The 57,671-nt window shown below is 42.0% G+C and carries 51 protein-coding genes, 1 rRNA gene and 2 pseudogenes (1 of these 54 cut by a window edge); 35 read left to right on the forward strand and 19 right to left on the reverse strand.

Going from position 1 to position 57,671, the window contains the following annotated elements; genetic code table 11:
* A protein-coding gene (gene prlC / locus O7C57_RS19585) for an oligopeptidase A (RefSeq protein WP_154624688.1) crosses the window boundary here: on the forward strand, positions 1-874 show its end. Its footprint begins 1,169 nt before the window's first position; the window shows 874 of its 2,043 coding nt (coding positions 1,170-2,043); its start codon lies off the left edge, out of view; it ends in the stop codon at positions 872-874.
* Positions 867-1,631: a 16S rRNA (guanine(1516)-N(2))-methyltransferase RsmJ gene (gene rsmJ, locus O7C57_RS19590; protein ID WP_196713933.1), complete on the forward strand. Its 765-nt coding sequence runs from the start codon at positions 867-869 to the stop codon at positions 1,629-1,631. Before prlC ends, rsmJ begins: the two co-directional genes overlap by 8 nt.
* Before the next feature lie 59 nt (positions 1,632-1,690).
* Here the strand turns inward: rsmJ and O7C57_RS19595 are convergent.
* Positions 1,691-2,044, reverse strand: a pseudogene (locus O7C57_RS19595) (NADP-specific glutamate dehydrogenase); the annotation flags it as partial.
* A gap of 344 nt (positions 2,045-2,388) precedes the next feature.
* Between O7C57_RS19595 and O7C57_RS19600 the strand changes: the two are divergent.
* The 10 genes and pseudogenes from O7C57_RS19600 to O7C57_RS19645 all read left to right on the forward strand — a co-directional run.
* Positions 2,389-3,183 carry a class I fructose-bisphosphate aldolase gene (locus O7C57_RS19600; RefSeq protein ID WP_154624591.1) on the forward strand — a complete coding sequence of 265 codons (795 nt, stop codon included), beginning with the start codon at positions 2,389-2,391 and terminating at the stop codon, positions 3,181-3,183.
* Positions 3,184-3,194: 11 nt separating this feature from the next.
* A complete protein-coding gene (locus O7C57_RS19605; RefSeq protein ID WP_004916012.1) occupies positions 3,195-3,752 on the forward strand; it encodes a glycerol-3-phosphate responsive antiterminator in 558 nt (185 codons plus the stop codon).
* 275 nt (positions 3,753-4,027) lie between these two features.
* Positions 4,028-5,569: an FGGY-family carbohydrate kinase gene (locus O7C57_RS19610; protein ID WP_269723469.1), complete on the forward strand. Its 1,542-nt coding sequence runs from the start codon at positions 4,028-4,030 to the stop codon at positions 5,567-5,569.
* Positions 5,570-5,587: 18 nt separating this feature from the next.
* Positions 5,588-6,349, forward strand: coding sequence for an SDR family NAD(P)-dependent oxidoreductase (locus tag O7C57_RS19615; RefSeq protein WP_163860480.1), 762 nt, complete (start codon positions 5,588-5,590; stop codon positions 6,347-6,349).
* Between the two features lie 34 nt (positions 6,350-6,383).
* Positions 6,384-7,379: a 2-hydroxyacid dehydrogenase gene (locus O7C57_RS19620; RefSeq protein ID WP_196713934.1), complete on the forward strand. Its 996-nt coding sequence runs from the start codon at positions 6,384-6,386 to the stop codon at positions 7,377-7,379.
* A gap of 435 nt (positions 7,380-7,814) precedes the next feature.
* Positions 7,815-9,071: a PTS galactitol transporter subunit IIC gene (locus O7C57_RS19625; RefSeq protein ID WP_269723470.1), complete on the forward strand. Its 1,257-nt coding sequence runs from the start codon at positions 7,815-7,817 to the stop codon at positions 9,069-9,071.
* A gap of 405 nt (positions 9,072-9,476) precedes the next feature.
* The gene (locus O7C57_RS19630) at positions 9,477-9,698 is read left to right on the forward strand and encodes a hypothetical protein (RefSeq protein ID WP_196713935.1); all 222 of its coding nucleotides are present in this window, start codon (positions 9,477-9,479) and stop codon (positions 9,696-9,698) included.
* 5 nt (positions 9,699-9,703) lie between these two features.
* Positions 9,704-10,357: an AAA domain-containing protein gene (locus O7C57_RS19635; RefSeq protein ID WP_269723471.1), complete on the forward strand. Its 654-nt coding sequence runs from the start codon at positions 9,704-9,706 to the stop codon at positions 10,355-10,357.
* Positions 10,358-10,680: 323 nt separating this feature from the next.
* On the forward strand, positions 10,681-11,211 hold the full coding sequence (locus O7C57_RS19640) for a serine hydrolase (RefSeq protein WP_269723472.1): 531 nt from the start codon (positions 10,681-10,683) through the stop codon (positions 11,209-11,211).
* Positions 11,212-11,235: 24 nt separating this feature from the next.
* Positions 11,236-11,379: pseudogene (locus tag O7C57_RS19645) on the forward strand (class I SAM-dependent methyltransferase); the annotation flags it as partial.
* 59 nt (positions 11,380-11,438) lie between these two features.
* Here the strand turns inward: O7C57_RS19645 and gdhA are convergent.
* Both gdhA and uspA read right to left on the reverse strand, forming a co-directional pair.
* Complete coding sequence (gene gdhA / locus O7C57_RS19650) at positions 11,439-12,770, reverse strand: NADP-specific glutamate dehydrogenase (RefSeq protein WP_154624239.1); 1,332 nt, start codon at positions 12,768-12,770, stop codon at positions 11,439-11,441.
* A gap of 264 nt (positions 12,771-13,034) precedes the next feature.
* A complete protein-coding gene (gene uspA, locus O7C57_RS19655) occupies positions 13,035-13,469 on the reverse strand; it encodes a universal stress protein UspA (protein ID WP_047756456.1) in 435 nt (144 codons plus the stop codon).
* 473 nt (positions 13,470-13,942) lie between these two features.
* Between uspA and uspB the strand changes: the two genes are divergently transcribed.
* Positions 13,943-14,281, forward strand: coding sequence for a universal stress protein UspB (gene uspB / locus O7C57_RS19660; protein ID WP_154623236.1), 339 nt, complete (start codon positions 13,943-13,945; stop codon positions 14,279-14,281).
* A gap of 127 nt (positions 14,282-14,408) precedes the next feature.
* On the opposite strand, the gene pitA is transcribed toward uspB, so the two are convergent.
* Positions 14,409-15,896, reverse strand: a complete 1,488-nt coding sequence (pitA, locus tag O7C57_RS19665) for an inorganic phosphate transporter PitA (RefSeq protein WP_154623235.1) — start codon at positions 15,894-15,896, stop codon at positions 14,409-14,411.
* Between the two features lie 474 nt (positions 15,897-16,370).
* Here pitA and O7C57_RS19670 point away from each other — a divergent pair, with 474 nt between their 5' ends.
* The gene (locus O7C57_RS19670) at positions 16,371-17,570 is read left to right on the forward strand and encodes an NAD(P)/FAD-dependent oxidoreductase (RefSeq protein WP_196713936.1); all 1,200 of its coding nucleotides are present in this window, start codon (positions 16,371-16,373) and stop codon (positions 17,568-17,570) included.
* Positions 17,571-18,081: 511 nt separating this feature from the next.
* Positions 18,082-18,780 (forward strand): pirin family protein, encoded by a 699-nt coding sequence (locus O7C57_RS19675; RefSeq protein ID WP_154622044.1) that lies wholly within the window; start codon positions 18,082-18,084, stop codon positions 18,778-18,780.
* A 60-nt stretch (positions 18,781-18,840) separates the two neighbouring features.
* Here O7C57_RS19675 and pckA read toward each other — a convergent pair whose 3' ends face one another.
* The 4 genes from pckA to O7C57_RS19695 form a co-directional block, all read right to left on the reverse strand.
* Positions 18,841-20,460, reverse strand: coding sequence for a phosphoenolpyruvate carboxykinase (ATP) (gene pckA, locus O7C57_RS19680; RefSeq protein ID WP_154622045.1), 1,620 nt, complete (start codon positions 20,458-20,460; stop codon positions 18,841-18,843).
* Positions 20,461-20,664: 204 nt separating this feature from the next.
* A complete protein-coding gene (hslO, locus tag O7C57_RS19685; protein WP_163860476.1) occupies positions 20,665-21,537 on the reverse strand; it encodes an Hsp33 family molecular chaperone HslO in 873 nt (290 codons plus the stop codon).
* Positions 21,538-21,649: 112 nt separating this feature from the next.
* The gene (gene hslR, locus O7C57_RS19690; RefSeq protein ID WP_163860475.1) at positions 21,650-22,060 is read right to left on the reverse strand and encodes a ribosome-associated heat shock protein Hsp15; all 411 of its coding nucleotides are present in this window, start codon (positions 22,058-22,060) and stop codon (positions 21,650-21,652) included.
* Between the two features lie 51 nt (positions 22,061-22,111).
* Positions 22,112-24,205: an IgaA/UmoB family intracellular growth attenuator gene (locus tag O7C57_RS19695; protein ID WP_269723473.1), complete on the reverse strand. Its 2,094-nt coding sequence runs from the start codon at positions 24,203-24,205 to the stop codon at positions 22,112-22,114.
* A 430-nt stretch (positions 24,206-24,635) separates the two neighbouring features.
* Here O7C57_RS19695 and nudE point away from each other — a divergent pair, with 430 nt between their 5' ends.
* The gene (nudE, locus tag O7C57_RS19700) at positions 24,636-25,187 is read left to right on the forward strand and encodes an ADP compounds hydrolase NudE (protein ID WP_154621841.1); all 552 of its coding nucleotides are present in this window, start codon (positions 24,636-24,638) and stop codon (positions 25,185-25,187) included.
* A 119-nt stretch (positions 25,188-25,306) separates the two neighbouring features.
* Here the strand turns inward: nudE and mrcA are convergent, their stop codons facing one another.
* Complete coding sequence (gene mrcA, locus O7C57_RS19705) at positions 25,307-27,838, reverse strand: peptidoglycan glycosyltransferase/peptidoglycan DD-transpeptidase MrcA (protein ID WP_163860473.1); 2,532 nt, start codon at positions 27,836-27,838, stop codon at positions 25,307-25,309.
* A 116-nt stretch (positions 27,839-27,954) separates the two neighbouring features.
* On the opposite strand from mrcA, the gene pilM reads away from it, so the two are divergent.
* The 12 genes from pilM (at position 27,955) to O7C57_RS19765 (ending at position 38,617) form a co-directional block, all read left to right on the forward strand.
* Entirely contained in the window at positions 27,955-28,797 is an 843-nt protein-coding gene (gene pilM / locus O7C57_RS19710) for a pilus assembly protein PilM (RefSeq protein ID WP_269723474.1), read from the forward strand.
* On the forward strand, positions 28,784-29,323 hold the full coding sequence (locus O7C57_RS19715; RefSeq protein WP_154621844.1) for a PilN domain-containing protein: 540 nt from the start codon (positions 28,784-28,786) through the stop codon (positions 29,321-29,323). The genes pilM and O7C57_RS19715 overlap by 14 nt, the downstream gene beginning before the upstream one ends.
* Positions 29,316-29,864, forward strand: a complete 549-nt coding sequence (locus tag O7C57_RS19720) for a hypothetical protein (RefSeq protein WP_154621845.1) — start codon at positions 29,316-29,318, stop codon at positions 29,862-29,864. Before O7C57_RS19715 ends, O7C57_RS19720 begins: the two co-directional genes overlap by 8 nt.
* Positions 29,857-30,897 (forward strand): secretin N-terminal domain-containing protein, encoded by a 1,041-nt coding sequence (locus O7C57_RS19725; RefSeq protein ID WP_269723475.1) that lies wholly within the window; start codon positions 29,857-29,859, stop codon positions 30,895-30,897. The genes O7C57_RS19720 and O7C57_RS19725 overlap by 8 nt, the downstream gene beginning before the upstream one ends.
* 503 nt (positions 30,898-31,400) lie before the next feature.
* Complete coding sequence (gene aroK, locus O7C57_RS19730; RefSeq protein WP_154621847.1) at positions 31,401-31,922, forward strand: shikimate kinase AroK; 522 nt, start codon at positions 31,401-31,403, stop codon at positions 31,920-31,922.
* Positions 31,923-31,956: 34 nt separating this feature from the next.
* Entirely contained in the window at positions 31,957-33,045 is a 1,089-nt protein-coding gene (gene aroB, locus O7C57_RS19735) for a 3-dehydroquinate synthase (RefSeq protein ID WP_154621848.1), read from the forward strand.
* A 327-nt stretch (positions 33,046-33,372) separates the two neighbouring features.
* Positions 33,373-34,281, forward strand: coding sequence for an SPOR domain-containing protein (locus tag O7C57_RS19740; RefSeq protein ID WP_196713941.1), 909 nt, complete (start codon positions 33,373-33,375; stop codon positions 34,279-34,281).
* A gap of 80 nt (positions 34,282-34,361) precedes the next feature.
* Positions 34,362-35,246, forward strand: coding sequence for an adenine-specific DNA-methyltransferase (gene dam / locus O7C57_RS19745; protein ID WP_269723476.1), 885 nt, complete (start codon positions 34,362-34,364; stop codon positions 35,244-35,246).
* A 34-nt stretch (positions 35,247-35,280) separates the two neighbouring features.
* Positions 35,281-35,955: a ribulose-phosphate 3-epimerase gene (gene rpe / locus O7C57_RS19750; protein WP_154621851.1), complete on the forward strand. Its 675-nt coding sequence runs from the start codon at positions 35,281-35,283 to the stop codon at positions 35,953-35,955.
* On the forward strand, positions 35,952-36,644 hold the full coding sequence (locus tag O7C57_RS19755; protein WP_154621852.1) for a phosphoglycolate phosphatase: 693 nt from the start codon (positions 35,952-35,954) through the stop codon (positions 36,642-36,644). The genes rpe and O7C57_RS19755 overlap by 4 nt, the downstream gene beginning before the upstream one ends.
* A gap of 19 nt (positions 36,645-36,663) precedes the next feature.
* A complete protein-coding gene (trpS, locus tag O7C57_RS19760; RefSeq protein ID WP_196713943.1) occupies positions 36,664-37,707 on the forward strand; it encodes a tryptophan--tRNA ligase in 1,044 nt (347 codons plus the stop codon).
* A gap of 172 nt (positions 37,708-37,879) precedes the next feature.
* Entirely contained in the window at positions 37,880-38,617 is a 738-nt protein-coding gene (locus O7C57_RS19765; protein WP_163860467.1) for a 3-oxoacyl-ACP reductase family protein, read from the forward strand.
* A gap of 57 nt (positions 38,618-38,674) precedes the next feature.
* Here O7C57_RS19765 and O7C57_RS19770 read toward each other — a convergent pair whose 3' ends face one another.
* The 3 genes from O7C57_RS19770 to O7C57_RS19780 form a co-directional block, all read right to left on the reverse strand.
* Positions 38,675-39,856 carry a lactate oxidase gene (locus O7C57_RS19770; RefSeq protein ID WP_425476437.1) on the reverse strand — a complete coding sequence of 394 codons (1,182 nt, stop codon included), beginning with the start codon at positions 39,854-39,856 and terminating at the stop codon, positions 38,675-38,677.
* A gap of 48 nt (positions 39,857-39,904) precedes the next feature.
* On the reverse strand, positions 39,905-40,471 hold the full coding sequence (locus tag O7C57_RS19775; protein ID WP_154621856.1) for a YceI family protein: 567 nt from the start codon (positions 40,469-40,471) through the stop codon (positions 39,905-39,907).
* A gap of 96 nt (positions 40,472-40,567) precedes the next feature.
* Complete coding sequence (locus tag O7C57_RS19780; RefSeq protein WP_004916074.1) at positions 40,568-41,245, reverse strand: hydrolase; 678 nt, start codon at positions 41,243-41,245, stop codon at positions 40,568-40,570.
* A gap of 266 nt (positions 41,246-41,511) precedes the next feature.
* On the opposite strand from O7C57_RS19780, the gene O7C57_RS19785 reads away from it, so the two are divergent.
* Positions 41,512-42,381 (forward strand): pirin family protein, encoded by an 870-nt coding sequence (locus O7C57_RS19785; protein WP_269723478.1) that lies wholly within the window; start codon positions 41,512-41,514, stop codon positions 42,379-42,381.
* 56 nt (positions 42,382-42,437) lie between these two features.
* On the opposite strand, the gene O7C57_RS19790 is transcribed toward O7C57_RS19785, so the two are convergent.
* Positions 42,438-43,349 carry a LysR substrate-binding domain-containing protein gene (locus tag O7C57_RS19790; RefSeq protein ID WP_154621858.1) on the reverse strand — a complete coding sequence of 304 codons (912 nt, stop codon included), beginning with the start codon at positions 43,347-43,349 and terminating at the stop codon, positions 42,438-42,440.
* Between the two features lie 186 nt (positions 43,350-43,535).
* Between O7C57_RS19790 and O7C57_RS19795 the strand changes: the two genes are divergently transcribed.
* Positions 43,536-45,218, forward strand: a complete 1,683-nt coding sequence (locus tag O7C57_RS19795; RefSeq protein ID WP_269723479.1) for an ABC transporter ATP-binding protein — start codon at positions 43,536-43,538, stop codon at positions 45,216-45,218.
* Positions 45,215-46,846: an ATP-binding cassette domain-containing protein gene (locus tag O7C57_RS19800; protein WP_251464828.1), complete on the forward strand. Its 1,632-nt coding sequence runs from the start codon at positions 45,215-45,217 to the stop codon at positions 46,844-46,846. Before O7C57_RS19795 ends, O7C57_RS19800 begins: the two co-directional genes overlap by 4 nt.
* Before the next feature lie 5 nt (positions 46,847-46,851).
* Here the strand turns inward: O7C57_RS19800 and yiiM are convergent, their stop codons facing one another.
* The 4 genes from yiiM to sodA form a co-directional block, all read right to left on the reverse strand.
* On the reverse strand, positions 46,852-47,532 hold the full coding sequence (gene yiiM, locus O7C57_RS19805) for a 6-hydroxyaminopurine reductase (RefSeq protein WP_269723480.1): 681 nt from the start codon (positions 47,530-47,532) through the stop codon (positions 46,852-46,854).
* A gap of 67 nt (positions 47,533-47,599) precedes the next feature.
* Entirely contained in the window at positions 47,600-49,069 is a 1,470-nt protein-coding gene (locus O7C57_RS19810; protein WP_251464827.1) for a DnaJ domain-containing protein, read from the reverse strand.
* On the reverse strand, positions 49,069-50,766 hold the full coding sequence (locus O7C57_RS19815; protein ID WP_154621867.1) for an Hsp70 family protein: 1,698 nt from the start codon (positions 50,764-50,766) through the stop codon (positions 49,069-49,071). The genes O7C57_RS19810 and O7C57_RS19815 overlap by 1 nt, the downstream gene beginning before the upstream one ends.
* A 235-nt stretch (positions 50,767-51,001) precedes the next feature.
* Complete coding sequence (gene sodA / locus O7C57_RS19820; RefSeq protein WP_154621863.1) at positions 51,002-51,628, reverse strand: superoxide dismutase [Mn]; 627 nt, start codon at positions 51,626-51,628, stop codon at positions 51,002-51,004.
* 423 nt (positions 51,629-52,051) lie between these two features.
* Between sodA and acs the strand changes: the two genes are divergently transcribed.
* The 3 genes from acs (at position 52,052) to actP (ending at position 56,032) form a co-directional block, all read left to right on the forward strand.
* Positions 52,052-54,007 (forward strand): acetate--CoA ligase, encoded by a 1,956-nt coding sequence (acs, locus tag O7C57_RS19825; RefSeq protein ID WP_154621864.1) that lies wholly within the window; start codon positions 52,052-52,054, stop codon positions 54,005-54,007.
* A gap of 67 nt (positions 54,008-54,074) precedes the next feature.
* Positions 54,075-54,386: a DUF485 domain-containing protein gene (locus O7C57_RS19830; protein WP_154621865.1), complete on the forward strand. Its 312-nt coding sequence runs from the start codon at positions 54,075-54,077 to the stop codon at positions 54,384-54,386.
* On the forward strand, positions 54,383-56,032 hold the full coding sequence (gene actP, locus O7C57_RS19835) for a cation/acetate symporter ActP (protein WP_154621866.1): 1,650 nt from the start codon (positions 54,383-54,385) through the stop codon (positions 56,030-56,032). Before O7C57_RS19830 ends, actP begins: the two co-directional genes overlap by 4 nt.
* Positions 56,033-56,152: 120 nt before the next feature.
* Here actP and O7C57_RS19840 read toward each other — a convergent pair whose 3' ends face one another.
* On the reverse strand, positions 56,153-56,581 hold the full coding sequence (locus O7C57_RS19840) for a hypothetical protein (protein ID WP_154635690.1): 429 nt from the start codon (positions 56,579-56,581) through the stop codon (positions 56,153-56,155).
* 646 nt (positions 56,582-57,227) lie between these two features.
* On the opposite strand from O7C57_RS19840, the gene O7C57_RS19845 reads away from it, so the two are divergent.
* On the forward strand, positions 57,228-57,371 hold the full coding sequence (locus O7C57_RS19845; protein WP_163860460.1) for a hypothetical protein: 144 nt from the start codon (positions 57,228-57,230) through the stop codon (positions 57,369-57,371).
* Between the two features lie 67 nt (positions 57,372-57,438).
* Here O7C57_RS19845 and rrf read toward each other — a convergent pair.
* Positions 57,439-57,554 (reverse strand): 5S ribosomal RNA (rrf, locus tag O7C57_RS19850).
* Positions 57,555-57,671 lie beyond the last annotated feature (117 nt).

Here is a 57,671-nt window from a genome sequence, read left to right on the forward strand (position 1 = left end):
TGTGCGTTTCTTCGAACTGTATGATGATACCCATACCCTGCGCGGTAGCTTCTACCTAGACCTCTATGCACGTGAACACAAACGTGGCGGGGCATGGATGGATGATTGTGCAGGAAGAATGGTTCACAAAGATGGCTCATTGCAAAATCCTGTTGCTTATTTAACTTGTAACTTTAATAAACCACTTGGCGATAAACCTGCTCTGTTTACCCATGATGAAGTGATCACCCTATTCCATGAATTTGGTCATGGTTTGCATCATATGATGACAAAAATCGATGTGGCTGACGTTGCGGGTATTAACGGTGTGCCATGGGATGCAGTGGAACTGCCTAGTCAGTTTATGGAAAACTGGTGCTGGGAACCTGAAGCGCTAGAGTTTATTTCTGGGCATTATGAAACAGGTGAACCATTACCACGTGAAATGCTCGACAGCATGTTAGCTGCCAAAAACTATCAATCGGCAATGTTTGTACTACGCCAGTTAGAATTTGGCTTGTTTGATTTCCGTTTACACGCTGAATATGACCCTGCGAAAGGCGCGCAAGTCATGCCAACCCTTTACGCGGTCAAAGAAAAAGTTGCGGTTGTACCATCACCTGAGTGGAGCCGTTTCCCACATGCCTTTAGCCATATTTTTGCTGGAGGTTATGCGGCGGGTTATTACAGCTACCTATGGGCCGATGTATTAGCAGCCGATGCTTATTCACGCTTCGCAGAAGAAGGCATTTTTAACCGAGAAACAGGGCAATCATTCCTCGATAATATTCTGAGCCGTGGTGGCTCAGAGGAGCCAATGGTACTGTTTGAGCGTTTCCGCGGTCGTAAACCTGAATTAGATGCGATGTTGAAGAGCTATGGTATCGATGGCTGATCACATCAAGATCCAGTTGATCTGTGAAGAGGGTGCCGACCAAGGCACCCTTTCTCAACTTGCGGATAAATGGCAACTTGCTCATTGCGCTGATGCCGTTATGGCGCTCGTTCTCACGCCTGAAAACTTGCAACTACGCAAATTAGATGAACCCAAACTGGGTGGAATTTTTGTCGATTTTGTTTCTGGTGCCATGGCCCATCGACGTAAGTTTGGTGGAGGGCGTGGTGAAGCGGTAGCAAAAGCGGTTGGCATCAAAAAAGACTATTTGCCCAATGTCATTGATGCAACGGCTGGGCTTGGCCGAGATGCTTTTGTGCTCGCTGCACTAGGCTGCCATGTAAAAATGTTTGAGCGCCATCCTGTGGTTGCTGCACTTTTGGACGATGGACTGCAACGTGGCTACCAAGACAGTGAGATTGGAGAATGGCTACAACAACGCATGTCACTGATCCATGCCTCGAGTATTACTGCATTAGCAGATATCACAACATCCCCCGATGTGGTTTATCTCGATCCGATGTACCCTCATCGGCAAAAGAGTGCATTAGTCAAAAAGGAAATGCGGGTTTTTCAATCATTAGTCGGTGCTGATGAGGATGCTGACGCTTTACTTGCTCCCGCTTTAGCCTTAGCTAAACGTCGTGTCGTGGTGAAGCGACCTGATTATGCTGAGCCCCTTGCTGGTCAAAAAGCCCCTTCCGCGGTCATAACCAAAAATCATCGATTCGATATTTATCCCTGTATTAAAACATAACGACGAAGGGCGTATATTACTGTTATCTCCGCCCTTTCGCGTATGTTTAAACTAAATAATTACAAAATACCCTGTGCAAGCATTGCATCTGCGACTTTAACAAAGCCCGCAATGTTTGCGCCTTGCACTTGCGCCTTGCATATAATTAGTTTGTTTGGCTTCACCACCGAACTCGACGCAGTGGTTATGGATATCTAACATAATATGATGCAAACGCGCATCAACCTTCTCAGCTTTCCAACCCATACAAGCCGCATTTTGCGCATTTCTAAACCTGACGTTACAACACCACCGGTGTTCGCCGCTTTACCTAGCGCAAACAATACGCCAGCTTCAAGGAAAAGCTCTGTAGCTGGGATGGTTGTTGGCATATTTGCCCCTTTAGCAACGGCTTTCACACCATTTTTGATGATATGTCAAAAAGTTTAACGCGACACTTATCACAATTTTGCAACATCCATTAGACAACGCAAACTTGGGTATGGTAGAGATAATAACCATACCCAGTTTATTAAACTTAGTTAATTTACACCCAGCTAACTTTAATAAACTGACTGACAGATTAATTTTCCGATTAAAATCATCTAATAAGAAAATTACCTATCAGTATGAAAAAGAAGTCATCAAATACCGATTAGGTTTTCTATTTTTCTAAGCCGAAAAGAAAAACAGAAAACCACAGGGTCAGTGAACTGAAAGCCCTCAGAGATCAAAACGGTCTCTGAGGGCTTTTTTTATTTTTTATAAAGGAAATATTATGTCTAAACAACGCCGTTTATCCAAAATTTTTGCAAAAGATGGTAAGTCCGTCACACTGGCACTCGACGGTTATTTTTTCTCCACCAAAACTGCTGGCATCGATAACACCATCAAGAAAATGCCTGAACTGGCTGCTAACGGTTTAGATTGCGCCTTAATCACTTATGGTATGGCAAGAAACTATGCAGATGCCTTTAATGATGTTTCAATCGTGCTACGTGTTGATTCTACGGTAAATGTGTATGACAACAGCGTGCCTGATACCCAACAAGTTTTTGGTGCCGAAGAAGCACTGAAAATAGGTGCTGATGGCATGGTATGCATGACCTTCCCGGGCGCATTTAATGAAGAGAAAACTCACGCTATGACGGCAAGATTGGTCAAACAAGCTGAGCAATGGAATATGCCATTTATCGTTGAATCACTGCCATACGGCTATGCAGTCACGAGCCCTGAATCCAATGAAGCCAAAGTGATTGCTGACTCTGCGCGTATTGCGGTTGAGTTAGGGGCAGATATCATCAAAACACGTTTTTCTGGCACACCAGACGACTATTTGATTGTCGAAGCATCAATGGTACCGGTTTTAGCACTCGGTGGACCAAAAACCGATACACTGAGTTATTTCAAATTTGTTGAACACTGTATGAAGATGGGAGCCAAAGGCGTTGCTGTCGGCCGTAACATCACTCAAGACCCTAACCCTGTCGCGATGGTGGCTGGCCTTAACGCTATCATCCATCTCGGTGCATCACCTGAAGAGGCATTTGCGCTCTATCAAAATAAAAATTAGGAATTATTAGCATGAATTTAAATAACACCATCATCCCATCGGTTCGCAACTATAAATATTTCGAGCGCGCACTTGCTAGCCACTCTGAATATATCTTATTGCCGGACGCCGATATCGGCAATTTACAGTCGATGATTGGGAAATGCCATAAAGCGGGAAAAAAGGTGTTAGTCCATTTGGAGTTATTAGGTGGATTTAAACCTGACCAAGCTGGCGTCACCGTATTAAAGAATTTTTATAAGGTGGATGGTGTTATTTCATCAAATTTTACCGCCCTACGTTACGCAAAAAAAGAAGGGTTAGACACCATCTTTCGCGTATTACTCGTTGATTCACGCTCACTAGAACAGGCCAGTAATATGGTCAAAAACTATTCCGTGGATGTCGATGCGATCGAGTTATTACCTGCTGAATATGCTTGTACCTGTTTTGATTTATTAAAACGCAGTTTTAACCAAGCCAATACGCAATTTATTGCAGGTGGCTTTGTTAAACGAAAATACTTAGTTGAAAAGATTTTTTATACCGGTTTTAACGGCATTACCACCAGTGAACATACATTGTGGTAATTAAAGTTTGAGTTGTAAACCCTACGCCAACACCATTACAACTCAAATAATTAAAATAATGATAAACCCAAAATATACGCTCTACAGCGATTCAACATAAAACAATAGAGCTGTTGTATGAAATATCTGTGGTGTAACAGCCACCCAAAATAGTTCGTGCTACAGCTAGGCGGTAAATGAGGATATCCCAGGGAGCATACATAAGTATGTGACTCGGGTAGCCAAATACAGCCAACGACGCTGTGGTGCGAAATATGAAGGGTTAGAGGAGTTCCATGAAAAAATATATCTTAGGAATTGATAATGGCGGCACTGTGACCAAGGCTGCTATCTATAACCTCGAAGGCCAAGTACTGGCTATTGCGTCCAATACCACTCGGATGATCACCCCAAAACCCTTTTTTACTGAAAGGGATATTGAGGAGTTATGGCAATCTAATTTACTCGTTATCAAAGAGGTACTTAAAAAATCAGTTATTGATGCTGCCGATATTATTGGCATCTCAGTAACCGGTCATGGCAATGGTCTCTATTTAGTTGATGAGCAGGGAAAACCCACTCGTAATGGCATTATTTCAACAGATAATCGTGCCAAAAAATATGTTGAACAATGGTATCAATCACCTAAATTCGAAAGTGAAATTCTACCTAAAACCATGCAATCGATTTGGGCAGGCCAACCTGTCGCCCTACTCGCTTGGCTGCAAGATAATGAACCTGAAACACTAGAAAAGGCGCGTTACATCTTTATGGTGAAAGATCTGATCCGCTTTTATTTGACGGGTGAAGCCACACAAGAGCTGACCGACATCTCAGGTACTAACTTGATTAACGTACGCGATCGTTGCTACGACAATGAACTACTCGCTTTCTGGGGTGGGCTATCGTGGAAAGATAAACTACCGCCAATCAAGCTATCAACTGATTGTTGTGGCCGTATCACAGAAGAAATCGCTGCACTGACTGGCCTTAAAGCAGGCACGCCAGTTTCAGGTGGCATCTTTGATATTTCCGCTTCGTCATTGGCTTCAGGTATCAACCAAATCAACAAATTGGCGATTGTTGCAGGAACCTGGAGCATCAACGAATACGTCACCGACAAACCGGTGGTTGATAAAGATTTGTTTATGACGTCGATTTACCCGATGGAAAATCGTTGGCAAATTACTGAAGCCAGCCCGACATCTGCCAGTAATTTAGAGTGGTTTATCACCCAATTTATGGCGGCAGATAAGCAGCTTGAAGAAGCCAAAGGCAGTTCAGTGTGTGAACTGTGTAACCAATTAGTGGCTTCCACCACGCCAGATGAAAGCCAATTGATGTTCTTCCCGTTTGTTTTTGGTTCCAACACCATTCCAGATGCCACTGCCGGTTTTGTTGGTGTCACCAGTTTCCATCAACGCGCTCACTTCCTCCGTGCTATCTATGAAGGAGTTGCATTCAGTCACCTTTATCATGTCGAGCGGCTGCGCCGTATTAATCCACAGTTGAGCAATGTGATCCGCATCGCGGGCGGTATTACTCACTCACCCGTTTGGCTACAAATTTTTGCCGATATCTTCCAGAGCCAATTAGAAATCGTCGATGTGAAAGAGCACGGTACCCTTGGTGCCGCCATGACCGCAGCGGTGATGGAAGGCTATTTCCCCGATGTTTTTGCGGCTTGTGATGCGATGGTAAAAGTGTCTGAAGTGATCCATCCACAAACGGATAAACAAGCGGTTTATGCCAAAAAATACGCCATGTACAAACGCATGTTAGATGATATGCAACCGACATGGAAATCACATAACCCCCAGCAAACCATTGATGCTTAAATAAGGAGTTAGTTGATCATGGAACTCAATTTACACGGTAAAAATGCGCTGGTCACTGGTGGGGCGACTGGACTAGGACGTGAGCTGGTGCAATCGCTGGTAAAAGAAGGCGTTAACGTCTGCTTTACTTATCGTAGCCACCCAGAAGCCGCATTAGCGCTAGTTGAGGCGCTAAATGGTTTAGATGGGACTGAGGTAGTTGCTATCCGAACCAACTTAGGCGACAGCCAAGAGATTGATGCATTATTTGAGCAGGGGCTCACCCATTTCAAACAATTCGATATCCTGATTAATAATGCAGGTATTTGGCCGACAGGGATGGTCGCAGATATTACACTGGAAGAGTGGGATAACGTGATGAACATCAACCTAAAATCCGTTTTCCATTTAAGCCAATTATTTATCAATCAATGTTCAAATAAGCAAATCACTGGCTCAGTGCTCAACATTACCTCGCAAGCAGCGTTTCATGGTTCAACGACTGGTCACTCACACTACGCCGCCAGTAAAGCGGGCTTAGTCGCCTTTTCAATATCACTGGCGCGTGAGGTTGCCAAACAAGGCATTAATGTTAACAACATTGCAGTTGGCATTATGGATACTGAAATGATCCGCGGCAACCTAGAGAAAGACCCACAATATTATCTGAATCGAATTCCTGTTGGGCGTGTCGCCTCCCCTGCTGAAATCGCGGATATTGGGGTGTTCTTGGTTTCAGAAAAAGCCAGTTATATGACGGGAGCAACCATTGATGTGACTGGTGGGATGTTAATGCGCTAAGCCCATAGGGCAACAAAAAATTTTGGAGAACAACATGAAATGTCTGGCAATTGCAGATCTATTTATTGATAAACCAACCATGGAGGCTGGGCTAGAAAAGCTACGCCAACAAGGTTATGAGGTTATCATTCGTCAGTGGGCACACCCTTCTATTGAAAAACTGCAAGAAGATAACTTGCAAGTTGAGCAACACGGTGCGGAAGCGGTGATTTTACCAGCGGATTTATATGCGGATTTACAAGATGTTGAGTTAGTGATCACCCAGTTCGCCCCTGTGAATAAAGCAGTAATCGATAAACTACCAAAACTGAAATATATCGGTGTATTGCGTGGTGGCATTGAAAATATCAATAAAGAATATGCCGAGAACAAAGGCATTAAGGTAATGAATACACCAGGGCGTAATGCACGCAGTGTGGCTGAATTTACGGTTGGCATGATGTTGGCTGAAACACGTAATATTGCACGTGCACATGATGCATTGAAGGATAAATATTGGCGTAAAGATTTCGTCAACGCGGATGTGATCCCAGAAATTGGTGGAAAAACCATTGGGTTAGTTGGCTTTGGCCATATTGCTCAACTGGTGGCTAAATTCCTTAAAGGCTTTGATACCAACGTCATATTTTACGATAAATACGTTGACGCTGTTGACGGTTACACCAAAGTTGATTCACTTGAAGATTTGGTTAAAGTTGCCGACATTATTTCGCTACACGCACGTTTATCCCCAGAAACACAAAACTTGATCAACGAAAAACACTTTAAATTAATGAAACCCACCGCCGTAATAGTGAATACCGCGCGTTCAGGTTTAATTAATGAGCGTGATTTGCTGCAAGCACTCAAAGAAAAACGCATTATGGGTGCCGCTATCGATACCTTTGATGATGAGCCATTAAAAGAGGAGAGCGAATTTTATTTATTAGACAATGTGACCATCACACCGCATATGGCAGGTAGTACTTTAGATGCATTCAGCAATACGCCAAAACTATTTGCTGAGATATTTTTAAAACAACAAAAATAATTAATTTAACGAAAAGAACATCGGCAAAAAATATAAAAAATAAACGATAGGGTGAAACCTGTCAGGGGCACCCTATACCCTACAAAAACAACCTTATGTATTTTGAGTAATTATAAACCACAACTTATTTCACTATCAGGTTTATTTTTTTATTCAATACGCAGTAGGTAAATACTCTAAATAGTTCGCGTTGTGGCTAGGCGACAAGCAAACGAGTCGCTAGGGCATACATAAGTATGTAACTAGGGTTCGTAAATGAAGATAGTAACGCCACCGCGCGAAATATGACGAGCATATAAATACTCTAAATAGTTCGCGTTGTGGCTAGGCGACAAGCAAACGAGTCGCTAGGGCATACAAAAGTATGTGACTAGGGTTCGTGAATGAAGCCAACAACGCCACAGCGCGAAATATGACGAGTATTGGGAGAAAGACATGGATATAATCAACAACATCATCGGGCTGGGCGCATCGGTTATGATGCCAATAATATTTTTCATTATTGCATTATGTTTTGGCGTTCGCGTAGGCACCGCTTTTAAAGCGGGTATGTTAGTCGGCATCGGTTTTGTTGGTGTTGGCTTAGTCATCAACTTATTACTATCGAATTTAGGACCCGCCTCGCAATCGATGGTTGAAAAGATGGGTTTAAACCTTACCGTGGTTGATACGGGTTGGCCTACTGCCTCCACCATTGGCTGGGGCTCACCGATTATGGTGCCAGTTGTACTAGGCTTTATTGCGATCAACTTAGTGATGGTTTTATTTAAGCTCACAAAAACCATTAATATTGATATCTTTAACTATTGGATATTTTTATTAGTCGGTTCTGTAGTGTATGCGGGTACTGAAAGCTACTGGCTATCAATTGGTATCACTTATGTGATCTTTATTGCCACTTTGGTTGCGGCAGATATTACTGCACCTTATCTACAACGTAATTATAATTTACAAGGCATTTCCTTCCCTCATCTGACTTGTATTATGTATGTACCGTTTGGCATCGTGACAAACTATATTATCGAGAAAATTCCAGGGTTAAATAAAATTAACCTCGAACCCGAAACGATTAATAAAAAATTCGGTGTATTCGGTGAACCATTAACATTAGGCTTTATTTTAGGTTTGGTATTAGCATTGATGGCAGGCTATCCTATCAGTGAATCTGTTGCACTCGCCGTGACCGTGTCTGCGGCAATGTTACTCCTGCCTAAAATGATCGAAATTTTAGTCCAAGGTCTGTTAGTTGTTCGCGATGCCGTTGAAGCAAAATTGAAAAAGAAATTCCCTAACCGTGATTTCTATATTGGCATGGATACTGCGCTGTTAATTGGTGAACCTTCCGTGTTGGCAACTGGGCTATTACTGATCCCAATGGCGATTGTGTTAGCTTTCGTACTACCGGGCAACAAAGTATTACCTTTCGTTGACCTTGCTTCATTGATGTTTTTATTAGCTATGGTGACACCATTCTGTAAGCGTAATATGTTTAGAATGTTTATCTGTGGCACATTAGTCCTAACATCCATTTACTATGTGGGAACCGATATTTCCACGGAATATACGCAAGCTGCGGTGAATTCGAATATCCCAGTACCAGAAGGGATTTCAGAAATGACCAATATCGTGGGTGGAGCAACCACACCTGCGGGCTGGGCAGCAGTAAAAATTGGCGAATTAATCGCTAAGTAATCCTCAATTAACAGCTAACTATAACTTCTCTTAGTTAGCTGTTTTATTTCAAATACTCACCAGCGCTACGGGTAACCAATTTCCCTTCTCTCTTCTTTATAAATACCCTCACTCACTACAGTTTTAGGCCGAGAGCATTCATAACGTGAAGTCTATAAAATTCATTTAATTTAAGTTAATCTTGGTAACTATTAAAATATTTTAAACAATGACAAATGGAAAAATAGGCATTCGAAACCTCTACCAATAGATATTTTAAGTGGTTGGCAACGTATAGCATTTTTTTACCCTTATTCGCCCGATATTAATCACAAGAAAAAATTATCTATATCCCGAAAAGTGCTTACAGAAAACAAGAACAACCAATTACCTTGGCTTTGTGATAAATACCGAGAGCAATATAAAATGCCTAAAACAACCGTATTTATTCTTTACCTTGGTGAGTTTGATAAAAATCTAAGTAATTCGCTCATTCAAGATATTGTCGGTTCAGAAACAGGGCAAGCTAAAGAAGAGTGCGAACAACGTTTCAGTAATGAAGAAGTAACCATCTTTGCCATTGGAACCCACAAACTTTCTCAATCCAACAAATTGCGGATCACATCAATTCATGGGGCTGTCAGTTAGAAGTCATGAATAACCCGATTTGGATTGGTATTCTTTTATGGGTACACCGCCATTGTATTGAACCTATGTTCAGCCTTGCCAATAATAGGACTGACAATGACCGTATGACCCATGCGGATTCAAAGGACGACATTCTCAGCCTCTCCATCAATGACAAGCTCAAAAACCATGAAGTTGTATCAAAGGGGAATACGGGTAATAAACAATACCGAGATAGCCATGGCAAAGGCCTATTCATGTTATTATCTCGCCTAATGCAGGAAAATATTACGCTACAATCTATTTATGTGATCACACCTTTTAATGCGGTTAAAACTGCATTAATTGAATTACTCAAGGAAACAGATCTACCAGCTATACAACAGCCAGTGATTAAAATCACACCAGAAAAGGTCAACCATTGGGCCAAACATAAGATTGGCGCCGTGCATACCTTACAAGGTAAAGAAAATGATACCGTTATTTTTGTACTCGGTTGCAGTATCGGTGAAGAGGGTGGCGCACAATGGGCAGCGAGTAAGCCCAACCTAGTTAATGTCACTCTAACACGCGCCAAGAAATATATTTTTGTAATTGGTGATCCTGATGTATGGGGCCATCTACCAAGCTTTTCAGATGTCGCCAATACATTGCCAAAAGAAATAGGCACTTTGGAATAACTCATTAAATAGGCTCTAGAAGCTCATCGTATTATGGTGAGCTTCTAACCAAGTCATCACGTTAAACGGCTAAATCAAATATAAAGTAATACTCATTGATATGCTTAATTAGCTAACACTACAGAAAATCACTCTCGATTTAAAAAGTACTGTTTAATAGTATGCCGCAGCCATTGATGTACCGAATCCCTGTCTAACCGTGGGTGCCATGCTTGAACAATAAACACCGATTCCAATTCAAGCGGCAAGTCGATCTCTACCAGCGGAAAGCTTAGCGGACTTCATTGCTTATCCCAACCCTCTTTTCCCTGTTGGGACACAATTTGATTATTGTAATACGGGCTATTTTCAAACCATTACAAATGGATAATACCTTTATAGTGGGATCGTACCCCGTCCACACCACAATTGCTCGTGGGTACCGTGAAAACAATGCATGTGGCTATCAATTAAGTGAAAGTCTTTGGACTCAAACCGGTGATGGTGCTGTTCATTCAAATGTTTTAGATTTAATGAAATGGGGTGAAAATGACACCAGTGGTAAAGTCGGAGGCAAAGCACTAGTCGAGAAAATGCTTCAGGCATTACCGGCTAGAAATAGGATAGGTAAAGCCATTGAACACCATCAGAAATATGCCTATAGCATTATTATTTCACAACACTTCGGCATCACACATTTCGAGCATTCAGGAGGCTGGGCTGGCTGGGTTACCTATTTTTTACGTTTACCTGATTTAGGCTTAACTGTTGCTGTTTTGGCAAATATTGAAGATTTCGACACGCAAAAGATGGCTTATGAGATTACCGATATCATTTTGACTCAATCTACGGAATTCCATGACGACCATGATTAATAATGAGTGCAGTGGTCAACAAAAATTGCTCCCGCTTTAGCCTTAGCTAAACGTCGTGTCGTGGTGAAGCGACCTGATTATGCTGAGCCCCTTGCTGGTCAAAAAGCCCCTTCCGCGGTCATAACCAAAAATCATCGATTCGATATTTATCCCTGTATTAAAACATAACAACGAAGGGCGTATATTACTGTTATCTCCGCCCTTTCGCGTATGTTTAAACGAAATAATTACAAAATACCCTGTGCGAGCATTGCATCTGCGACTTTAACAAAGCCCGCAATGTTTGCACCTTGTACATAGTTAGTTTGTTTTGCCTCACCACCAAACTCGACACAGTGATTGTGGATATCCAGCATAATATGGTGTAAACGCGCGTCCACTTTTTCGGCTTTCCAACCCATACGAGCCGCATTTTGCGCCATTTCTAAACCTGACGTTGCAACACCACCGGCATTCGCCGCTTTACCTGGCGCAAACAATACACCCGCTTCAAGGAAAAGCTCTGTAGCTGGGATGGTTGTTGGCATATTTGCCCCTTCAGCAACGGCTTTAACACCATTTTTGATTAGTAGCTCCGCCGCTTCAAGATCTAACTCATTTTGAGTCGCACACGGTAGAGCAATATCAACAGGTACACACCATGGTTGCTTACCAGCCAAATAAGTTAAACCAAACTCTTTTGCATAGGCCTCAACACGACCATAGCTATTTTTGATTTCTTCTAAACGAGCAAGCTTTTCTGGTGTAAAGCCAGCTTCATCGACCACCGTACCGTTTGAGTCAGAAGCAGTAACAACTTTTGCTCCCAGTTCCATGCACTTTTCAATGGTATATTGAGCGACGTTACCAGACCCCGATACCGCAACACGCATTCCTTCAAAACCTAACCCATGACGTTTTAGCATCGCATTTGTGAAATAGACAAGGCCGTAACCGGTTGCTTCTGGGCGAATTAAGCTTCCACCGAAAGAAAGTCCCTTGCCAGTAAAGACACATGAGGTGTCATTAGAAAGCTTTTTCATCATGCCTGCCATAAAGCCAACTTCACGGCCACCAACACCGATATCACCAGCAGGTACGTCAGTATCCGCCCCTAAATGGCGATATAATTCGGTCATTAATGATTGGCAGAAACGCATGACTTCACCATAACTTTTTCCTTTTGGATCAAAGTCAGAACCTCCCTTACCTCCCCCCATTGGCAATGTCGTCAATGCATTTTTCAATGTTTGTTCAAAGCCAAGAAATTTTAGAATGGAGAGGTTAACTGAAGGGTGAAAACGCATACCGCCTTTGAATGGGCCGATTGCAGAGCTATATTGCACACGCCAAGCTCTATTTACCTGTACTTTGCCTTGATCATCCACCCAACAGACACGGAATTGGATCACTCTTTCCGGTTCTACAAAACGTTCAAGTAGTGCTTGCTCACGATATTTAGGGTTATTTTCTAAGAATGGCCAAAGCGAGGTAAACACTTCACGGACAGCTTGTAGGAATTCAGGTTGCTGAGGATCTCTTTTTTGTACAGACTCCAGAAATGATGATAATGAACTCATCGGCGCCTTCCTTTTTAAATTTTTTGTTGTGATATTCCTCACTCTTTCTTGTGATAATTTTTTAGGAAATGTGAGGTTGATGTGCATTTGCCTATTGAATATATCATTAGTTTGTATTCAAGTTTCAAGCTTTTTTTTTACTCTAACGCAAAAAAATTTCTTGACCCTACAATAGTTAACTTAATTTAAATTTTTTTTAGCAAAAAAAACGCCTGCATAAGCAAGCGTTTTTAGCGAATAATTTTTCATTTTTAACTGAATCGATTATTCTTCATCGTCATTCAGTGGCACAATCAACATATCAACATGAACTGTATTGATCAACTGGCGAGCCGAAGACATCAACTTACTCCAGAAATCTTGGTGATGACCACACACGACTAAGTCCATATCGTATTTTTTGATTGCATCAACCAAAACTTGGCCTAAATCACCGCTACCGCTCAATGTTTCTTGGATCTCATAACCTGCACCAGCAGAAAGATCTTTTAAAGCGTTACGAGTCTCGTCCGTAATACGTTGCTGCATGTCGCCCAAATTCACATCGATTAAACCGGTGTAAAGATCTGAGTAATTCACATCAACATGGATCATGGATACTTTAGCCCCGTAAGGTTTTGCCATTGATACGGCTTTATCCAGTAATACTTTACTTTCAGGTGATAAATCTACCGCTACGAGAATATGTTTGTACGCCATAAAGTCAACTCCTTCCGAATGCTGATTTTGTGATAAGTTAAGAGCCTATGCGAGTTTAGCCTCTTAACTCACCAATCGCTTATAAATACTATACCCGCATACTATGGCACATGAGTGTCGTTTTGATCACATCTGTGCAGATTAGACGCGTTAATCTTTCATCACATAATATTTTAGAAAACAATAACATCATCTATCCAATATTAATATATAAACAAGAATGATGTGTGATATTTTTCAATATAAACAAGTAATAACTAAATTCTTAGCCATTCATCCTAACATTACGCTTTTCCACCCAATTTCACTTTCTTTTTCACTCAAATAGCAATAAAGATCGCTCAAAAATACTTCTATTTGTACTTTTTTTAGGCCGCGCATTATCCTACAATGGATAATAAATTGGTTTACACTGTGTTTGCTTTATTTCCTTTGTAACAACAGCGCAAGCTGATATACCTAAGGAGGTGAGTATGTTCAGTATGGTTGCCTTGTTTTGGGCCTTATGCATCTTATGTATCATCAATATGATACGCTATTTTTCTTCTATTCGCGTTTTGCTTTATATCCTACGCGATACTGATCCCTTACTTTATCAGTCCGTTGATGGTAATGGGTTTTTCACCACTCATGGTCAATTAAACAAGCAATTAAAGCTCGTTCGTTATATCAACAATAAACACTATCTCGACCATTTTGACCCTGAAGTTATATTGCGATGCGATAGGATTCGTAAGCAATTTTTACAGATCAGTCAACTTAGCATCTTAGTCGCTGTCAGTTTAATTTATCTGCTTTTCTTTGCCGCTTAACAGCCAAGCAAAACTCACTAATTACCCAACATTTTTTAAAGCAAAAAAATAGTGATGAACTTATTAGCTCATCACTATTATCGTTATTCATTTTGTCAGCTATACAGTAGAAAACGCTTACTCTGTACTAAATGATCATCAATGCAATCCAGTATAATCCACCGGACAAGCCGATAGAAACAGGTAGTGTCAATAACCATGCCAAAGCAATGCTCTTAATTGTTTTGCTCTGTACACCACCGCCATCAACGACCATGGTTCCAGCCACTGCCGAAGATAGAACTTGGGTGGTAGAAACAGGCATTCCCGTATAACTTGCAACACCGATTGAAACCGCGGCGGTAACCTGTGCGGACACACCTTGTGCATAGGTCATGCCTTTCTTACCGATTTTTTCACCAATCGTCACAGCAACACGTTTCCAGCCAAACATTGTTCCGATAGACAGCGCTAACGCAACGGAAATGATGATCCACAATGGTGCATATTCAACGGTATACAATAGGTCATTGCTTAGCTTTTTCAGTAAACTAGCATCTTGTGAGCTGGTTTCTGGCAACTTAGCAACGGCATTCGCTGTATCTGAGATACACATGAGTAAACGGCGCATATGGTTGCGCTGCTCTGGTGTTAACTCATCGTAGCTTTGAATACCATTCAGCAATTGTTGTGCTTGATTTAGAACGATAGGTGTACGTGAGCTATCGCAATGGAACTCTTCACCAATCTCATCAGTACCCGTAACCGTCGGCGTATTTTCAATCGCATGGTTTAAGGCTGGTTTATGTGTCTCATAGTATTGTTGTAAATGTACAACGGCATCATGAGTTCTTGCGATCTCATAACCACTTGAGTTCATATTGACGACAAAGCCCGCGGGTGCAACACCAATCAATACCAGCATGATAAGACCGATGCCTTTTTGCCCATCGTTTGCACCATGAGAGAAACTCACGCCAACTGCTGATAGGATCAATGCAGTACGCGTCCAAAATGGTGGCTTGCGCTTACCATCTTTTTTCTCACGTTCTGCTGGTGTTAAGTGAATACGGCGACGCTTTTTGGTTCCACTCCAATAACGGCGCAAAACAAAAATCATCAATCCAGCGATCACAAAACCAATAGCAGGAGAAAGGATAAGGGACATGAAAATACTGATCATTTTAGGTATATTCAACGCATCAACGATGGATGAATCAGTCACGATTGCGTTGGTTAAACCAACACCAATGATCGCCCCAATCAATGTATGAGAACTTGATGCGGGGATACCAAAATACCAGGTTCCAAGGTTCCAGATAATTGCAGCCAGTAGCAATGAAAAGACCATTGCGAGGCCGTGAGCTGAGCTCACATTAAGCAAAAGGTCTGTCGGCAGCAAGTGAACAATCGCATACGCAACGCTCAAACCTCCGAGCAGAACACCAAAAAAGTTAAACACACCCGCCATAACAACCGCAAATTGCGCTCGCATTGCACGGGTATAGATAACCGTTGCTACCGCATTCGCGGTATCATGGAAGCCATTTATTGCCTCATAGAACAGCACAAATAACAGTGCCAGTACTAACAATAGGCCTGTGTAAAATTCCAAACCTGTAAAAAGATGTAGCATAGACGTTAAGCCATTTTATGTTGGTCATGAACGCGGCGCATTATCAGTGACAAACGCTAGCGGTGGAAGCAAAATCTAACCTTTTTTTGATTTCGCTACTGTGAAAAAAAGTACAACATGGTCATTACCCTATATTTATCAGTATATTACACAATTTGTTTTTATTCTGATTTTTTTAAACTTTTTCGTTAGAATTTCACCCAAATTAGAGTGAATTCATCTTTTTTGGCGAATATCTAACAACCTACTGATTTTTTAGATGCGCCATAAATCGATTTTTAGCGCAAGCTAAAGGCTTAATCATAAGCAACAAAGTAAGCCCAAAAGTTCAGCAGAACCTAATTATAATATGTATTCAAGACTTTTCATTAGTTGTTGTATAACGAGCCACATGATAACCATTGAAATATAATTTGATACGATCACTTACTGCGTAAACATGTTTAATATCAACTAGATAGAGAATTTTGTATTGTGAAAAATTATGACGTCATTATCCTTGGTGCAGGTGCTGCGGGACTGTTTTGTGCATCATTAGCAGGAAAACGAGGGCTAAATACACTTGTATTGGATAACGGAAAGAAACTCGGTAGAAAAATTCTCATGTCAGGTGGCGGGCGTTGTAACTTTACCAATATTTATGCCGATCACAGCAATTACCTATCCGCAAATCCTCACTTTTGTAAGTCAGCACTTGCTCGCTATACACAGTGGGATTTTATTGCGTTAGTTAATAAATACAATATTCCCTATCACGAAAAAACACTCGGTCAGTTATTTTGTGACAATAGCGCACAAGATATTGTCGACATGTTAGAAGCTGAGTGCCGTTCACCCAATATCACCGTAAAATTACGCAGCGAAGTAACCCATGTTGAGAAAACCGATGATGGTTTTATTGTTACTGCAAACGGAAATGAAGTGAGTACACACTCACTTGTTGTGGCTACAGGGGGGCTGTCGATGCCAGGCCTTGGAGCAACACCATTTGGCTATCGACTCGCAGAGCAATTCGGTCACCCTATTTTACCAACTCGTGCTGCCCTCGTTCCTTTTACGCTACATAAGCCACTATTAGAAGCCTTACAAGTTCTCTCTGGGGTGTCAGTCGCCGCCACCGTGACCGCCGCTAACGGCACTCTGTTTAAAGAAAATATTCTATTCACCCATCGTGGACTATCTGGTCCTGCTATTTTGCAGATCTCAAGCTATTGGAACCCAGGTGAATATGTAAGTATTAACTTACTTCCTGAGCACGATCTCACCGACTATTTGAGTGAAGAGAAACAGAATCACCCAAACCAATCACTCAAAACAACGCTCAGTAAACTGTTACCTAAGCGATTAATTGAAGTCTTACAGGCTCAGGGGCAAATCCCTGATTGCGCACTGAAACAACTTAATCATCCACAAATCGAAGCATTGCATCATAATTTGCATCAATGGCAAGTCCAACCCAATGGTACCGAAGGTTATCGAACCGCAGAGGTGACTTTAGGTGGGGTGGATACACGGGAACTCTCATCGAAAACCATGGAATCCCTCAAAATAAAAGGGTTGTATTTTATTGGCGAAGTGGTCGATGTTACAGGTTGGCTCGGTGGCTACAATTTCCAATGGGCATGGAGTTCCGCTTCTGCTTGCGCTGAAAGCCTCCCCTTTAACGCAAAATAAACGAAATAGTAGACGCCCTACGATAAATTTAGGGCGTTTCCCCATAATTCGACAAAGGCGATTTACGCTTTGCAGACGCATAATACCCTTACTCTTAGTGTGTCTCGTTCAAAAATCTCGTTTTAACAAAAAAAATTTAATCCATTGAAAAATAATGGATATTTTTAATTTTTATAGAAATCATATAATTGCAGATTTTATTATAATTTATCTGATTTTGATTAAAAAAAACGCTTTACAAACGATAGTGATAACTATTATCATCAAATCACTTCCTCGACATAGCTTATACAGCAACTGTCTTGGCAGTACGACATTGCTCACATTGCTTCCAGTGTTTAGTTTAGCCAGCTTAGTGCTGGCTATTTTTTTATCTATTCATCTCATTCAAATTTTTTGGATCCTAAGGTCAAACCTGTCTACTTCTCTCTTTTGCCAAGTTAGCTAAACTGTCAGCAATACATTTAGCGCACCTCAGCACAAATAGGGGCGCTTTTAAGGAGATGACACAATGATCTATGTACGTAAAGCGAATGAACGCGGCCATGCTAATCATGGTTGGCTAGACAGTTGGCATACCTTTTCGTTTGCTAACTATTATGATGAACAGTTTATGGGTTTCTCCGCGCTCCGTGTCATCAACGAAGATTTTATCGATGCTGGTCAAGGTTTTGGCACTCATCCCCATAAAGACATGGAGATCTTAACTTATGTTCTTGAAGGTACGGTGGAACATAAAGACAGCATGGGTAACATGGAGCAGATCCCAGCGGGTGAATTTCAAATCATGAGCGCCGGTACAGGCATACGTCATTCAGAGTACAATCCAGATGATAAAAATCGTCTTCACTTGTACCAAATTTGGATTTTACCTGAAAAGGCGGGTATCGAGCCTCGTTATGAGCAAAAACGCTTTGATTCTGCGGATGGCAAGCAATTAGTCCTCTCGCCAGATGCAAGAGAAGGTTCGTTAAAAGTCTATCAAGACATGACATTATGGCGTTGGGCATTACCCCAAGACGAGACACACACCTATACGCTTGCAGATAAGCGAGTTGTTTGGATCCAAGTGGTCAAAGGCACTGTTGAGGTGAATGGCCAAACCGCAACAACCAGCGATGGTTTAGCCATTTGGCAAGAAAACCAACTGACGATTAAGGCAAGTGAAGATAGCGAAATCTTACTGTTCGATTTACCTGCCGCTGAATAATGTTTCAATGTCAAAAAGGCCCTCAATTGAGGGCCTTATCTTTTAAAACTTAACACGTTATTACAGTTTAGGGCCTGCTTTAACCAGAGCCTCACCCGCTGGGGTATCTGTATACTTATCGAAGTTTTTCACGAAACGGTCAGCTAAATCTTTCGCTTTCTCATCCCATTGTGCTTTGTCAGCGTAAGTATTACGTGGGTCAAGAATGTTGGTATCAACGCCCGGTAATGCTGTTGGCACTTCCAGATCAAAGATAGGCAGTTTAATGGTATCTGCTTTCTCGATATCACCGCTTAAGATAGCGTCAATGATGGCACGAGTATCTTTAATAGAGATACGCTTGCCCGTACCATTCCAGCCTGTATTCACTAAGTAGGCTTTCGCACCCGCAGCTTCCATACGTTTAACTAATACTTCTGCATATTGTGTTGGGTGCAAGGACAGGAATGCTGCACCAAAACAGGCAGAGAACGTTGGTGTAGGCTCTGTTACACCACGTTCAGTACCGGCTAATTTCGCAGTGAAGCCAGATAGGAAGTGGTACTGAGTTTGTTCTGGCGTCAAACGTGAAACAGGAGGTAATACCCCAAATGCATCCGCCGTTAAGAAGATAACTTTAGTGGCGTGACCCGCTTTAGAGATAGGTTTAACAATATTTTCGATGTGGTAAATAGGGTAAGAAACACGGGTGTTTTCTGTTTTTGAACCATCATCAAAGTCAACACTGCCATCGGCCAGCACTGTGACGTTTTCTAATAATGCATCACGCTTGATAGCACCGTAGATGTCCGGCTCAGCTTCTTTAGATAGGTGGATAGTTTTCGCATAGCAACCCCCTTCAAAGTTGAACACGCCATCATCATCCCAACCATGCTCATCATCACCAATCAACTTACGTTTTGGATCTGTAGACAGCGTCGTTTTACCTGTACCAGACAGACCGAAGAAGATCGCCACATCGCCCTCTTCACCAACGTTAGCAGAGCAGTGCATGGACGCAATGCCTTTCAGTGGAAGCAGGTAGTTCATCATTGAGAACATACCTTTCTTCATTTCACCGCCGTACCAAGAGCCACCAATTAGCTGCATACGTTCAGTTAAGTTGAAAGCAACAAAGTTTTCTGAATTCAGACCTTGTTCTTTCCAATTTGGGTTAGTGCATTTTGCACCATTCATCACAATAAAGTCTGGTTCAAAACCAACCAGTTCAGCGTCAGTTGGACGAATGAACATATTTTTTACGAAATGCGCTTGCCAAGCCACTTCCGTGATAAAACGTACTTTTAAGCGAGTGTCTGCGTTCGCACCACAGAATGCATCAACAACAAACAGGCGCTTACCTGACAGTTGTTCAGTGACCAAATGCTTTAAATGACTCCAAACTTCTTGGGTCATTGGTTTGTTATCGTTTTTACCTTTACCTTGGTCTGCCCACCAAACGGTATCACGGGTCACATCATCACGTACAATATACTTATCCTTTGGAGAACGACCTGTAAAAATACCGGTATCAACAGCGACAGCACCTAGTGTGGTCACCGTTCCACGCTCATAGCCTTCTAATCCAGGTTTAGTTTCTTCCTTGAACAACAGCTCATAACTCGGGTTGTAAACAACGTCAGCTACATCGTGAATGCCGTACTGTTCGAGTTCCTTAGGGGTAATACTTTTAGCGCTCATTATTATTGCTCCTGGTAATCATAACTAATCTACAGATGATCATAATTCTTTACGACTAATTAACAGCGATAGCTATCAAAGAATTGAAAATGTATAATTTTTTTTAATTCATTATGAGACTTAGAGCACGTAATAAGCCTTTAAAATTATAAAAAAAGGGTGCAAAATTGCACCCTCGTCACATAATTAGGTTGCTAAATCGTATCAGTGAAGTTGCTGATTTTGAACATTTTTTAACCCTTGAATATCGGATTCAATAAATACGTAGTGTGAGCCACAATATTCACACTCCATATCAATTTTTCCATCTTTTTGCAATATATCGATAACATCTTCTTCAGGTAACGTCATTAAGGTACTTTCACAACGCTCGCGTGAGCAAGTACAGCGAAACTCGACCGATTGCGGGTCATACAAAGTCACATCTTCTTCATGATAAAGGCGGTGTAGCACTTCTTTGACATCCAGTGCGCTCAGCTCTTCACCTTTAATCGTTGCCGTGAGTTGCACTAAGTGATCGAAAATATCATGGCTATCTTCATCGGCAGCCGGTAAAACTTGCAGTAACATACCACCAGCAATGGCCTTACCCTCTGACTCACCTACGCGGATAAATAAACGAGTAGGTAACTGCTCTGACTGCATGAAATAAGCATCAATACACTCTTCCAGCGTTTCACCTTCAATCGCAACAATCCCCTGATAACGTTCACCTTGATTTGGCGTGATCGTAATGACCATATAACCATTACCAATCATCTGCTTTAAGGTGCTTCCTGCCACAACAGGACCATTGATACGAGCAACGCCACGCATTTGTTGTAAGTTATTGCCATTAATCACCGCCAAGTTCACAGGGCCATCACCTTGAATTTGAACAGTAATATCACCATCAAACTTTAAGGTTGCAGTCAGCAGACTCGTTGCAACAAGCAATTCACCTAATAATCCTTTAACGGCATCAGGGTAATCATGATTATTCAGGATTTGCTGAAATGTCTCGTCAACATTGATCATTTCCCCACGTACAGCATGTTGTTCAAACAGGAAACGGTGGAGTAGGTCTTGTTTAGCCATAATTTCTCTCTATTACTGATAAGGGGTTTTTGCCTAGAGGACTAAGCGACAACCTCTCTTGATTAAAACACGTTTAAATCGAATAAAATTGACCCTTCCGCGTCAACCGCCCTTAGGATGAACCGTGGGAGTTCGATTGTTTAAATTTTAGTAAGGTACGACGTTCTTTTTTATCTGGGCGTCGTTCAGGATGAGGCATCGTTAACGCATTCATCTTTCGTGCTTGCTGGACTTTTTCGCGCTGTTCGAGACTTTCTTGCGTTTCACGATAAAGCAATTGCGCCTCCGGTGCTCCTCGGCGCTGGCTACTTATCTCTAAAACCTCAATCGTTCGTTCATCATTCCCTTGCCTTAGCCTGATCAAGGCGTTTAGTTCGACTATTTTGCCCGGCTTCGTTCTTTGCCCATTATAGTGAACTTTTCCACCATCAATCATATCGCGAGCGATAGAACGTGTTTTATAAAAACGCGCTGCCCATAACCATTTATCAAGGCGAACCTGTTCTGTTGGTGGTTGTTTCATGATGTTATCCTCAATGCCAATCTTTAAAATGAGGCCTCCATCATTTAGACGTTATCTTTGATGGGAGAGATTGTCTGCCTCAAAGCACTTATCATAATACTGTTGAATATTACGTAAGCGCTTTTTGTTATTCATGATACGGATTATCACTAAAGTGCCGTTTAGTATCACACAAGCAGCGAGAAAAAGTGCAAATAAGGAGCTACTGACATACCGAGACAATACTTGTTCATCAGGTTTACTATGAAGCGTGATATGCAATGTCCCATTCGCATCGGTCGATAAATTGGTGATGATACCTTCAATATCGAATGGCGTATTAATAAGCAAGCCTGGTATTCGTTTCAGTTCCATCCAACGTTGCAGAGGAGTCATATCATTAAACGTGCTTCCCACGATAAAATCGACTAATGCCTTATTTTCATCGCTAATTAACAGCACACCACCAGGTGGGGGGCTATTAAGTTTTGCGGCCTCTTTTTCCACTTCGCCTTTGATAAACTCATATGTGGTGACTTCAACAAGGTTTTCCAAGGCCTCGGCGCTTCCTGCGCGTAATAAAACATGCGCACCGCTTAATTTACCGGTGGACGCTTTGACCACTAACGTTCCCCAATCATCTGTGCTGCCTAGGTTTATGAGGGCGTTTTTCAGTTTGGAGCACGCATTCTCTTCGTAACATAATTCATTCGTTCTCAATATTATTTCAGAAAAATCAAAAATAATATTCATCCCTGATTTCATAATGTCACGTTGTAATCGGGGGTTAACGCCAACACTGTTTTTATCAGGATGCAATTGGCTTTGCACCGTATTTAACAATCGAATGGCTCGCTCTACAATTTCTGATTCTGGATCCGGCGCTAAATTCATATTGTTCCAATAAACACCTGAACAATCAAAAGGCGCAAACTGGGCATGATTCGAGTCAGATAAATTGGGGGGGCGATAGCACATTCCAACCCCTTTCGCGACAAGACTATCACCAATCTTCAACTTGCGGGTTTCCAATTCAGCCACATTGGTGACTTTCACTTTCTCCGAGCCTTCAAGCCATGCGACGCCAAGTTTTACGGGTAAGCACATGGATTGATAGGAAAACATCAAAATTAGAACCAATAGCCCCGTTGCGAGTACCAGTAGATTTTTTTTATATCGACGATAGGGGTAATAGCGTTCCTCTTCATGCAATGACAGGTATTGTCCATGCCGTAGAACTTGCCCTGAGGCATACATATCGATATTTGTCGCTTTATCCAATTCATGATGGATATACGGCTCCCAATGGGGTGGATAATAAAGATCTGTACCACCAATAGATACCGTTGATGATTGTCTTTTATCTAATTCACCATACAGTTCCCATCGCTTCGGTTGCCCAAAAACACATTGAACATCTTGAAATTTTTTAGGAAAAACACGAAACCGAAATAGCGCCAGCAACCCAATAACAAAGCAGAGAAAAGCGCCTACAAATCCCCACGACTGCACAACAGGAATTGCCACTAACGCTAAATACCCAAGTAAGAAACTGAGGCAGATCAAAATAGCGCCAAACCAACCTGAAGAATGATTTAGCTGATGTTCTTCTAGTGTCTCCTTGCGTACCCGCAATAGCTGGACATTAGGCTCCCCTCTTTCATGAATAGCCGCCTCTGGCGTCGTGACTTCAGTCGCTTCTTCTGAAGACCATTCATAATTAAAATCTTTTAGCGAAAAGCCATTTAGCGAAATAATTAATGGCAAATGGTTAGTTTCCACTAACTCCATGACATTTTTTTGCTGTAAATAAGGCTCAAGCTGCTCGGGAAGTTTAACCTCAATGGTATCAATAAAATAACGCCAGCCATTCGTCTGTTCTTGCCGTAAATTAAAGCGAGTCACCGAATTACAGACGGTGGCAATCACGGCATTTTTCTTCAATTGCCACGGATTTTGCTCAGAGCCTTGGGGAGAAAAAAGATTGGTGCGTAAGTACTGTGAGATAATCTGATAATCAGAGTCGATCATCTTGCGAAAAGAGGGTTCAGCCTGAGAAGGGATCTGATAGACGCCAGAATTCCGCCCCCGCCTGAAATACAGAAAGGAAGCCATTATAGTTAGGCTAATTATTACAATAGCCGTTATAATGACGTAATTAAGCATTTTTTCCCCAATGAAATAATATCAAGAAAAGCATAGCAATCACTACGCTGCCGCTATATAAGCCAATTCCTATTCTCTTTTTAATTTTTATGTTAATTTACAATATGTTGTGATTAAAAATTTTTATTTATTAATCTGTGCTATTTTTATACGCTGATATATACATAAAATAATTCAATCTGTATGTTGGCACACGCCCAACTCACACTATTTGATATAGGAACTTAGGTGACTTGAACCTTTGAGCACTGTACTCTATTTACCACACCAGTCCTATAACTTGAAGCGTGTTGGCTATACTAACAGCATTTTATCAACCCGATAATCTCTATTAATTTTTTTTGATATAAGCCATAGTTAATAACCGTGTAAAAGCGATGTTTCATCAATCGCCTATTTTTTTATTCATTCACCCTATTCGAGAACCATTATGACAGAGCTTAAAAAGCCAAAAATTTTGAATATTCAGGATGTTGCTCATTCCAAATTATTCAGCATCCAATCTGTTGACCTCGAGTTTAGCAACGGTGAAAAACGTATCTATGAAAGAATGCGCCCTGGAAAACGTGAAGCTGTTCTCATCGTTCCTCTCATAAATGACAGCTTAATCTTAATCCGAGAGTATGCCGTCGGTATTGAAGATTACGAGCTAGGGTTCCCTAAAGGCGCTATCGATCCGGGCGAAACACCAATTGAAGCTGCACAACGCGAGCTAAAAGAAGAAATTGGTTTCGGTGCAAACCAGATCACACAAGTTGCCAAGCTCACCATGTCGCCATCTTACTTTTCGAGTAAGATGAATATACTTATCGCGAGTGACCTGTATAACGAAAAGCTGGAAGGTGATGAACCAGAACCTTTACAACAAGTTAGATGGCCAATTGCCCGCATGATGGAGTTGCTTGAGCATCCGGACTTCAATGAAGCCCGTAATATCAGCGCACTATTTTACCTTGAACGCTTCTTAAAAAATCGTAGCTAGCGTCACATCGAACTTTAAATAATCGCTTAAAAATAAATAGGAAAATCAATATAACGATTTTCCTATTTAACGATCATTTTATAACCACCTCTTCACCGATTACAAGGTGAAGCAGCACATTAGAACAACTCTTGGCTTTCACCACTCTCTTCAATAATGGTGGTACCGACTTCCTGAATGGCATGCTCTTTCGGCTCAGTTCCCTCAATAAAGTACTCTTTACGTGAACTACCTAGCTTACCTGTGCGGCTATCGATAGACACCGCAATAATCCCTTTCGGTGGTTTCATCATCGTAACAGGAACGCCTTCTAAGATAGATTTCATGAAATCATCCCATATTGGCTGAGCGCTCTTCGCACCAGCCTCACCGCCACTGATAGCTGTACGGCCTAAAGTACGTTTGTTATCGTCAAAACCAATCCAAGCTGACGCAACAACATCGGGGCCATAACCAGAGAACCACGCATCTTTCGAGCTGTTTGTCGTTCCTGTTTTGCCACCAATATCACGACGCCCACCTAAATCTCTTGCTGCGCGCCAACCCGTACCTAACCAACCGGGTTCCCCGTAAATGTTGGTCATCATCGCATCCCTAATTAAGAAAGCTAACGGCGTACTAATCACATGAGGTGCATACTGATTTTCAGTCGTGGCCTCTTCAGGGCTCGCTGCTGGTACATCCATTGTTGGCTCTTGTGCCGCAAGTTTATCATCCGATTGAGTGACTTCTTCAGTAGACTCATCATCAATACCTTTAAGTGCTATCGTCCGCTCAGTATTGCCATACACAACTGGAATATCCGTACAATCAGGGCAGGCTATTCTTGGTTTCGCTTCAAAAAGTACCTCACCCTCTGCATTCTCAATTTTTTGAATATAGTAAGGATCAATCAGATAGCCACCATTCACCATCACCGCATAGCCTCGCACCATCTGCATTGGCGTAAATGAAGGTGCACCTAGCGCTAAGGCTTCAGTTCGATTGATATTCTCGGCAGGGAAGCCAAAGCGTGTCAGATAATCGGCCGCATAGTCAACGCCCATGGCTCTCATGGCGCGCACCATCACTACGTTCTTCGACTCACCTAACCCTTGTCTTAAGCGAATAGGGCCTGCATAACGCGGCGGTGAATTTTTAGGTCGCCAGTCTGACCCTGCCCCTGCATCCCAACGGCTGATAGGCACATCATTTAACAGTGAGGCCAGCGTTAAACCTTTATCCATTGCAGCTGTATATAAGAAAGGCTTTATATTTGAACCAACTTGGCGCAATGACTGAGTAACACGGTTAAATTCACTCATGTTAAAGTCAAAGCCTCCCACCAATGCAATGATGGCACCGTTATTTGGATTTAGCGCAACAAAAGCCCCATTTACCTCAGGAACTTGCCCCAACCACCAAATATCCTTCACCTTACGGATCCAAATTTGCTCACCCGCGTTGATCACAGAGTTAACTTTGCTGGGTGTTCCGCCTTGCTGAGTATCTGAAATAAACTTACGAGCCCAACGCACTCCTGCCAGCGTGATGGTTTCTGTTGACCCATCCGCCAATTGTACCGTGGCTTCACTGGCCGTAGAGGAAAGCACAACAGCCGGTAATAGTGGGCCATAAACAGGGGATTTTTTAAGTTTTTCGATGATTTGTTCTGTCGACCAAGCTGGCTCTCCTGCTGTCCACAACACTTCAGCGGGCCCGCGATAACCATGACGAACATCATAATCAATTAAATTATTTCGTACTGCATCAGTGGCTGCGAGTTGGTCTTTACGTATAACCGTTGTGTAGACCTTGTAACCGTCAGTATACGCATCTTCACCATGTTGCTCATACAATGTCTGACGCGCCATTTCAGCGAGGTAAGGCGCTGAGAAATCGATTTTGGGTGCGTGATAAGATGCCTCAATTGGCTCACTTTTTGCCTGTTCATATTCTGCTTGGGTGATGTATTTCTCTTCTAACATACGCCCCAGAACGACGTTACGACGGCTGATCGCTTTTTCATAAGAGAATAAAGGATTTGAAGTTGAAGGCGCCTTTGGTAAACCCGCAATCATCGCGATTTCACTCAGCGTCAACTCATTGACTGTTTTACCAAAATACACATAGGCTGCTGCGCCCACGCCATAAGCACGGTTACCAAGGTAAATTTTATTGAGATACAGCTCCATGATCTCATCCTTGGTAAATAACTGCTCGATTCTTACGGCCAGAAACGCTTCTTTTACCTTACGCATCAACGTTTTTTCTGGGCTTAAGTAAAAATTTCTAGCTAATTGCTGAGTGATGGTACTCGCCCCTTGAGAAGCATGACCCGATGATGCCATCACCGTAACCGCTCGGAAAATACCAACAGGGTCGATACCATGGTGTTCATAAAAACGGCTATCTTCCGTTGCAATAAAGGCATTGACCATGAGGGGAGGAATATCAGCTAATGGCAACGGAATACGGCGCTTCTCACCATATTGTGCAATTAATTCACCATCAGCACTGAAGACTTGCATCGGCGTTTGTAAGCGGATGTCTTTCATTGTTGCGACGTCAGGTAACTCATCTTCGACATATTTGTACATGCCAAAAATCGAAGCGGTTCCCAAAAAAATGCAACAAATAACAATAATAAAAAAATATTTTACGAACTTCACCGGATAATTCCCATACTCAACAGACAGGAGGGTTTAGATATAGCTGGCGCGTAGTATAAAGCTTATACAGCTCAATAGAAATCGTAATTTATTTGTTGATGATAAGGAAATTATCTATGTATTCACAAAAATGGAACATCGGCATCGACCTTTTTCAAACAACGATCCGGCTTGTTGCCGCAAAGCAAACCCGCAAACGCTGGTACTTATGTGAATGTTGGCAACAAAATATCCCGAACGAAATCAGCGGCCAATCTGAAAATGACAAACGTGATATCCTACAAGAAATTTTAATACAATGGCGTCGGAAATTACCTAAAAATTGTCATGCCTCAATCGCTTTTTCCTCCTTACGGACACTCAAACAGCAAGTTCCCCTACCTGAGCAAGTCACATTAAAGCAACCTGAGTTAGGTTGGTATCTACAAACCCGTGCTGAAAAACTTTTTCCGCTTAATTCAGAAGAGTTAGTTATCGACTATCGAGTGATTAACAACTGTGCTTATTTAAATGGTGTTCGTAAGTCTGAAATCATTTTTTGGCAAAACTTGTTGCATGAAAGTGGTTTCTTACTGGCCGCTATCGATGTTGCGCCTTGTGTTTTACGTTATATTGCGCGACATGCTGGGATACCGGATGAAAGCTGGCTATTACATTATCGGCAAGGGGAGTGGCTATGGTCAGGCCCTGTCAGTCAACCCGCGAGTTATAACCAAATTCAAGAGAATGAGCGTTCAACACTCTCACAAATGATTTCTCAACTCCAAGAAGAAAATACCGCGCTGAAGCTTCCTTTCTATTATATCGGTGATCACCACCAAGCTCAGACAATACAATCATGGAACTTATTACAGGCTTTCCATCATCATACCGCTAAAATCCCTCACCAGCTGGGGGAGTTTGTTATCGCAGCAGGGTTAGCACTACGCCATAAGGATAATGAACATGTATCAAGTTAATTTTTTACCTTGGCGACAACAAAAAATGGCAGCTAAAAAACGCTATTGTGTAGTGTTATGCCTCTTTCAAAGTTTTTTCGTCATCGTGTGCATGATTTATTTTTCAGCGCAACAGCAGTTGGAACTGCGACAACGACAAATCACTAAGACACAACTTACCCAGCAGGTCACACACAATCAGCACCATATTCAACTGGTTACAGAAAAACAAATACAGCTCACCAAGTGGCAACGCTATCAAGAGAGCTTAGCTCGACAAGCACAACGTAACTCATTAAGGCTAAGTATCTTGCATAAACTGCCAGAACTCACGCCACCCAAAAGCTGGTTAGCGCATTTTTCACTCACAGACAAACATTTCGAGATAGCGGCAAGGAGTTATGATCCTCATGATATTCACCAGTTAATCACGCGATTAGAAAACAGCCCATTACTACAAAAAATACAGCTCATAAAAATGGAGAGGTCAGAAAAAATTAATTACCTACATTTGAGCGCGAACTATTTGGAAGGTACAGATGAATGAGAGCACTTCAGCATTTTGGTATCGCCCGTTTTGGCAACAATCCATCCCTTTTTGGGCGGTAATGAGCCTAATCTTGCTGGCCTATTTTCAGTTTTATTGGCAAGAAATCGAATATCAACTGACCGAACTGAAAAATGAAACTCAGCACCTTGCCGTTCAGTCACAACAAAAGGAAAAAATACGGCGTCAGCTTCCATCGCTACAACAACTTGACCAACAACTTATCGAACTAGAACAGAAATTTGCATTAGCGAAGCAAGATTCAGCGCAATTTATCACCTATTTGCAGCAAATTGTCACTCACACCAATGTCGCACTTAAACGCTTACACCCATCAACAAATAGGGAGAATAATGAACAACGCTATTTCATTGAAGTTCAAGGTAATTACCCTGAAATCTATCATTTTATTGATAATCTTATATCAACGTTATCCCACCAAACAGGGGGAGTTTCTGAGGTAAACTTTCAGTCTAAAAACGGGCAATTAACCGCAATATTAACTATTACATTTATCAAGGATGATATTATTAATGAATAATAAATTGCTTTTTGTGGTCACCATTCTTTTGATTTCATTGAAGGTTACAGCACAAGAGATGCGCGACCCCTTTATCCCTCTCTTAAAAGAAGCGAATGGCAATGAAACGGTATTAATCTCAGCAAAAAGTACACCGCAAAAAATTGCGGCACCACTTGTCGAAAAAATTTTTACGTTAACCTCGGTCAGTGCAGATACAGCCCTGCAACAGTTACAGCAGACGCACACCGCTTTATTATCAAATGAAGGCTTCGCAACCAGCCATTCTATTACCAATAGCTTAGTGATCAAAGACACGGCAATACGCCTAAAATTGATTGAAGACTGGCTAAAGCAATTAGATGTCCCTAAGCAACAAGTTCAAATCACGGCACATATCATCAGCAGTAGCCGAACAGCTCTGCAAGAACTCGGTTTAGAGTGGGGAATGCTGTCAGGAAGCCCTAATAATAAACGCTATCAACGTTATAACCGATATGATTCAACTCAGGGACAATTCAACTTTAACCTACTGCGACTGGGTGAAGGTTTGTTAGAGCTAAAGCTGAACGCATTGGAAAAAGAAAATTTACTTTCTATTATTGCAAGTCCTCGTTTGGTGGCATCACATAAGCATCCAGCGAGTATTCAGCAAGGCACAGAGATCCCCTATGTGACCAGTACTGAAAAGACAACTAACGTACAATTCAAAGATGCCGTTTTGGGAATGGAGGTCACCCCCACCCTTTCACGCGGTGATCAGGTTGAATTATTACTGAAAATTAGTCATAACTCGCCAGATACTGCCCTTACAACAAGTGAAAGCAACTATTTAGCGATCAACAAACAAGAAATCGCTACATCCGTCACGATCCGCAATAATGAAACACTCATACTTGGTGGGATTTTCCAACAGAAGCAAGAGAAAACAGAAACAGGTTTCCCTTTTTTATCAGACATCCCTCTTCTAGGAAAATTATTTACTAGTACGGGTAAACATATTGACCGTAGAATTCTTGTGGTTTTTATCACACCAAAGCTTATCAGTATCTAGATAAAAAAATAATATTGATACTTCAAGTAGTTGAACAAATATAAAGGAAATGTCAGTCGAGAAAATTATTTTTTATGCCATAAACCTGCCGGATAAATTTGACGCTGACGCCGTTTTAGCATACAAGGTTATCCATTGAGTGTTCTAACTATCCGTAGATTAAAGAACAAGCTATCAGCCGCTGATAAAATAGCCGCAATCAATTTGCTCTATAAATTAACAGGTCCGCTGTTTCTTTTATGCGGCGGTAATGCTGTTAAAACTCATTTTGAACAATACGTTAGGCAAAATAGACGGCGTAGCAAAAGAAACCAGTAACACAAGTGTGGCACTTTGTTCGCTCAGTGCCACATTTATATAGTTGCAATTCAGGTTGATGTATTGAGATAATTTTCTTATCTGATCTCACTTATCATTCATGAGGTTTCAGTTTAGGTCCCGTCGCTAATTCGATTGGCGGGGCGGGTTATCATTAACGAATAATCGTAGTAATACCAAAAAACATGGCAGAGAAACGCAATATCTTTCTGGTTGGACCGATGGGTGCCGGCAAAAGTACTATTGGTCGTCAATTGGCTCAACAGCTTAATATGGAGTTTTTTGACTCTGATCACGAGATTGAAAAACGTACAGGCGCAGATGTAAGCTGGGTCTTTGACCTAGAAGGCGAGGAAGGCTTCCGCGATCGCGAAGAAAAAATCATCAATGAGCTTACCGAAAAACAAGGCATCGTGCTCGCAACAGGTGGCGGTTCAGTAAAATCGAAAGAAACTCGCAATCGCCTATCCGCTCGTGGTGTTGTTGTGTATCTCGAAACCACTATCGAGAAGCAGTTGTCTCGAACTCAACGTGATAAAAAACGTCCACTATTACAGGTAGACGAACCTGCACGTGAGGTTCTCGAAAAACTGGCATCTGAACGCAACCCAATGTATGAAGAGATCGCTGATATCACTATTCATACTGATGAGCAAAGTGCCAAAGTTGTGGCGAGCCAAATCATCGAGCTGTTAGAAAAAAACTAACTTAACACCCGTAATGGCTACAAGGTAAAGCAAGATGGAAAAAATCACTGTTACGTTGGATGAACGTAGTTATCCAATCACTATTGCCCCTGGTCTTTACAACCAACCAGATGCTTTTTGGCCTCTTAAAGCAGGTCAACGAGCCATGGTCGTGACCAACGAAACACTTGCGCCCATCTATCTCGATAAAGTCACGCAAGCCCTTAAAGCAATAGGAGTAACAGTCGATTCCATCGTTCTACCTGATGGTGAACAATACAAATCGTTGTTCATTATGAACGATGTATTCACTGCATTACTTGAAAAACACCATAATCGCGATACCACCCTCATTGCTCTTGGTGGGGGAGTTATCGGTGACCTAACAGGTTTCGCTGCGGCAAGCTATCAGCGTGGTGTACGCTTTATTCAAGTCCCCACGACGTTACTGTCACAAGTTGACTCTTCCGTTGGTGGTAAGACTGCGGTTAACCATCCATTAGGTAAAAATATGATCGGGGCATTTTATCAACCCGCCTCTGTCATCATTGACCTTGATTGTTTAAAAACGCTACCAAAGAGAGAGTTTGCCTCTGGTCTCGCCGAGGTCATCAAATATGGCATCATTCTTGATGGTGAGTTTTTTAGCTGGTTAGAAGAAAATATCGATGCCTTGATGGCATTAGATAACCAAACAATGGCTTACTGCATTCGTCGTTGTTGTGAATTAAAAGCGCAAGTGGTCGCTGCTGATGAAAAAGAAACCAGCGGGTTAAGGGCATTACTTAACCTCGGTCATACTTTTGGCCACGCCATTGAAGCACATATGGGCTATGGTGTCTGGCTGCATGGTGAAGCCGTTGCTGCGGGTATGGTCATGGCAGCGAAAACAGCAGAACGCATAGGGACATTCACAGCGCAACAAACACAGCGCATCATTACGCTGTTAGAACGTGCACAATTACCCGTTACCGGCCCAGAGCAAATGCAACCCGATGACTATTTACCTCACATGCTAAGAGATAAAAAAGTCATGGGCGGAAAATTGCATTTGATCTTACCAACCACCATCGGACATGCAGAAATGCGTTCAGATGTTGAAACACAAGTCGTTCAAGATGCAATATCTTCCTGTTTACCCTAAGACCTGAATCGCCTTTGAGCAATTATCAACCAGAAGCATTTTAAAACCAGCCAGATAACCTGAGGTTTTAAAATGTTTCTGGCAGATATGTCTTAAAGTCGTTAAATTATACGCTATGTCTAAAGTTTCAGGTTACAACATTCACTTAAACACTTAGACTTTTAGACATGTCATGTCCATGTCGTATTTATCGTATGCAAACGATATGGCAAGTATAAAACTATCCTTTGCAACATTGCGGGTATACACTATTTACTCGTTAAGAGGCCGTAATGAAAAGAGAAATTTTATCTCGATCACAAGGCAATTTTTATTCGGGAGGGCAAAATGGACGAATTTAAACCAGATAATCAGCCTCAAGCACAGAATGATCTGCGGCCTGATGCATCCGACCGTCCAACTGGTCGTAGCCGCCCATCACCAGCAGCAAAACCCAAATTAACACTATCACGTCAGCATATCATGATCGGTGTTGGTGTTTTAGTTTTGTTATTACTGATTATCGCCATTAGCTCAGCCTTAAAGGCGCCAACGGAGCATGAAAGACAGCAAGCGACGACGTCCTCATCGAATGAGCGTAACATCGATTTATCAGGTTCCTCGTCGCTCAGTGCTAATCAGGGTCAACAAGGACAAACACAAGAAATTAATGTCCCCTCTGTGAACCCAACCCCAACACAGGGTACTCAGCAGCAACCACAAAATGGTTATGGTGAACGAATTGAGATCCCAGGTGATGTTGCCGATGCTTTGAATCAAGGACAAACACTTAATCAAGGCGCCCAAAATACACCTGCACAGAATATCGCACCACCACCAGTGGTTCAGACGCCACCTGCATCAAAACCACAAACTACGCCGGTGAAACCTGAGAAACCACAGACAAAACCTGTAGAAACCAAACAACCTGTTCAGACTAAGCAGCCAGCAAAAACCACAACAGCAAATAACGCTCAAAGTGGTAATTTAATGTCTGCTCCAGCAGGTAACTATACATTACAGTTAAGCAGTGCAAGCCGCTCAGATACATTAGAAGCTTTCGCTAAACAACATAAACTCAATAACTATAAAGTTTATAAAACAATCCGTAATGGGCAAACTTGGTATGTTCTGATCCACGGAAACTATCGTTCTGTTAATGAAGCTAAAAGCGCTATTGCGACTTTACCAGCAGAAGTTCAAGCGAAAAAACCATGGGTTAGAAATATGAAGCAAGTTCAACAGGATCAAAAATAACAACGTTTTATCGCGGGCGCATTATGCTGTCCTGACAGAGTTCCTAATACGACTCTAAACGTTTGTAATAATAAGACGGCATGAAAAAAACACGCGCTTTTTTGAAATGGGCTGGCGGTAAATACCCTCTAGTGGAAGATATTAAAAAACATCTTCCACAGGGTGATTGCTTGATCGAGCCCTTTGTAGGGGCAGGCTCTGTTTTTCTAAACACCAGCTATGACACTTATGTCCTAGCGGATATCAACAGTGACCTAATTAATCTCTACAATACGGTAAAATACCGGACTGACTCTTTTATCGGGGAAGTTCGTCAGATCTTTACGCCTGAATTTAATACTGCTGAGCAGTACTATCTGAAGCGTGAAGAATTTAACCAATCTACAGACCCTATCAAACGTAGTGTATTATTTTTATATCTGAATCGTCATTGCTACAATGGTCTATGCCGTTACAATTCACGTGGTGAATTTAACGTTCCATTTGGCCGTTATAAAAAGCCTTACTTTCCAGAAGAAGAGCTACTGTGGTTTGCCGAAAAGGCTCAAAAAGCCACCTTTGTCACTCAACACTACGAAAGTACACTCTTGTCGGCACCATCAGGTTCCGTGGTTTACTGTGACCCACCGTATGCCCCATTGTCTGAAACAGCAAACTTTACGGCATACCACACCAATGCATTCAGTGCGCAAGAACAACAAAATCTTGCTCGCCTAGCGCATTATTTGTCTTCAGATCGCAAAATTCCGGTTCTGATTTCAAATCATGACACGCCAGCAACCAGAGAGTGGTATCATCAGGCTAAATTACATATAGTCAAAGTGCGTCGAACAATCAGTCGAAACATACTTAATCGTAATAAAGTCAATGAACTATTGGCATTATATAATGAAGAACCCGCACTAAAATTGCCAAAAAAAACGGATAAGACAAACACCAAACGCCTTTCGTCCGGCGTGGAATGACTCTCGGGTAACATTTAAATAATCGGAGACAATAATGAAAGATTTTCTCATTGCCCCATCTATTTTATCTGCAGATTTTGCCCGTTTAGGCGAAGATACCGCAAAAGTACTGGCAGCTGGTGCAGATATTGTGCACTTTGATGTTATGGATAACCACTATGTTCCTAACCTCACTTTCGGCGCACCGATTTGTAAAGCTCTGCGTGATTACGGTATCACCGCTCCGATTGATGTTCACTTGATGGTTAAACCTGTCGACAGAATTATTCCTGATTTTGCCAAAGCTGGCGCAAACCACATCAGTTTTCATGTGGAAGCCAGTGAGCACGTCGATAGAACACTGCAACTGATTAAAGAGCACGGCTGTACCGCGGGTTTGGTTTTCAACCCAGCAACACCATTGAGCCACCTAGAGTATGTGATGGATAAAGTAGACATGATCCTACTCATGTCGGTAAACCCAGGATTTGGTGGTCAATCTTTTATCCCTCATACACTAACTAAATTGCGCCAAGTCCGTAAAATGATTGATGAAAGCGGTTATGATATTCGCTTGGAAATCGATGGTGGCGTGAAAATTGATAATATTGCCGAAATTGCTGCTGCGGGTGCCGACACCTTTGTTGCAGGCTCTGCAATTTTTGGTCAACCCGATTACAAAGCCGTCATTGATCAAATGCGTAAGGAATTACAAAAGGTATCTCAATGACACAACCGCGTTTAGAAAATATCAAAGCCATCGCGTTTGATTTAGATGGTACTCTCGTTGACAGCGCTGCTGGGCTGTCAGAAGCGTTAGACCTCGCCCTAGAAGAACAAGGCTTTCCACCCGCTGGAAAAGAGCGTGTTTCAATTTGGGTAGGTAACGGCGCTGACATCATGATTGACCGCGCCTTAACCTGGGCGGGAGCAACGATAACTCCCAAGCTCCACAGCGCCACTCGCGAAAGCTTCGATAAATTCTATGCAACTTCTGTCACAACAGGCAGCGAGTTATTTCCTGAAGTCAAAGCAACACTGGAAAAACTCGCTCAGCACGGCTTACCGATGGCTATTGTGACCAATAAACCAACCCCATTTATCGCCCCTTTACTGAAGAAGTTAGCCATTGATAGCTATTTTTCTCTGGTTCTTGGCGGTGATGATGTGAAAGAAAAAAAACCACACCCAGCTCCACTGTACCTGACCATGGGCAAGCTGGGTTTACGTAAAGAGGAATTGCTTTTTGTCGGTGATTCCCGTAATGATATTATTGCCGCAAAAAGCGCACAATGCCCTAGCGTTGGCTTAACTTATGGTTATAACTACGGTGAATCCATCGCACTGAGCGAACCTGACTGTGTATTAACACACTTTTCAGATATCCTGCCTACTATCGGTTTATCTGACACAAAATAATTAAAGGATATAACAAGCAATGAGTGAACCCACTGAAAAACAAAAGCAAACCCAAAAACCTATCGTATTCAGCGGCGCGCAGCCTTCCGGTGAATTGACCATCGGTAACTACATGGGTGCGCTACGTCAGTGGGTACAAATGCAAGATGATTACGACTGCATCTATTGTATCGTTGACCAACATGCCATTACAGTACGCCAAGATCCAGACGAGCTCCGTAAAAGAACACTCGATACATTAGCACTCTATCTTGCTTGCGGCATCGACCATCAAAAAAGCACTATTTTTGTCCAATCTCATGTTCCACAACATGCACAACTCAGCTGGGCACTGAACTGCTACACCTATTTCGGCGAATTAAGCCGTATGACTCAGTTTAAAGACAAATCAGCGCGCCATTCAGAGAACATCAACGCGGGTCTGTTTGATTACCCAGTATTAATGGTGGCCGATATCCTGCTATATCAAACCAACAAGGTTCCTGTTGGGATTGACCAAAAACAGCATCTTGAATTGAGCCGCGATGTCGCTCAGCGTTTTAACGCGATTTATGGTGATATCTTCACTGTTCCAGATCCGTTTATTCCAACAGGTGGCGGCGCTCGAGTAATGGCATTACAAGATCCAACGAAGAAAATGTCTAAGTCGGATGAAAACCGCAATAACCTGATCGCTCTACTCGAAGATCCAAAAGGTGCTGCGAAGAAAATTAAGCGCGCAATGACCGATTCAGAAGAGCCACCTCGTGTTATTTATGATATCGAAAATAAACCTGGGGTCTCAAACCTGCTAGATATTCTGTCAGGCATTACAGGTAAAAGTATTCCTGAACTTGAAACTGAATTTGCAGGCCAGATGTACGGTCATCTAAAAGGTGCGGTTGCTGAAGCGGTAGCAGGTATGTTGACAACCCTGCAAGAGCGTTACCACCACTTCCGTAATGATGAAGCTTTGCTCAACAAAATTATGGATGAAGGTGCAACCAAAGCAGCAGCACGTGCCCAAGAAACATTGGATAAAGTGTATCAAGCGATTGGTTTTGTAAAACGCCCTCAACTGTAATAAAAATATGCCCTTGCCTTTTCTAAGGTAAGGGCTTTTCATTTAAGCATTCATTCTCCCCTTCACCTTCAATTATTTTCAATAACTTCATCGATTTATCACTCTGGTGTCTTGCTGCTTTTCTCAGTCAAATACCTCATTCATGAATATGTGATTACGTTAAGGTGAGTCTATGTTATTCAAAAATAAATCTGCTTTTGTTCAAGGTGGGTCGAGAGGTATCGGTGCTGCTATCGTCAAACAATTTGCTCAAGCGGGTGCCAGTGTCGCTTTTACCTACGCCTCTTCTGCTGATAAAGCTGAAGCTTTAGTGGCCGAGATTGAACACTTTTCAGGTAATGTGTTGGCAATCAAAGCAAATAGTGCTCATGAAAAAGAAATAAAAGCCGCCATCACACAAGCTGCCAGCACTTTTGGTAGCCTTGATATCTTAGTTAACAACGTTGGTATTTTAGAACTCGGCACGTTGGATAGTTTGTCATTAGAAGCGTTCGATCGTTCCTATTATCTCAATGTTCGTAGCCTGTTTATTGCTAGCCAAGCAGCATTAGAAGTGATGAATAATAATGGGCGTATCATTCATATTGGTAGCATTAACGCACAAAGGATGCCCTTTGAAGGCGGTAGTGCTTATGCAATGAGTAAAGCAGCTATCGTAGGACTGACTAAAGGGATGGCGCGTGATGTCGCTAGTCGAGGTATTACTGTGAATAATATCCAGCCAGGTCCTGTCAACACAGACATGAATCCCGAACAAGGGGAGTTTGCAGAGAGTCTAAAACAGATCATGGCGTTAAAACGTTATGCCAGCGCCGACGAAATCGCAAGTTTTGTCACCTATTTAGCTAGCCCAGCTGCGGCTTATATCACGGGGGCAAATTTAAATATTGATGGTGGATTTAGCATCTAATGGTCTTCACTGTATAAAAAGACGGGGGTTATCTCCCGTCTTTTTACTTAATGAATTTTATTGAAAATCTTTATCGGTATAAAGCGTCGTTACTTTTACACTTTCAATATTTTTCGTACCACCCAACATCATATTAATGGATAACTCTTTATTCAGTTGCTGAATAACGGAATTCACCCCTTCTGCACCGCCTAAATTTAACCCATATAAAATTGGGCGACCAATCGCGACAACATCAGCACCACTTGCTAACGCTTTAAACACATGAGAACCACGGCGAACACCACTATCAAAAACGATAGGAACACGTTTGTTTACCACTTTTGCAATGGAAGGTAGAACATCAAAAGAAGCAGGGCCACTATCTAGTTGTCGTCCACCATGATTGGATACCCAAATCGCATCTGCCCCCGCCTTAATCACTCTATCTGCATCTTCAGGTGACTGGATCCCTTTCACTATAACAGGTAAGCCAGATAGTTTTTTCACATAAGCAATATCTGCTGGCGTAAAGGCTTGTTTCGCTTGAGCATAAATTTCACTGATCCCTGCCCCTTTACCTGTTTTCGAACCATCATCATTTTGTTTAGCAAACAGCTCTAAGTTGGCAAAGCCAAGTGGAAATTGGAAGTTATTGCGAATATCATCTTCGCGATACCCACCAACAGGCGAATCCACCGTTAAAATAATCGCTTTGGCACCACTCTCTTTCGCACGTTTCAAGGTAAATTCATTAAACGCATTATTCTTGCTCATATAAAGTTGGAAGAAAAAGGGGCTTTCTCCTGAAACTTCGGCAACTTCTTCAATAGTTTTATTACCATAAGTACTTAGTGAAAAAATTGACCCTGCTTGCGCCATCCCTCTGGCAGTCGCAATTTCACCATCTTGATGAGCTAAACCTTGAGCGGCCATCGGGGCTTGGATAATCGGCGTTTTTAAATCAATTCCTAAAAATTGGGTTGATAAGTCAATATCTTTGATTTCAATACCTTGCATTACTCTTGGCATGATATACTTTCTATCAAAGCTACGGGTATTTTTATCCAGATTCAGCTCATCTTCCGCACCACCTCGAATATAGCCAAAAGCCCCTTTTTCCATGTTTTTTGCAACTTGGTCTTCTAACTCATCTAAGTTGATAATTTTAATCGGGCCTTCTTTAATACTCGCTTGATAATCCACAGCTTGTGCAGCGCCAACGGATAAAGCCAAAGCCACTATCGCCGATGACATCATCGCGATGGGGTGTTTTTTTACTCTCTGTAACATACTCCACCTTTCAATTTATTGTTTGATGGCTTCCGCTTGTATTTTTATCACCACCTCTTTTGCCATTCCCTCTTTTGCAAGGAAATCGACTCCCCATTTTGTACGGTCAATGGTCGTTTCAAAGTCACCACCACAAACATCTGCTTTAAAAATAGGACTGAAATAACAACCGAATTTGGTGGTTTTCAATTGAACGGGATGAGACTGTCCTTTCATGGTTAAAATGCCATCAATCGAAACCGGTTTATTATCCGCAAAGTTCCATCTAGTTGATTTAAACTCGATGGTTGGGTATTTCTCTACTTCTAACATATCAGCGCTCTTAATATGGTTATCAAACGCTGTTAGACCGGTATTTAATGTCTCCGTTGGAATTTTGACATTAATGCTTCCCATGTTTTTTTCTGGGGAATAGCTCATATCACCACTAATGTTGTAGAAACCACCACTATTCGTGGATGTATTAAAGTGATCAATATAAAAAACGGCTTTAGTATGGGTTGGATCTAACTGATAATTTGCTGCCTGAGCAGTGCCTACGACAAATAGTGAAGCCAGTAATGGCAATACACATTTTTTCATTGAGTACATCCTAATTATTCGTTTTATTTGAATTAATAAAGATAGGTAGCCTCTACTTTCGTAAAGGCTACTGAGCATTCGAGTGAGAAACTCGGCTTAGCGTTCTGAATCTAATTGTTCATTGTTTTTCAAAACGTCTTGAGCTTTCATATAGCTTTCAATGAGCAATTGATATGCAGGAAAAATTTGCGTGTAAGCTTGTGCCCATTCTGCCGCATCTTCGCGATTCCACGTTTTCTGAATTTCAGATGCAACTGCGGCTGTATCCATAGGGACAACACCAGCTTGAACCATGCGTGCTAAAGTAATTTCTTGTGCCATTTTGCTATAAGTACCAGATGCATCAATGACGACAAACACTTGGTAACCATCTGCCACTGCACTAATCGCTGGGAAAGCCATGCAAACACTGGTTATCGTGCCCGCGATAATCAGCTGTTTTTTACCCGTTGCTTTCACTGCTTCAACAAATTCAGGGTTATCCCATGCGTTAATTTCACCGCGACGAGCAATATATTGTGCGTGCGGCGCATTTTGGTGAATTTCAGGGATCAGAGGGCCATTAGGACCTTGTGGGACAGAAGCTGTTGTGATGACAGGCATTTTTGCTAATGAGGCTATTTTTGCAAGAACAGCAGCGCGTGCACGCAGCTCTGTCATTGGCATATCACCAACGGTTTGGAATAAACCGCTTTGGTGATCTATCAATAACATTACTGCATCATCTGGATTAATAACAGGACGCTGCCCATTGAAGTTTGCTGGATTACTCATAATGAAACCTCTTAATCAATAAAATAATGAAATGCTTTTAAACGAGAAATAGAACAAGCGCTGCCCCGCTCTCTTGTTATTTACATTAATTCATCGGTTTTTTGTTGAGTAGTCCGGTTTTTAGTAAACACTGTTCTAAAAATAGGATAATAAAAGTCTGATTTATTGTTCTAATAATGAAACAATGAAACCTACTTTTACCACTACTGATCACGAAATCGTGCCCCTATGATAAATACATCAGAATCTATTTTAGGAGTATGACCATGAAAAAGATCATTGGTATTTATAACGCACCGCGCAGCCATTGGGTTGGAGATGGCTTCCCCGTTCGTTCATTGTTTAGCTATAACAATCACGGGAAATATCTCAACCCATTTCTTTTACTTGATAGAGCAGGACCTTTTACATTTCCAAGTTCAGATGCTGAAAACCGTGGTGTTGGAGAACATCCACACAAGGGTTTCGAAACGGTGACTATCGTCTATGATGGTGAGGTTGCACATCATGACTCGACAGGTGAAGGGGGAGTGATTGGTCCTGGAGACGTACAGTGGATGACAGCGGCATCTGGTATTTTGCACCAAGAGTACCAATCCGATGACTTTATGAAAAACGGGGGCACCCTAGATATGGTGCAGCTGTGGGTCAATTTACCGGCTAAAGATAAATTGGCGACCCCAGGATACCAGCTGTTAAAAAGTAGCCATATTCCCAATGTTGTTTTACCTAATGATGCCGGTATCTTACGTGTTATTGCCGGTGATTATTTAGGGAATCAAGGTTCTGCTCGCACGTTTACTCCTCTGGATGTTTGGGATTTGACGCTGAAAAAAGGCAAAACCTTCGGACTACAAACCAAAACAGGCCGTCATGTTGGCCTAGTCATGTTGCATGGTTCACTCATTATTGATGGCCACACAAGTTTAAACGAAGGGGAGCTAATTATCCTCGATGATAGTGATAGCAATATTATCATGGAAGCCACTGAAGAAGCGGTGGTGCTCTTCTTAAGCGGTGAACCTATTGATGAGCCGGTTGTTGGCTATGGTCCATTTGTGATGAATAGCGATAAAGAGATCATTGAAGCAGTTAATGACTTTAATAATGGTAAATTTGGGCGTATACATCAATAACGTTTATCACTCCCCAATGGCATCACCATTGGGGAGTTCTTTTTTACCATAATGAATTATGACGATTTCACCGTTGGTGAAATATTCTCAGCCAAATAATTTAATAACAGTTGAACAGATGGCAATAAACCTTTTCTTGATGGATAAACTGCATGAATAATATCTTCAGGAAAACGCCATTCAGGTAAGATCTCAATCAATGCTCCTGAACTTAGGTCTTTTTCCACCACGCCATAAGGCAATCGAGCAATACCAATTCCCTTTAATGCGGCTTTATACAAGGTCAAAATATCTGTTGTCGCTAATTTGGGAATAAAATGCTGCGTGAAGCTTAAATCATCACTGTTTTTCAGAGTCATCGTATAATTTTGCGAATGCTCGGAATTTGCCAATATTGGATAATTCACTAACTCTTCGGGTTGTTGCAGAGGCTCTTCTCCCTTAAATAACAACGGGCTAGCAACCAAAATACGTCGTGAATAACCGAGTACTTTCATCATTAAACCTGAATCATCTAATGGCAACGAACGCACACGCAGCGCGACATCTAGTCCTTCACTGATCACATCAACAGGTCGATTAACCGCTAAGATCTGTACATCGATATCCGGATACTTCACCATAAAATCAACTAATAGATCTTGCAGATACACTTGTAGTAAGGCAACAGGACAAGACAACTTAATGATCCCTTTTGGGTCGGTTTGGACAGAGCAAATCAGCTCCTCAGCGATTTTCGCTTCATCGACCACATTTTTACATTGCTGATAAAAGGTTTGGCCGATTTCAGTCACATGGAACTGACGAGTGGAACGGTAAATTAAGGAAACATTGAGTTTTTTCTCAAGGTCAGCAATACGGCGGCTAAGCTTGGATTTTGGGATACCCAATGCGAGGCCTGCTTGAGAGAATCCACCGTGTTCTATCACTTTGACATAATAATAGAGGTCATTTAAATCATACCGCATTGCCATTCCCTTTTTATTCCAGTCCTATTTATCTTACTGAAAAACGCAAATAAGTCTGCTGAATTTAATCACGTTTTCTTCTCGATAAAGCCCGTTATCCAAACAAATAGTCTCGGCATCGAAACAACTCATCACCTGTTAAACAAAGAAATCCATTAAAGTAGCGAATTAGCAATGGAGGTTTCTATGTACCGCGCACTTTGGGCATTGCTACGCCCTTATCGTTTCACTCTAACATTTGCTCTCATTTTACAGGCCATCGCAGGTATTAGCTCCCTGATCCCTTGGCTTGCAATTAGCCAAGTTGCCTTATCCCCTGTTGAACAAAGAAATACTTGGGTCATTATCGCATTGATTAGTGGGATTTTATGGCTCGTTTGTCAAACAGTTGCCTTATACCTAACCCATCAAACGGATAACCAATTATGCTATCAATTGAGGCTAAAAATACTGGATAAACTTCATCGACTTCCTTTAAGTGAATTCGTGTATTCAGGCAAAGAAGGGATCCAAAAAATGGTGGATCGCGATGTGCGCTTGCTTCATCAACTCACCGCCCACGCGCCAGCCGATTCGGCTCAATTGTTGGTGGTTCCAATAACAGCAACACTGGTCTTATTATGGACCAATTGGGCATTAATGATTTTTTGCCTACTTCCTTTAATCATCACCATTTACCTGTTCCGCCAGCTACGCTCATCACGTTATCAATCGCTATTCACAGCTCGTAACCAAACGATGGGGGATTTATATGCTCAATATGCGGAGTTTGCCGACAACCCATTACTTGCCAGGCAGTATCCAAACCGCGCCATTCAACGGGCTGTGACACAAACGCTTTCCGCCTTTCTAATGGCTTTTAACCACTGGGTCAACAAAATCGGTGCATTCAGTTCGCTAACCCAAATAGGCATGAGCACCACATTACTGACGTTATGGGTGATTATTGGCGCGTTTGTCGTGCCGACATCGGTATCACTGCCGCAAATGGTGTTATTTATTCTTTTGATGCATAGTATTACTGCGCCAATTGCAGCCATGGGTCATGGTGCCGATGCCCTCAACCATGCGGTCGCAGCTTCAGAGCGTATTCGCCATTTTCTTGAGCAACCAGACATGCAGTATGGTGATAAATCACTGCAAGGAGTGCCTTGTTCCATCTATATTCACGATGTTGATTATTGTGTACAGAATAAAACGTTACTCTCTAACCTTAACTTGACCATTCAGCCGGGTCAGCTTATCGCTATTGTAGGTGCATCGGGAGCAGGGAAAAGTACACTTTTACAATTGATGGCGCGATTCCTCGACCCAACTCGTGGCGAATTATACTTTGATACAACGCCTCTCCCTCAATTCTCATTAGCGGGGTTAAACCAGCAAGTATCTATCGTGATGCAAAATACTCAACCGATGCCGTATTCGCTCAAAGAAAATCTACAGTTATTTGCACCCGATGCAACAGACGTAGAAATCACTGACTACCTTGAAAAATTAAATCTGCTAACGCGGTTTCAGCAATTACCAAAGGGGCTAGACAGTTTAGTTGGTCATGATATCACCTTATCAGGCGGTGAAGCTCAACGTTTAGCCATTGCTCGTGTGCTGCTCTCTAAAGCCCCTATTCTGTTGTTTGATGAGCCAACATCGGCATTAGATCCGCAAAATGCCGAACTCTTTTTCCAGCTATTAAGCCAAGACCCGCGTACTCGCATCTTGATCACTCATGATCTGGCCTCCTTATGTCATGCAGATACGGTGATCTTATTGGAAGAAGGGCAAATTATTGCTCAAGGCACACATCAACAACTCTCTGAACATACTCCCCAATATCAACAGCTACTACATGCATTGGAGGAAACAGCATGATCCGTATGTTCTTAAATACCGTCCGCAGTGCGCTATTATGGATGGTATTCGCTGCTATCTTAGACGGTATTAGCGGACTGCTACTCGTTCCTGTGATCATCAATTGGGGATCCGGTGATATCCGTGCGCTGGTTTGGCTTTTGGTCAGTAGCTTAGCTTCATTAACCGTTGTTTTTATCGCCACTCAGAAAGGCTACCTTGCGGGTGGCATCGTTATGCGCTCGCTTACCTCTGCTTTAATACGCCATCTACCTGTCTCATTAAAACCAATTCCGAGTGCAACAAGTTTAGTTTCAGGGCCAGTCTCCCATGCAATGTCCATCCCAGCCCACTTATTACATCCTATCATTAGCGGAATTGTTACCCCTTTGACCGTGATCTTGGGGGCATGGATTCTGAATTTTTGGCTAGGGGGCATCCTGTTAATGATCGGCTTTATGCTATTCATTGTTTTACGTTTTTCTGCCAAACAGGTGTCATTCTCTGAAAAGCAAGTATCTGTCTCACAGCAGAATGTCATTGATAAATTAGATCACTTTGCCACACACCAACCGTTGTTTCGTAGAGCAGGTATCAGCCAACAGCAACAACAGAGTCTAGAACTGAGTTTGGCTCAGCAATATCAGACACAAAAAGAACTTCAGCGTCGTAGCTTGCCTTTTCATTTACTGTTTTCATTCGCTATTCAAGTATCCTTTATCGGTTTATTCGCATTAGGCTTATTGGCTGTCAATCATGGAACACTCACACTCTCTATGTGGTTAGCTGCCATGTTGTTATTAGCACGTTTTATTGAGCCACTCTGGTTGCTTTCCCATTTAGACCAAGCCTTACGCCAAGCTAAAAAATCCCTCAATCAGATTGCTCAAGCATTGGAAACACCTGAGCTTCATTTTGTGCGTTCATCACCAATACCAACTGACAATAGCGTGAGTTGTCATGCCTTGTCTCAGCGCACAGCGGAGGGTAAAACGCGATTAAAGCCGCTAGATTTAACGTTAAAAGCCAATACATTTACGGCTATTGTAGGGGCATCTGGTGCAGGAAAAAGTACTTTGTTGCATCTTTTGGCGCGCTTGCAAGACCCTTCACAAGGCGAAGTCCGGTATGGTAATCAAAATATAGCGCTACTATCACAAGAAGCACTTTGTCGTAAGCGAGGAATATTATTTCAAGATAACCGATTATTTAAAGGCAGCTTACGACAAAATTTAGCGGTTCATTCAGACGAGATTGATGACACATCAATGATTGCGATGCTTCAACAACTCAATATCGATGCAGACCACGCTTTACTCGATGCGGATGTCGGTGCAGGAGGACAACGATTCTCTGGTGGGCAACGACAGCGTTTATGCATTGCGAGGCTACTATTAAGTCGTCCTGATATTATTTTGATGGATGAGCCAACCGCCAGCCTTGATTACATCAATACGGCTTCTGTGATTGAGCAGCTACTCAGAGCCAAACAACAGACACGTATTGTGGTCACTCACCAACCGATGCTAGCCAGCCAAGCGGATCATATTGTTGTGATGGCTTCTGGTGAAATCATTGACCAAGGAACACACGCGGAATTATTCGCCCGTGAGCCTTGGTATCAACAATTTATCGGCGGCCACCTCTAAGCATATTAGCCACGCTTGCCAAATAAGCGATGGCTAAATGCCTCAATTCGACGATGCTCAAGCCTATTTTGCATCGTCAGACTCCAACTTGCAGACAACCCTGCGGCGCCAAGCAAACGCTGATATAGCTCTTCATCAAAGGGGGCATGAAAAGCGATCATAATCGCTTCTTGAACAGAAACATCGCTGTTACGACTTAAGAGCGTTATTGGTGTTGCGGTACTGATTGTTCCCGTTTTTATCACTCGGTACAACCAACCACAACGACCATTTTCTTGCATTCTTTGAGCAAAATTTTCAACGCCGGTAAGACCGTTAAGCTTGTAACATGGCGATCGAGGTTGCGTCACTTGAATACGAGCATCACCCCAAGCATAAATATCGCCAATAAAGACATTCTCTTCCGTCATTCCTTGGGTTGAAATATTTTCACCAAACGCTGGCGGAGTGAAAAGAGACTCTAGCTCAGGGTAAGCATTAGTCCAAAATGGGTAGTGCTCTGCCGGATAATGACATAGTGCGCGATCAGGGCCACCATGAAAGCGTTTTTCAGCTTGCTCATCCCCCTCAAGCCCTAATTGCCCCAAGGATAACAAACCATCCACTTGACGCTTATGGATAGCACTCTGACCACACTCTCGTGTCGCTTTGACTTCGCCAATATAGACTTGAGGATGAATTTGCATCGATATCACACCTTAATAATGGCTTTAAATTCAGTAGAACAACAATTATTAGGCGAGATATAGGCTGTTACCCTACCTTGAAAAACTCAGTATAGAACGCCAATATCTCAAACATTGTTTTATAACAAATAATATAGAGAACCACTAACCAAACCAATGAAAACCATGAAAACTTAAACCACTGTAGCAGTGACCATGGGCTAACCAATAGACGATACATCATCATACTTGGTCTGCGTAAAGCGGGCTGATCTCTCGGCCATGCATACCATAAAAGCCCCATAAGGATAAAAATGACCATGGCTTGCGCACCTTGTGCAGGCCCTATATTTAAACCGACTATCAATTCGCGAGCAATACCAAAGAAGGTGATAACAAAGATGGCTAGCACCCCCAAGCTAATCAAAAAGTCACTCATGAGGAAGAGAGTAAATCCCTTTTTTGATCTCGCATGAAACCAAAACATAATATAATCACTAAAAAATAAGTAATATATCATGACCACAGTGACTGCGAGCGTGATGCCTACACTCACGTCGGGTTTAGCGCCTATCACATTTAATAGTAGCCCCCAAAATACACATAAAAAGATACCACGCCAATTGAGCGCTATTCGCCGTTGTTTAATAAATGATAATACCGCGGGATTAAACTTTTCTTTTAACTCAGGATACTCATTCGTCAGCTGAGACACCTGCTGCTCTATCTGCGGAATGAGCTCGGGTATCAAACGGACTTTAAAAGAGACTTTCTCACTTTGACTCGTCAGTATACGCATGGATTCGGCAACCACATAATCGCCATGAACAGCATCAACCTGACACTGTTTCCATGCCCGAGCCACCTCGGTTTGGCGTAGCTGTTCAGTTAATGCGTTTTGAATATAAAACGGAATAATTTGCTCTGAGTTATATTCATCCAGCCGCCAGCCTAATAGAGACGAAACATGTTCCACAATGGCTTCGGTTAAACCTTCTTGCGCTGATAATGCCCATGCAAAATCTTGATGAAATCGCTGCTGTGTTTGCAAACTGCCTTTTTGAGAGACATTTTCCCACAATTCGACTAATTCACGTTTTGCGGCTTTTTCATCAATAATAAACAGCTTCGCAAGCCAATCAATTAACTCTTGGGTATAAGGTATTTCAACAACAGGTAATTCATTGACCGATGGTTGATCGTCATCTAACAATCTATCTGAAAATGGATAAGTCATCCGAATTTCAGGCTGTTCTAGCAGTTGTTGTTCATCATCATTAACCGCGTCTTCATTAACTGATTCTTGATATAAGAGGCTTTCTAAATGAGGCACATCAATGTCTATATTCGCCTGCTCTTTCGCATATTCATCAGCGATAGATTCATCATCAATAGCGTAAGCGGCATATCTTTTTGCCTCCTCAAAAGCTTCACGTAATTGTTGATACTCTTCAGGGTGGCTATCGGGTCGATATTTTTTTACCTGCCGTGCATAAGCACGACGAATTTCCTTTTCATCGTTTGTTTGCTCAATCCCCAATGTTTGCCAAATACTCATTAATGCGAGTCTCCCTCATAACGACTCAAAAATTGTTCCACTTGCTGACGAATAGCGGCGATACGGCGTAAATCTTGGCTATCAAGAGCCCTTTCAAACTCCGTCGTTACTTGATCCATCCAATAACGATCTTCACCCAGCAAAAATTCATACAACCGAGCACAGCGTGACAATAGTATGCGATTCTCTTTTCTATCTCGTGGGTGCTGTTTTAAATCTGCGATTTTTAATAAGCTTTGTTCGATTTGTTGTTCACTCATTTGCCCCGGCACTTTCTCTATCAATAACCGAAATACCTCGGGGTTACCTTGATAACGACACTCAACTTCGAGTAATCCATCAACGGTATAGGTAAATCGGACATCAATATCCACTTCTCCGGCAGGCTTCTGAGGGATATCAATCGTCATTTCACCCAAAAAGACGTTATCTTGGACACGACGCGCTTCCCCTTGATAAATCTTTAATAGAATAATTTTTTGGTTATCTTCAACCGTGCTAACGGTTTGCATCTTGCTCACAGGTAAGAAGGTATTTCGCTCAATTAAAGGTAAAAAATAACCTGACTCATAATAGGCTCCATTTCTTTTTGACGTTTCAATACCCAAAGAAAATGGCATCACATCGGTTAAAATAACATCATCAAGAGCGGTATCAGCCATCACCATACCTGCTTGAACTCCCGCCCCCAACGCAACTGCTTCATCAGGATTGAGGTCATGACGAGGAAAACGACCAAATAGACGAGCGACAGTTTGTCGGATCAGAGGCATGCGGGTTGCACCTCCCACGAGCAAAATATCATCGAGGTCATTAAGGGTGAAACGTGAATCATGCAAGGCTTGTAAGATAGGTTGCTGTAAACGAGTTAATAATGACTGACAACATGTCGTTAGCATTTGCTCCGTCATCGTCCAATGCCAATCTTGTTCATTCCAACGTAAAGAGACGGAGGCTTCTCCGCCTTTGCTCAGCGCTATTTTTAATGCTTCGGCTTGTTCAAGTAAGGGAGCGCGTATCTCAGCTTGGACTTCTTTAAGGGCGGGATGCTGTTTTAACATCCATTGATAAATTTCTTCACTGAAATCATCTCCGCCTAGTCGAACATCACCACTACTCGCACAGACTTCAATCACACCTTCAAACATATCAATGATTGAAACATCAAACGTGCCACCACCGAGGTCAAATGTGAGATATTTATGTTCTTTATTTTCAAGAAGACCAAAAGCAAGGGATGCCGCAGTAGGCTCATTCAATAACCTTAAAACATTGAGCCCAGCCAATTGTCCTGCTGTTTTCACTGCACGTCGTTGCACATCATTAAAATAGGCAGGAACCGTAATCACCGCATCCTTAACGGCATAGCCAAGCCAAGCTTCAACATCTTCTTTTAATTGACGTAGCAATAATGCAGAGAGCTCTTCGGCTCGAAAAGTTTGAGTGCCTAGTGATAATTCCGCGTTAGTGCCCATAAAGCGTTTAAAACTGGCTTGAGTGAGATGGGGATGGCTTTGCAAACGTTTCTGAGCTGATTTACCGACCAATATCTGTTCATTATCATCAAGGCCGATAACTGACGGAGTCAAAACATCGCCTTGCTTATTCGGTATTAAAACGGCTCTTCCCTCAATCCACAAACTGACAGCACTATTACTCGTACCGAGGTCTATTCCCATTACCATATCATTCGCCATTTCATTTCCTTTATGTTCTTTATTTATCATTATCCGCCATTCACTTTATAGACACCAGATGAAATAGAATATCAATATATTAGCCGTATTGATGAGACTGATTATGAATAAAACAAAAAAAATTAAAACGAGACAATACTGAGATTGGTAGGGAAAAGAAGAGGCTAAAAAACAAAAAGGCGCAGCCCTTAAAATAAAGAGCTACGCCAGATAAGTTGTGAATCAAATAAGTAAATTATTTGGTTTTCTCAGCGAAGCGTTTAGCCGCTTCATCCCAGTTCACTACAGACCAAAATGCTTTGATGTAGTCAGGGCGACGGTTTTGGAATTTCAGGTAATAAGCGTGTTCCCATACATCCAGACCAATGATTGGGTAGCCTGAAGTACCAGAAATGGCTTCACCCATCAGAGGGCTATCTTGGTTAGCGGTAGAAACGATAGCCAGTTTGCCGTCATCTTTCAGTACTAGCCATGCCCAACCGGAACCGAAACGAGAAGCAGCTGCTTTTTCAAACTGCTCTTTGAATGCATCAACACTACCAAAATCACGCTCAATAGCCGCTTTCAGCTCGCCACCAAGCTCAGTACCTAATTTCAGGCCTTTCCAGAACAAAGTATGGTTTGAGTGCCCACCAGCATTGTTGCGAACAAAAGTACGTTGATCAGCAGGAACTTTATCCAATTGTTGGATCAGATCGTCGATGTCTAAGTTAGCGAGTTCCGGTAATTTTTCTAACGCAGCATTAGTGTTGTTCACATACGTTTGATGATGCTTAGTATGATGGATTTCCATGGTTTGCTTATCAAAATGTGGTTCCAACGCATCATAAGCATAAGGTAAAGCAGGTAATGTATAGCTCATTGTATTTGTCTCCAGTGACTTGTTGACATATACCTCTATATCTCTCACTCAGTACCAAGACACATAGGGTATACACTTCATAAACTTCACACCTTGTGAATCAATCTTAATTATAGTTATTTTACTGTTAATGAAAATCATTATCAAACCCATGATGTTTATATGGTCTTTCTCATCAACTATCATTGGTGATTTATTTAGCAACTAATACCAATATCACCCTACTTTGTTTTTCTTTAATTTTACCTTTTCACATATAATTAGATGATTAATCCAATTGGCGATTTCGCATCAAATGATAATCCTGTTAAATTCATTACAATTAATACGTGATCTCCCACTCAAAAGAAAAACAAATTTATATTTCCTGCTTTAGTTAACCATTTTTTGACATAGTATTAACATCTGCAAGGAGATAAAAATATGACTCAAATAACTAAGCATCCCGTTCCTGCTGAAATTGCAGAAAATGCCCTGATAAACGAGCAACAGTACAACAATGAGTATCAACTCTCTATTCAAGACCCAGAAAAGTTTTGGGGAGAGAAAGGGAAGGTTGTTGATTGGATTAAGCCGTATACCCGAGTAAAAAACACCTCCTTCGATCCTGGCCATATCAGCATTCGCTGGTTTGAAGATGGCACCCTTAACTTAAGCGCTAACTGTTTAGATCGCCATCTGGCAGATAAAGGCGATCAGACCGCCATCATTTGGGAGGGTGATGACCCCTCCCAATCAAAAAATATCACTTATCGAGAACTGCATCATGATGTAAGTCAGTTCGCTAATGTGTTGAAACAGCAAGGTATTCGTAAAGGCGATGTGGTCGCGATTTACATGCCGATGGTCGTTGAAGCCGCAGTCGCCATGCTCGCTTGTGCTCGCATTGGTGCAATTCATACGGTTATTTTTGCAGGCTTCTCCCCAGAAGCGGTATCAGGCCGTGTTATCGACTGTAAGGCAAAACTCATCATTACAGCGGATGAAGGCTTACGTGCTGGTCGCGCTATACCGCTGAAGAAAAACGTTGACGATGCATTAACCAATCCAAACGTCACAACCGTTGAAAACGTGATTGTCTACCGTCGTACCGGAAATGTACCGAGTTGGGTAGAAGGGCGTGATCTATGGTGGCATGACGTAACGAAAGGTGTCAGTGCAGACTGTCCACCTGAAGAAATGAATGCCGAAGACCCGCTATTTATTCTGTATACCTCGGGTTCAACAGGTAAACCTAAAGGGGTTCTGCATACAACAGGCGGCTATTTAGTCTATGCAACACTGACGTTTAAATATACTTTCGACTATCACCCTGGTGAGGTTTATTGGTGTACTGCCGATGTAGGTTGGGTAACAGGCCATAGCTACCTGCTATATGGTCCATTATCTAATGGTGCAAAAACCTTGATGTTTGAAGGTGTACCTAACTACCCTGCTGTAAACCGTATGAGCCAAGTAGTTGATAAACACAGCGTTAATATTCTTTATACTGCTCCAACCGCTATCCGTGCTCTCATGGCTGAAGGCGATAAAGCTATTGAAGGCACTCATCGTCGTTCATTGCGTATCCTTGGGTCTGTAGGCGAACCTATCAACCCAGAAGCTTGGGAATGGTTCTATAAGAAAATTGGTGATAGCCGCTGTCCAATCGTTGATACATGGTGGCAGACCGAAACGGGTGGCTTTATGATCACTCCGCTTCCGGGTGCAACAATGCTAAAACCTGGCTCAGCAACATTACCATTCTTTGGTGTTCGTCCTGCTCTTGTCGATAACCTAGGAGAACCGCTAGAAGGTGCGACAGAAGGTAACCTAGTTATTGTTGACTCATGGCCTGGTCAGGCTCGTACCTTATATGGTGACCATGAGCGCTTTGAACAAACCTATTTTTCAACGTTTAAAGGTATGTATTTTAGTGGTGATGGGGCTCGTCGAGATGAAGACGGCTATTTCTGGATCACCGGTCGTGTAGATGATGTATTGAATATTTCTGGTCACCGCTTAGGTACCGCTGAAATTGAATCGGCATTAGTCGCACACCCGAAAATTGCAGAAGCTGCCGTTGTCGGCATCCCACATAACATTAAGGGGCAAGCGATCTACGCTTATGTCACCTTAATTTCAGGGGAAGAACCTTCACCAGAGCTGTATACCGAAGTCCGTAACTGGGTACGTAAAGAAATCGGCCCAATCGCGACGCCAGATGTTCTACACTGGACGGATTCGCTTCCGAAAACCCGCTCCGGTAAGATCATGCGCCGTATCCTACGTAAAATCGCATCCGGTGATACCAGTAACTTAGGAGATACCTCCACACTGGCAGATCCAGGTGTTGTCGAAAAACTACTCGAAGAAAAACAATCAATGAGTATGTCATAAGCCTGAGGGTCGCCTTTATGGCGACCTTACATACATTCCAATAAGACGATAACAGAGGAGAACTCTGATGAATGCTACTGCTTATCAAGAGGTAGAGAATAACCCTCGTTTTAAAGAATTGGTAAGGAAACGTGGTCGATTTTCATGGTTGTTGTCAGCTATCACACTAATATTGTATGTCGGTTTTATCTTTCTTATTGCATTTAACCCAAGTTGGCTTGGAACACCTATCACTGAAGGCTCTTATATCACGCGAGGTATACCTGTTGGTGTAGGGCTCATCGTCATCTCTTTCCTGTTAACTGGCCTATATGTTATTCGGGCAAATGGTGAATATGACCGCTTAACGGCTGAAATCCTAAAAGAGGTGCAAAAATGATAAAAATTATTCCCCTTATCCTACTTTTTGCCTCTTCAGCCGCATTCTCAGATGCGCTGACAGGCGATGTTGAGCGACAGCCTGTGAATATCCAAGCCATTATCATGTTCTTGTTATTCGTTGGATTCACCCTCTATATCACTTATTGGGCATCAAAAAGAACTCGCTCTCGTTCGGATTACTATACTGCTGGCGGTAAAATTACCGGTTTCCAAAATGGTATGGCTATCGCGGGTGACTTTATGTCCGCCGCATCCTTCTTAGGCATTTCTGCGCTTGTGTATACCTCAGGCTATGATGGATTAATCTATTCCATCGGTTTCTTAATCGGTTGGCCAATTATTCTGTTTCTCATTGCTGAGCGCTTACGTAACCTCGGTCGTTATACTTTTGCTGACGTAGCCTCATATCGACTAAAACAAAGACCAATACGGATTTTATCTGCTGTCGGTTCACTGGTCGTTGTTGCACTTTACCTTATTGCTCAGATGGTTGGTGCAGGAAAACTGATTGAACTATTGTTTGGTTTAAATTACCACATTGCCGTCGTTATTGTCGGGATCTTAATGGTGCTATACGTTCTGTTTGGCGGGATGCTTGCCACAACATGGGTGCAAATTATCAAGGCAATCCTATTATTATCAGGCGCAACATTCATGGCTATCATGGTTATGAAACATGTTGGCTTTAATTTCAACACGCTATTTAAAGAAGCGGTAGAAATACATGGTAATGGCCTTTCTATTATGAGCCCAGGGGGATTAGTCTCTGATCCTATATCTGCGTTATCACTTGGCTTAGCATTGATGTTCGGTACAGCGGGCCTTCCTCATATCATCATGCGTTTCTTTACGGTCAGCGATGCAAAAGAAGCACGTAAGAGTGTTTTCTATGCTACTGGTTTTATTGGTTACTTCTATATTTTAACCTTTATTATCGGCTTCGGTGCGATTGTACTTGTCAGTGCAAACCCTGAATTTAAAGATGCAGCAGGTAAACTGATCGGCGGCACCAATATGGCGGCAGTACACCTTGCAAACGCTGTTGGAGGAAACTTCTTTCTCGGCTTTATTTCCGCCGTCGCATTTGCCACCATATTAGCCGTTGTAGCAGGATTAACTCTTGCTGGCGCCTCTGCCGTTTCACATGACCTTTACGCAATGGCAATAAAAAATGGTAAAGCGAATGAAAAAGATGAGCTACGTGTCTCTAAAATCACTGTCGTCATTTTAGGGTTTGTCGCTATCGGCTTAGGTATTTTATTCGAGAATCAAAATATCGCCTTCATGGTAGGACTCGCATTCTCTATCGCGGCAAGCTGTAATTTCCCGATTATTCTACTTTCCATGTATTGGAAAAACTTAACGACACGTGGAGCCTTAGCGGGTGGATGGCTTGGCCTACTGACAGCGGTTATATTGATGATTTTAGGGCCGACAATTTGGGTCAGCATCCTACATCATGAAAAACCAGTTTATCCTTATGAATACCCTGCATTTTTCTCTATGATCGTTGCATTTGTCGCTTCATGGCTATTCTCTGTAACTGATAACTCAGAACAAGGAAAAATGGAAAAAGAACGTTTCAGAGAGCAATTTGTTCGTTCACAAATTGGTTTAGGTATCGAACAAGGTAAATCACACTAACGATATAGAAACCCAATACCCTAGAAAGATAGACAATAAGCAAAGCGGCTCATAATGAGCCGCTTTTTTATCAGCTAGCTAAATTTTATAACGTGGCGTATTGTCGTTAAAAATAATTAGTTACTTAGAATAAGTGGCTTTTTCTATTTGAACCCATTCACTCACTTGTTCAAGAAAATTAGCAGGATTATTTTTTGATTCTATTTTTAAATTTTCAAACTCATTTTTATTATTCGGAATATACATTGATAATAGATTACCTAATACGGTTTTTTTATTAGCAAATTTACGGCCAATCTTAAACGTCTTATACAACATAGCTGCCAAAGCAGCGCTGATAGCCAAAATTCCAACTATAGAGACTAAACTATAATCAATGTGTAGCAATTTACGTAGTTCATTGAGCAACAAAAAGGGCGTAAAAAACATAACAAGTAAAGATAGAATAACTGCACCATCCTGCCCATTATTAAACTCATGCTCTTTTTGCTTACTAACAGCCACAATATGGCTGAATATCTGGCTATTGGCTGATCTTATATTTTTCATTTTTCCCACCTTAATAAATGAGAACATATTGTGCGTAGTAAAAATCTTTCGTAACACCGAGTTAAGTTACTTATTAGTAGTATATATTTAACTTTTTGCAACATCAATTTAACATTAGTTATCTATTTTTATAGGGTATTATCTTTAAATTAAAGAAAGAATAAGAGCAGCAAGCAGAAATGTCATAAGATCAATAAACTGGATGACTTTTACTTTATGAGTTGATTTTATTGATATTATTAGTTGTCGTATTTTAATAAAAAATGCAGAAAAAAACGCTTTAAACGACTGATTCATTCTTTAAATTAATTAATTTTCAAAAATTTAATTGTTAAAGTGTTAAAACTTACTTATAGATCGCTAAATTATTATCGATACTCAATAAATATTCGTCTCCTTCTATTATGGTCAGAATAATAAAAAACCATCCTTAACAAGAATGAGCTAAAGGTCGTCAATGACCTCTACCGCTATTTGACAGCCTCTGAGGCCAGAGCTTATAAGCTAGCGAGTTATTTACCTATAAGTTGATGAGATGGATATCGAGTACTCAGTATGATAAAGCGATCTAAACCATGATGTTATTTAGATACCGATTGCGATTCATAAAAATAAACACCAGTCATCCTATAAAATAGTATCAACCATGAAAATAAGTCGAATAGTGAGCCATTCCTTTATCTCTACTCAATGTATTGGCTATCAATATGCGGTTCGCTGGTGCAGGATTGGTGAGGAAGTACCGGGGATGGGGTTGGTGTTTGGTGGTGACAGTAAGGCAGAAGGATGATAAAACGGTATCACATCCCCCAAACGCAAAAAAGCCACCCATCGGGTGGCTTTCTCACTAATTTGATGTCTGGCAGTTCCCTACTCTCACATGGGGAGACCCCACACTACCATCGGCGCTACGGCGTTTCACTGCTGAGTTCGGCATGGGGTCAGGTGGGACCACCGCGCTATTGCCGCCAGACAAATTCGATTTTCGTTCCCGTCGGCTTGCACCAACCAGAACAGCAATCTTGAACAAGCTAATTTCTCGCACTCTGTGTGCGCTTCACAACGTTCTCTCTAAAACACCTTCGGTGTT

The organism is Providencia sp. 21OH12SH02B-Prov, from assembly GCF_027362595.1.
GTDB lineage: Bacteria > Pseudomonadota > Gammaproteobacteria > Enterobacterales > Enterobacteriaceae > Providencia > Providencia zhejiangensis.

What these genes read in the sequence shown, in the direction of transcription:
- uspA (WP_047756456.1), bottom strand. Translation starts at nt 13,469, where the DNA reads ATGGCGTACAAACATATTCTCGTAGCGGTAGATTTATCACCTGAAAGT.
- O7C57_RS19720 (WP_154621845.1), top strand. Translation starts at nt 29,316, where the DNA reads ATGAATGAGAGCACTTCAGCATTTTGGTATCGCCCGTTTTGGCAACAA.
- nudE (WP_154621841.1), top strand. Translation starts at nt 24,636, where the DNA reads ATGACAGAGCTTAAAAAGCCAAAAATTTTGAATATTCAGGATGTTGCT.
- O7C57_RS19615 (WP_163860480.1), top strand. Translation starts at nt 5,588, where the DNA reads ATGGAACTCAATTTACACGGTAAAAATGCGCTGGTCACTGGTGGGGCG.
- O7C57_RS19795 (WP_269723479.1), top strand. Translation starts at nt 43,536, where the DNA reads ATGTACCGCGCACTTTGGGCATTGCTACGCCCTTATCGTTTCACTCTA.
- O7C57_RS19770 (WP_425476437.1), bottom strand. Translation starts at nt 39,856, where the DNA reads ATGATGTCATCGGCGATAGTGGCTTTGGCTTTATCCGTTGGCGCTGCA.
- O7C57_RS19780 (WP_004916074.1), bottom strand. Translation starts at nt 41,245, where the DNA reads ATGAGTAATCCAGCAAACTTCAATGGGCAGCGTCCTGTTATTAATCCA.
- hslR (WP_163860475.1), bottom strand. Translation starts at nt 22,060, where the DNA reads ATGAAACAACCACCAACAGAACAGGTTCGCCTTGATAAATGGTTATGG.
- sodA (WP_154621863.1), bottom strand. Translation starts at nt 51,628, where the DNA reads ATGAGCTATACATTACCTGCTTTACCTTATGCTTATGATGCGTTGGAA.
- O7C57_RS19625 (WP_269723470.1), top strand. Translation starts at nt 7,815, where the DNA reads ATGGATATAATCAACAACATCATCGGGCTGGGCGCATCGGTTATGATG.
- trpS (WP_196713943.1), top strand. Translation starts at nt 36,664, where the DNA reads ATGAGTGAACCCACTGAAAAACAAAAGCAAACCCAAAAACCTATCGTA.
- rsmJ (WP_196713933.1), top strand. Translation starts at nt 867, where the DNA reads ATGGCTGATCACATCAAGATCCAGTTGATCTGTGAAGAGGGTGCCGAC.
- acs (WP_154621864.1), top strand. Translation starts at nt 52,052, where the DNA reads ATGACTCAAATAACTAAGCATCCCGTTCCTGCTGAAATTGCAGAAAAT.
- O7C57_RS19790 (WP_154621858.1), bottom strand. Translation starts at nt 43,349, where the DNA reads ATGCGGTATGATTTAAATGACCTCTATTATTATGTCAAAGTGATAGAA.
- uspB (WP_154623236.1), top strand. Translation starts at nt 13,943, where the DNA reads ATGTTCAGTATGGTTGCCTTGTTTTGGGCCTTATGCATCTTATGTATC.
- O7C57_RS19755 (WP_154621852.1), top strand. Translation starts at nt 35,952, where the DNA reads ATGACACAACCGCGTTTAGAAAATATCAAAGCCATCGCGTTTGATTTA.
- O7C57_RS19675 (WP_154622044.1), top strand. Translation starts at nt 18,082, where the DNA reads ATGATCTATGTACGTAAAGCGAATGAACGCGGCCATGCTAATCATGGT.
- pckA (WP_154622045.1), bottom strand. Translation starts at nt 20,460, where the DNA reads ATGAGCGCTAAAAGTATTACCCCTAAGGAACTCGAACAGTACGGCATT.
- O7C57_RS19610 (WP_269723469.1), top strand. Translation starts at nt 4,028, where the DNA reads ATGAAAAAATATATCTTAGGAATTGATAATGGCGGCACTGTGACCAAG.
- gdhA (WP_154624239.1), bottom strand. Translation starts at nt 12,770, where the DNA reads ATGAGTTCATTATCATCATTTCTGGAGTCTGTACAAAAAAGAGATCCT.
- aroK (WP_154621847.1), top strand. Translation starts at nt 31,401, where the DNA reads ATGGCAGAGAAACGCAATATCTTTCTGGTTGGACCGATGGGTGCCGGC.
- O7C57_RS19810 (WP_251464827.1), bottom strand. Translation starts at nt 49,069, where the DNA reads ATGAGTATTTGGCAAACATTGGGGATTGAGCAAACAAACGATGAAAAG.
- O7C57_RS19785 (WP_269723478.1), top strand. Translation starts at nt 41,512, where the DNA reads ATGAAAAAGATCATTGGTATTTATAACGCACCGCGCAGCCATTGGGTT.
- O7C57_RS19635 (WP_269723471.1), top strand. Translation starts at nt 9,704, where the DNA reads ATGAATAACCCGATTTGGATTGGTATTCTTTTATGGGTACACCGCCAT.
- yiiM (WP_269723480.1), bottom strand. Translation starts at nt 47,532, where the DNA reads ATGCAAATTCATCCTCAAGTCTATATTGGCGAAGTCAAAGCGACACGA.
- O7C57_RS19695 (WP_269723473.1), bottom strand. Translation starts at nt 24,205, where the DNA reads ATGCTTAATTACGTCATTATAACGGCTATTGTAATAATTAGCCTAACT.
- O7C57_RS19845 (WP_163860460.1), top strand. Translation starts at nt 57,228, where the DNA reads ATGAAAATAAGTCGAATAGTGAGCCATTCCTTTATCTCTACTCAATGT.
- O7C57_RS19715 (WP_154621844.1), top strand. Translation starts at nt 28,784, where the DNA reads ATGTATCAAGTTAATTTTTTACCTTGGCGACAACAAAAAATGGCAGCT.
- O7C57_RS19840 (WP_154635690.1), bottom strand. Translation starts at nt 56,581, where the DNA reads ATGAAAAATATAAGATCAGCCAATAGCCAGATATTCAGCCATATTGTG.
- O7C57_RS19815 (WP_154621867.1), bottom strand. Translation starts at nt 50,766, where the DNA reads ATGGCGAATGATATGGTAATGGGAATAGACCTCGGTACGAGTAATAGT.
- O7C57_RS19800 (WP_251464828.1), top strand. Translation starts at nt 45,215, where the DNA reads ATGATCCGTATGTTCTTAAATACCGTCCGCAGTGCGCTATTATGGATG.
- O7C57_RS19740 (WP_196713941.1), top strand. Translation starts at nt 33,373, where the DNA reads ATGGACGAATTTAAACCAGATAATCAGCCTCAAGCACAGAATGATCTG.
- O7C57_RS19620 (WP_196713934.1), top strand. Translation starts at nt 6,384, where the DNA reads ATGAAATGTCTGGCAATTGCAGATCTATTTATTGATAAACCAACCATG.
- O7C57_RS19630 (WP_196713935.1), top strand. Translation starts at nt 9,477, where the DNA reads ATGCCTAAAACAACCGTATTTATTCTTTACCTTGGTGAGTTTGATAAA.
- pitA (WP_154623235.1), bottom strand. Translation starts at nt 15,896, where the DNA reads ATGCTACATCTTTTTACAGGTTTGGAATTTTACACAGGCCTATTGTTA.
- O7C57_RS19765 (WP_163860467.1), top strand. Translation starts at nt 37,880, where the DNA reads ATGTTATTCAAAAATAAATCTGCTTTTGTTCAAGGTGGGTCGAGAGGT.
- pilM (WP_269723474.1), top strand. Translation starts at nt 27,955, where the DNA reads ATGTATTCACAAAAATGGAACATCGGCATCGACCTTTTTCAAACAACG.
- hslO (WP_163860476.1), bottom strand. Translation starts at nt 21,537, where the DNA reads ATGGCTAAACAAGACCTACTCCACCGTTTCCTGTTTGAACAACATGCT.
- O7C57_RS19605 (WP_004916012.1), top strand. Translation starts at nt 3,195, where the DNA reads ATGAATTTAAATAACACCATCATCCCATCGGTTCGCAACTATAAATAT.
- O7C57_RS19725 (WP_269723475.1), top strand. Translation starts at nt 29,857, where the DNA reads ATGAATAATAAATTGCTTTTTGTGGTCACCATTCTTTTGATTTCATTG.
- rpe (WP_154621851.1), top strand. Translation starts at nt 35,281, where the DNA reads ATGAAAGATTTTCTCATTGCCCCATCTATTTTATCTGCAGATTTTGCC.
- O7C57_RS19775 (WP_154621856.1), bottom strand. Translation starts at nt 40,471, where the DNA reads ATGAAAAAATGTGTATTGCCATTACTGGCTTCACTATTTGTCGTAGGC.
- aroB (WP_154621848.1), top strand. Translation starts at nt 31,957, where the DNA reads ATGGAAAAAATCACTGTTACGTTGGATGAACGTAGTTATCCAATCACT.
- actP (WP_154621866.1), top strand. Translation starts at nt 54,383, where the DNA reads ATGATAAAAATTATTCCCCTTATCCTACTTTTTGCCTCTTCAGCCGCA.
- O7C57_RS19600 (WP_154624591.1), top strand. Translation starts at nt 2,389, where the DNA reads ATGTCTAAACAACGCCGTTTATCCAAAATTTTTGCAAAAGATGGTAAG.
- O7C57_RS19830 (WP_154621865.1), top strand. Translation starts at nt 54,075, where the DNA reads ATGAATGCTACTGCTTATCAAGAGGTAGAGAATAACCCTCGTTTTAAA.
- dam (WP_269723476.1), top strand. Translation starts at nt 34,362, where the DNA reads ATGAAAAAAACACGCGCTTTTTTGAAATGGGCTGGCGGTAAATACCCT.